Annotated in this window: 59 protein-coding genes (2 of these 59 only partly in view); 26 read left to right on the top strand and 33 right to left on the bottom strand. The window is 72.6% G+C overall.

Going from position 1 to position 54,559, the window contains the following annotated elements:
* A protein-coding gene (locus AB0878_RS30495; protein WP_360598572.1) for a hypothetical protein crosses the window boundary here: on the bottom strand, window positions 1-268 show its 5' portion. 104 nt of this gene lie to the left of the window's left edge; the window shows 268 of its 372 coding nt (coding positions 1-268); the start codon lies at window positions 266-268; the stop codon falls past the left edge of the window.
* 52 nt (window positions 269-320) lie between these two features.
* Window positions 321-689 carry a roadblock/LC7 domain-containing protein gene (locus AB0878_RS30490; RefSeq protein ID WP_220247833.1) on the bottom strand — a complete coding sequence of 123 codons (369 nt, stop codon included), beginning with the start codon at window positions 687-689 and terminating at the stop codon, window positions 321-323.
* Between the two features lie 728 nt (window positions 690-1,417).
* Here AB0878_RS30490 and AB0878_RS30485 point away from each other — a divergent pair.
* The 3 genes from AB0878_RS30485 (at window position 1,418) to AB0878_RS30475 (ending at window position 4,019) form a co-directional block, all read left to right on the top strand.
* The gene (locus AB0878_RS30485; RefSeq protein ID WP_366583663.1) at window positions 1,418-2,359 is read left to right on the top strand and encodes a glycoside hydrolase domain-containing protein; all 942 of its coding nucleotides are present in this window, start codon (window positions 1,418-1,420) and stop codon (window positions 2,357-2,359) included.
* Between the two features lie 113 nt (window positions 2,360-2,472).
* Window positions 2,473-3,030: a hypothetical protein gene (locus AB0878_RS30480; RefSeq protein ID WP_366583662.1), complete on the top strand. Its 558-nt coding sequence runs from the start codon at window positions 2,473-2,475 to the stop codon at window positions 3,028-3,030.
* A 152-nt stretch (window positions 3,031-3,182) separates the two neighbouring features.
* Window positions 3,183-4,019: an alpha/beta hydrolase gene (locus tag AB0878_RS30475; protein ID WP_366583661.1), complete on the top strand. Its 837-nt coding sequence runs from the start codon at window positions 3,183-3,185 to the stop codon at window positions 4,017-4,019.
* 47 nt (window positions 4,020-4,066) lie between these two features.
* Here the strand turns inward: AB0878_RS30475 and AB0878_RS30470 are convergent, their stop codons facing one another.
* A complete protein-coding gene (locus AB0878_RS30470; RefSeq protein WP_366583660.1) occupies window positions 4,067-5,020 on the bottom strand; it encodes an SDR family NAD(P)-dependent oxidoreductase in 954 nt (317 codons plus the stop codon).
* Window positions 5,021-5,115: 95 nt separating this feature from the next.
* On the opposite strand from AB0878_RS30470, the gene AB0878_RS30465 reads away from it, so the two are divergent.
* A complete protein-coding gene (locus tag AB0878_RS30465) occupies window positions 5,116-5,682 on the top strand; it encodes a helix-turn-helix domain-containing protein (RefSeq protein ID WP_366583659.1) in 567 nt (188 codons plus the stop codon).
* A gap of 3 nt (window positions 5,683-5,685) precedes the next feature.
* Here AB0878_RS30465 and AB0878_RS30460 read toward each other — a convergent pair whose 3' ends face one another.
* On the bottom strand, window positions 5,686-6,525 hold the full coding sequence (locus AB0878_RS30460) for an SDR family NAD(P)-dependent oxidoreductase (protein ID WP_366583658.1): 840 nt from the start codon (window positions 6,523-6,525) through the stop codon (window positions 5,686-5,688).
* A gap of 92 nt (window positions 6,526-6,617) precedes the next feature.
* On the opposite strand from AB0878_RS30460, the gene AB0878_RS30455 reads away from it, so the two are divergent.
* Both AB0878_RS30455 and AB0878_RS30450 read left to right on the top strand, forming a co-directional pair.
* A complete protein-coding gene (locus AB0878_RS30455) occupies window positions 6,618-7,235 on the top strand; it encodes a helix-turn-helix domain-containing protein (RefSeq protein ID WP_366583657.1) in 618 nt (205 codons plus the stop codon).
* A gap of 185 nt (window positions 7,236-7,420) precedes the next feature.
* Window positions 7,421-7,639, top strand: coding sequence for a hypothetical protein (locus tag AB0878_RS30450; protein WP_366583656.1), 219 nt, complete (start codon window positions 7,421-7,423; stop codon window positions 7,637-7,639).
* On the opposite strand, the gene AB0878_RS30445 is transcribed toward AB0878_RS30450, so the two are convergent.
* The 5 genes from AB0878_RS30445 to AB0878_RS30425 all read right to left on the bottom strand — a co-directional run bounded on the left by AB0878_RS30445 (window position 7,640) and on the right by AB0878_RS30425 (window position 12,857).
* A complete protein-coding gene (locus tag AB0878_RS30445) occupies window positions 7,640-8,329 on the bottom strand; it encodes a GAF and ANTAR domain-containing protein (protein ID WP_366583655.1) in 690 nt (229 codons plus the stop codon).
* A 213-nt stretch (window positions 8,330-8,542) separates the two neighbouring features.
* Window positions 8,543-8,827 carry a hypothetical protein gene (locus tag AB0878_RS30440; protein WP_366583654.1) on the bottom strand — a complete coding sequence of 95 codons (285 nt, stop codon included), beginning with the start codon at window positions 8,825-8,827 and terminating at the stop codon, window positions 8,543-8,545.
* 76 nt (window positions 8,828-8,903) lie between these two features.
* Entirely contained in the window at window positions 8,904-9,473 is a 570-nt protein-coding gene (locus AB0878_RS30435) for a hypothetical protein (protein ID WP_366583653.1), read from the bottom strand.
* A gap of 26 nt (window positions 9,474-9,499) precedes the next feature.
* Complete coding sequence (locus AB0878_RS30430; RefSeq protein WP_366583652.1) at window positions 9,500-11,026, bottom strand: DUF4389 domain-containing protein; 1,527 nt, start codon at window positions 11,024-11,026, stop codon at window positions 9,500-9,502.
* Window positions 11,027-11,291: 265 nt separating this feature from the next.
* Window positions 11,292-12,857, bottom strand: a complete 1,566-nt coding sequence (locus AB0878_RS30425; protein WP_366583651.1) for a GAF domain-containing sensor histidine kinase — start codon at window positions 12,855-12,857, stop codon at window positions 11,292-11,294.
* A gap of 137 nt (window positions 12,858-12,994) precedes the next feature.
* Here AB0878_RS30425 and AB0878_RS30420 point away from each other — a divergent pair, with 137 nt between their 5' ends.
* Window positions 12,995-13,840 (top strand): hypothetical protein, encoded by an 846-nt coding sequence (locus tag AB0878_RS30420; protein WP_366583650.1) that lies wholly within the window; start codon window positions 12,995-12,997, stop codon window positions 13,838-13,840.
* A 235-nt stretch (window positions 13,841-14,075) separates the two neighbouring features.
* Here AB0878_RS30420 and AB0878_RS30415 read toward each other — a convergent pair whose 3' ends face one another.
* Entirely contained in the window at window positions 14,076-14,726 is a 651-nt protein-coding gene (locus AB0878_RS30415) for a response regulator transcription factor (RefSeq protein ID WP_366583689.1), read from the bottom strand.
* A gap of 106 nt (window positions 14,727-14,832) precedes the next feature.
* Between AB0878_RS30415 and AB0878_RS30410 the strand changes: the two genes are divergently transcribed.
* A complete protein-coding gene (locus AB0878_RS30410) occupies window positions 14,833-15,225 on the top strand; it encodes a hypothetical protein (RefSeq protein ID WP_366583649.1) in 393 nt (130 codons plus the stop codon).
* Between the two features lie 6 nt (window positions 15,226-15,231).
* On the opposite strand, the gene AB0878_RS30405 is transcribed toward AB0878_RS30410, so the two are convergent.
* Complete coding sequence (locus AB0878_RS30405; protein WP_366583648.1) at window positions 15,232-15,537, bottom strand: hypothetical protein; 306 nt, start codon at window positions 15,535-15,537, stop codon at window positions 15,232-15,234.
* 125 nt (window positions 15,538-15,662) lie between these two features.
* Entirely contained in the window at window positions 15,663-15,896 is a 234-nt protein-coding gene (locus tag AB0878_RS30400; RefSeq protein WP_366583647.1) for a hypothetical protein, read from the bottom strand.
* Between the two features lie 566 nt (window positions 15,897-16,462).
* On the opposite strand from AB0878_RS30400, the gene AB0878_RS30395 reads away from it, so the two are divergent.
* Window positions 16,463-16,645 (top strand): hypothetical protein, encoded by a 183-nt coding sequence (locus AB0878_RS30395; protein WP_366583646.1) that lies wholly within the window; start codon window positions 16,463-16,465, stop codon window positions 16,643-16,645.
* Between the two features lie 10 nt (window positions 16,646-16,655).
* Here the strand turns inward: AB0878_RS30395 and AB0878_RS30390 are convergent, their stop codons facing one another.
* The 3 genes from AB0878_RS30390 to AB0878_RS30380 are packed head-to-tail and all read right to left on the bottom strand — an operon-like array spanning window position 16,656 to window position 18,243.
* Window positions 16,656-17,255, bottom strand: a complete 600-nt coding sequence (locus tag AB0878_RS30390; protein ID WP_366583645.1) for a methylated-DNA--[protein]-cysteine S-methyltransferase — start codon at window positions 17,253-17,255, stop codon at window positions 16,656-16,658.
* Window positions 17,252-17,746, bottom strand: coding sequence for a sigma-70 family RNA polymerase sigma factor (locus AB0878_RS30385; protein WP_366583688.1), 495 nt, complete (start codon window positions 17,744-17,746; stop codon window positions 17,252-17,254). The genes AB0878_RS30390 and AB0878_RS30385 overlap by 4 nt, the downstream gene beginning before the upstream one ends.
* A complete protein-coding gene (locus tag AB0878_RS30380) occupies window positions 17,743-18,243 on the bottom strand; it encodes a methylated-DNA--[protein]-cysteine S-methyltransferase (protein ID WP_366583644.1) in 501 nt (166 codons plus the stop codon). The genes AB0878_RS30385 and AB0878_RS30380 overlap by 4 nt, the downstream gene beginning before the upstream one ends.
* Window positions 18,244-18,458: 215 nt before the next feature.
* Between AB0878_RS30380 and AB0878_RS30375 the strand changes: the two genes are divergently transcribed.
* Entirely contained in the window at window positions 18,459-19,922 is a 1,464-nt protein-coding gene (locus AB0878_RS30375) for an amidase (RefSeq protein WP_366583643.1), read from the top strand.
* 3 nt (window positions 19,923-19,925) lie between these two features.
* Here AB0878_RS30375 and AB0878_RS30370 read toward each other — a convergent pair whose 3' ends face one another.
* The 3 genes from AB0878_RS30370 to AB0878_RS30360 form a co-directional block, all read right to left on the bottom strand.
* On the bottom strand, window positions 19,926-20,774 hold the full coding sequence (locus AB0878_RS30370; RefSeq protein WP_366583642.1) for a helix-turn-helix domain-containing protein: 849 nt from the start codon (window positions 20,772-20,774) through the stop codon (window positions 19,926-19,928).
* Window positions 20,775-20,916: 142 nt separating this feature from the next.
* Complete coding sequence (locus tag AB0878_RS30365) at window positions 20,917-22,095, bottom strand: LLM class flavin-dependent oxidoreductase (RefSeq protein ID WP_366583641.1); 1,179 nt, start codon at window positions 22,093-22,095, stop codon at window positions 20,917-20,919.
* Window positions 22,096-22,125: 30 nt separating this feature from the next.
* A complete protein-coding gene (locus AB0878_RS30360; protein WP_366583640.1) occupies window positions 22,126-23,616 on the bottom strand; it encodes an aldehyde dehydrogenase in 1,491 nt (496 codons plus the stop codon).
* A 313-nt stretch (window positions 23,617-23,929) separates the two neighbouring features.
* On the opposite strand from AB0878_RS30360, the gene AB0878_RS30355 reads away from it, so the two are divergent.
* On the top strand, window positions 23,930-24,937 hold the full coding sequence (locus AB0878_RS30355) for an AraC family transcriptional regulator (protein WP_366583639.1): 1,008 nt from the start codon (window positions 23,930-23,932) through the stop codon (window positions 24,935-24,937).
* A 3-nt stretch (window positions 24,938-24,940) separates the two neighbouring features.
* Here the strand turns inward: AB0878_RS30355 and AB0878_RS30350 are convergent, their stop codons facing one another.
* A complete protein-coding gene (locus tag AB0878_RS30350) occupies window positions 24,941-25,447 on the bottom strand; it encodes a flavin reductase family protein (RefSeq protein WP_366583638.1) in 507 nt (168 codons plus the stop codon).
* A gap of 161 nt (window positions 25,448-25,608) precedes the next feature.
* On the opposite strand from AB0878_RS30350, the gene AB0878_RS30345 reads away from it, so the two are divergent.
* From AB0878_RS30345 to AB0878_RS30330, 4 genes are all read left to right on the top strand, one after another.
* Entirely contained in the window at window positions 25,609-26,826 is a 1,218-nt protein-coding gene (locus AB0878_RS30345) for a CoA transferase (RefSeq protein ID WP_366583637.1), read from the top strand.
* Window positions 26,827-26,836: 10 nt separating this feature from the next.
* Window positions 26,837-27,742, top strand: a complete 906-nt coding sequence (locus AB0878_RS30340; RefSeq protein ID WP_366583636.1) for a hydroxymethylglutaryl-CoA lyase — start codon at window positions 26,837-26,839, stop codon at window positions 27,740-27,742.
* 103 nt (window positions 27,743-27,845) lie between these two features.
* Complete coding sequence (locus AB0878_RS30335) at window positions 27,846-29,102, top strand: bifunctional 3,4-dihydroxy-2-butanone-4-phosphate synthase/GTP cyclohydrolase II (protein WP_366583635.1); 1,257 nt, start codon at window positions 27,846-27,848, stop codon at window positions 29,100-29,102.
* A gap of 104 nt (window positions 29,103-29,206) precedes the next feature.
* Window positions 29,207-30,637 carry an alpha/beta hydrolase gene (locus AB0878_RS30330; RefSeq protein WP_366583634.1) on the top strand — a complete coding sequence of 477 codons (1,431 nt, stop codon included), beginning with the start codon at window positions 29,207-29,209 and terminating at the stop codon, window positions 30,635-30,637.
* 30 nt (window positions 30,638-30,667) lie between these two features.
* Here AB0878_RS30330 and AB0878_RS30325 read toward each other — a convergent pair whose 3' ends face one another.
* Entirely contained in the window at window positions 30,668-31,552 is an 885-nt protein-coding gene (locus AB0878_RS30325; RefSeq protein ID WP_366583633.1) for a LysR family transcriptional regulator, read from the bottom strand.
* 70 nt (window positions 31,553-31,622) lie between these two features.
* On the opposite strand from AB0878_RS30325, the gene AB0878_RS30320 reads away from it, so the two are divergent.
* Entirely contained in the window at window positions 31,623-32,504 is an 882-nt protein-coding gene (locus AB0878_RS30320; protein WP_366583632.1) for an EamA family transporter, read from the top strand.
* Between the two features lie 3 nt (window positions 32,505-32,507).
* On the opposite strand, the gene AB0878_RS30315 is transcribed toward AB0878_RS30320, so the two are convergent.
* From AB0878_RS30315 to AB0878_RS30305, 3 genes are read right to left on the bottom strand one after another with little or no spacing between them, the layout of a single operon-like run.
* Entirely contained in the window at window positions 32,508-32,888 is a 381-nt protein-coding gene (locus tag AB0878_RS30315) for a hypothetical protein (RefSeq protein WP_366583631.1), read from the bottom strand.
* A 48-nt stretch (window positions 32,889-32,936) separates the two neighbouring features.
* Window positions 32,937-33,560, bottom strand: a complete 624-nt coding sequence (locus AB0878_RS30310; protein ID WP_366583630.1) for a response regulator transcription factor — start codon at window positions 33,558-33,560, stop codon at window positions 32,937-32,939.
* Window positions 33,557-34,861, bottom strand: a complete 1,305-nt coding sequence (locus tag AB0878_RS30305; RefSeq protein ID WP_366583629.1) for a histidine kinase — start codon at window positions 34,859-34,861, stop codon at window positions 33,557-33,559. The genes AB0878_RS30310 and AB0878_RS30305 overlap by 4 nt, the downstream gene beginning before the upstream one ends.
* A gap of 406 nt (window positions 34,862-35,267) precedes the next feature.
* On the opposite strand from AB0878_RS30305, the gene AB0878_RS30300 reads away from it, so the two are divergent.
* Together AB0878_RS30300 and AB0878_RS30295 are read left to right on the top strand one after the other, a co-directional pair.
* The gene (locus AB0878_RS30300) at window positions 35,268-35,921 is read left to right on the top strand and encodes a GPR1/FUN34/YaaH family transporter (RefSeq protein ID WP_366583628.1); all 654 of its coding nucleotides are present in this window, start codon (window positions 35,268-35,270) and stop codon (window positions 35,919-35,921) included.
* 101 nt (window positions 35,922-36,022) lie between these two features.
* Window positions 36,023-36,640 carry an RraA family protein gene (locus tag AB0878_RS30295; RefSeq protein WP_366583627.1) on the top strand — a complete coding sequence of 206 codons (618 nt, stop codon included), beginning with the start codon at window positions 36,023-36,025 and terminating at the stop codon, window positions 36,638-36,640.
* A 51-nt stretch (window positions 36,641-36,691) separates the two neighbouring features.
* On the opposite strand, the gene AB0878_RS30290 is transcribed toward AB0878_RS30295, so the two are convergent.
* Window positions 36,692-38,515, bottom strand: coding sequence for a coagulation factor 5/8 type domain-containing protein (locus AB0878_RS30290; RefSeq protein ID WP_366583626.1), 1,824 nt, complete (start codon window positions 38,513-38,515; stop codon window positions 36,692-36,694).
* A gap of 229 nt (window positions 38,516-38,744) precedes the next feature.
* On the opposite strand from AB0878_RS30290, the gene AB0878_RS30285 reads away from it, so the two are divergent.
* Window positions 38,745-39,047 (top strand): hypothetical protein, encoded by a 303-nt coding sequence (locus tag AB0878_RS30285; protein WP_366583625.1) that lies wholly within the window; start codon window positions 38,745-38,747, stop codon window positions 39,045-39,047.
* Between the two features lie 16 nt (window positions 39,048-39,063).
* Here AB0878_RS30285 and AB0878_RS30280 read toward each other — a convergent pair whose 3' ends face one another.
* Window positions 39,064-39,948: a macrolide family glycosyltransferase gene (locus AB0878_RS30280; protein WP_366583624.1), complete on the bottom strand. Its 885-nt coding sequence runs from the start codon at window positions 39,946-39,948 to the stop codon at window positions 39,064-39,066.
* Window positions 39,949-40,553: 605 nt separating this feature from the next.
* Between AB0878_RS30280 and AB0878_RS30275 the strand changes: the two genes are divergently transcribed.
* The 3 genes from AB0878_RS30275 to AB0878_RS30265 all read left to right on the top strand — a co-directional run bounded on the left by AB0878_RS30275 (window position 40,554) and on the right by AB0878_RS30265 (window position 43,528).
* Window positions 40,554-41,789: an alpha/beta fold hydrolase gene (locus tag AB0878_RS30275; RefSeq protein ID WP_366583623.1), complete on the top strand. Its 1,236-nt coding sequence runs from the start codon at window positions 40,554-40,556 to the stop codon at window positions 41,787-41,789.
* Between the two features lie 256 nt (window positions 41,790-42,045).
* Window positions 42,046-42,927, top strand: a complete 882-nt coding sequence (locus AB0878_RS30270) for a hypothetical protein (RefSeq protein ID WP_366583622.1) — start codon at window positions 42,046-42,048, stop codon at window positions 42,925-42,927.
* A 4-nt stretch (window positions 42,928-42,931) separates the two neighbouring features.
* Window positions 42,932-43,528 carry a class F sortase gene (locus AB0878_RS30265; protein ID WP_366583621.1) on the top strand — a complete coding sequence of 199 codons (597 nt, stop codon included), beginning with the start codon at window positions 42,932-42,934 and terminating at the stop codon, window positions 43,526-43,528.
* Window position 43,529: 1 nt separating this feature from the next.
* Here the strand turns inward: AB0878_RS30265 and crcB (AB0878_RS30260) are convergent, their stop codons facing one another.
* The 7 genes from crcB (AB0878_RS30260) to AB0878_RS30230 form a co-directional block, all read right to left on the bottom strand.
* Complete coding sequence (gene crcB, locus AB0878_RS30260) at window positions 43,530-43,895, bottom strand: fluoride efflux transporter CrcB (protein ID WP_366583620.1); 366 nt, start codon at window positions 43,893-43,895, stop codon at window positions 43,530-43,532.
* Entirely contained in the window at window positions 43,892-44,353 is a 462-nt protein-coding gene (gene crcB, locus AB0878_RS30255) for a fluoride efflux transporter CrcB (RefSeq protein WP_366583619.1), read from the bottom strand. Before crcB (AB0878_RS30255) ends, crcB (AB0878_RS30260) begins: the two co-directional genes overlap by 4 nt.
* A gap of 132 nt (window positions 44,354-44,485) precedes the next feature.
* A complete protein-coding gene (locus tag AB0878_RS30250) occupies window positions 44,486-45,157 on the bottom strand; it encodes an enoyl-CoA hydratase/isomerase family protein (RefSeq protein WP_366583618.1) in 672 nt (223 codons plus the stop codon).
* A 14-nt stretch (window positions 45,158-45,171) separates the two neighbouring features.
* On the bottom strand, window positions 45,172-45,810 hold the full coding sequence (locus tag AB0878_RS30245; RefSeq protein WP_366583617.1) for a helix-turn-helix domain-containing protein: 639 nt from the start codon (window positions 45,808-45,810) through the stop codon (window positions 45,172-45,174).
* Window positions 45,811-45,870: 60 nt separating this feature from the next.
* Complete coding sequence (locus AB0878_RS30240) at window positions 45,871-46,152, bottom strand: isoamylase early set domain-containing protein (RefSeq protein ID WP_366583616.1); 282 nt, start codon at window positions 46,150-46,152, stop codon at window positions 45,871-45,873.
* A gap of 95 nt (window positions 46,153-46,247) precedes the next feature.
* Complete coding sequence (locus tag AB0878_RS30235) at window positions 46,248-47,273, bottom strand: 4Fe-4S binding protein (RefSeq protein ID WP_366583615.1); 1,026 nt, start codon at window positions 47,271-47,273, stop codon at window positions 46,248-46,250.
* A gap of 109 nt (window positions 47,274-47,382) precedes the next feature.
* Window positions 47,383-48,723 (bottom strand): alginate lyase family protein, encoded by a 1,341-nt coding sequence (locus AB0878_RS30230; RefSeq protein ID WP_366583614.1) that lies wholly within the window; start codon window positions 48,721-48,723, stop codon window positions 47,383-47,385.
* Between the two features lie 159 nt (window positions 48,724-48,882).
* On the opposite strand from AB0878_RS30230, the gene AB0878_RS30225 reads away from it, so the two are divergent.
* The 4 genes from AB0878_RS30225 (at window position 48,883) to sigJ (ending at window position 53,639) form a co-directional block, all read left to right on the top strand.
* Window positions 48,883-51,051, top strand: coding sequence for a LuxR C-terminal-related transcriptional regulator (locus AB0878_RS30225; RefSeq protein WP_366583613.1), 2,169 nt, complete (start codon window positions 48,883-48,885; stop codon window positions 51,049-51,051).
* Between the two features lie 143 nt (window positions 51,052-51,194).
* Window positions 51,195-52,112 carry an NADP-dependent oxidoreductase gene (locus AB0878_RS30220; RefSeq protein ID WP_366583612.1) on the top strand — a complete coding sequence of 306 codons (918 nt, stop codon included), beginning with the start codon at window positions 51,195-51,197 and terminating at the stop codon, window positions 52,110-52,112.
* A complete protein-coding gene (locus AB0878_RS30215; protein ID WP_366583611.1) occupies window positions 52,109-52,597 on the top strand; it encodes a cupin domain-containing protein in 489 nt (162 codons plus the stop codon). Before AB0878_RS30220 ends, AB0878_RS30215 begins: the two co-directional genes overlap by 4 nt.
* Window positions 52,598-52,748: 151 nt before the next feature.
* Window positions 52,749-53,639, top strand: coding sequence for an RNA polymerase sigma factor SigJ (sigJ, locus tag AB0878_RS30210; protein ID WP_366583610.1), 891 nt, complete (start codon window positions 52,749-52,751; stop codon window positions 53,637-53,639).
* 29 nt (window positions 53,640-53,668) lie between these two features.
* On the opposite strand, the gene AB0878_RS30205 is transcribed toward sigJ, so the two are convergent.
* Window positions 53,669-54,559, bottom strand: partial view of an IlvD/Edd family dehydratase gene (locus tag AB0878_RS30205; protein ID WP_366583609.1) — the 3' portion only. The gene runs 843 nt beyond the window's last position; 891 of the gene's 1,734 nt are visible here — the last part of the coding sequence; its start codon lies beyond the right edge, outside the window; it ends in the stop codon at window positions 53,669-53,671.

Below are 54,559 nucleotides of genomic sequence, written 5' to 3'. Positions count from 1 at the left end.
AACCGACCGAGTTCAGCAGGCGGATCAGGTGGTACTGGCGGTGCAGCGTGATCAGGATGTCCTCGATGCTGTCGTTGAGCGCGAGCGACGCCATCACCCGCAGCTTGGACCGCACCACCTCGGTGTTGCCGGCCGCGGCGACCTCGAGGTCCAGCCAGTCGCCGCCGCCGCTCGTGCCGAGCGACATCCCGCTGTCGTAGTCGACCAGCGCGACGCCGATGGCGCCGGCGATCGACATGGCTTCCTTCAACGCGGTGTCGATGTTCATCATCACTCGAACTCCTCCTGTGAACTGGTGGTGGACGGGGTGCCGGATTCGGCTAGGCGGCCAGGATCGCGCCGAGCCGCTCGATCACGGGGCGGGACTCGAACAGCAGGCGGCCGACATTGAGTCCCTTGTCCCCCATGACGACCAGCACCGCCACGCGGCCGATCGCGTAGACGGCCATGTAGCCGTCACTGCTGAAAACCACGGTCTGCTTCAACGTGCCTTGCCCGCACACCTCCGACGCCTGGCGCGCGATCCCGAGGTCGGCGGCCGCCAGCGCGGACAGCTTCGCGGGATCCAGGTGGTCGGCCGCGTCGGCCATGATCGGTATCCCGTCGACCGCCGCGAGCACCGTGTCGGTGACGCCGGCGACGTTTTCCCGGAGTTTTCTCAGCTCGGCGGCCAGCGCGTCGAAATCCACTATTCTTTCTTCCTGCATCGAAAAGGACGAACGGATCGGATGGAATTCCGAAGACCCGGTGTACCCCGGTGACCGGGTGGGCAAGATCCGCGCACAGCACATTCGGAGTCAGTCCGATGATCACGTTCCAGCAATGACTCCGAGTCAATTCGTGGTGCGAAACCCGGCCGGCCGACTCGATCATCGCCCATCGGGGTCACTCTTGCGAGCGCAGACACTACCCAAACCACCACTCTCGGCCAACCAGCGACACAAGATCACTTGCGGCGCCACACGATCAGCCCAACCGCATCCCGTCACCGCGCACCAGAACCGAGGAAATGGTCTGGTCGACGTCAAAAGATCACCGCATCACGGCCGGGGGCGTTTGCCGTCTTCGATCACCCGCGCGAACTGCTACGACGCGAGCGGGGAATCGCGGCCGCCGGCGCTGGATTTACCGTCCACTCACCTGGTCGCGCCTGCTCCGGTCGGCCGATAACGCAGGACTGGTACAACTGTGAAACACACCACGTCGCTCGCCGAATGCACCCATTCGGCCGCCACTAATACCGCAATTCGGCCTATTCATCTTCGCGGTTCGAGTGTGGTGCGCGGCACTCCGATGTGGACAGTGCCGGACCAGGAGGGCCCGGATTAGCCCGAATGGCCGCAACAGAAAGCCTTACCAAAACCGGACAATGCCTGCATTATGGGAGCCGGCCGGAGCCACTCGAGGGGACGGTGTCATGGCCACCTGGTGGATCGACTACAGCAGCAAGAAATTGTCCGCCGCCGAAATCCTGGCCACACCGGTCGGGCCGGACGGCGAGCATCCGACCGGGGTGATCCGGTACATCGACGCGCCGAACCTGCTGAGCACCAAGCACACGAACACCACCGAGTACAACGACCACCGCGCGGCCGGGCTCGGGATCGCCCTGTACTTCGAGGTGGGCAAGAACGATCCGATGGGCGGGTTCGCACAGGGGCAGGAATACGGCAGGCGCGCTCTCGCCGGGGCGAACCTCCTCGGATTCCCCGGCGTCGTGTTCTTCTGCGCGGACCGGTGGTTCACCTCAGCCGGGTTCCCGACCATCACCCCCGCCCTGTGGCGCGGCTACCTCGACGGCGCGGTCAGCATCCTCGGCCGCGGCCGCACCGGCGCATACGGGTTCGCCGACGCCATGGACGCCGCGGTCGGCCACGTCGACTACTTCGTCCAGTGCGGCCGCCAGTCCGAGGTCCGCGACTTCGTGCACGGCTGGCAGGACAACAACGTCCAGCCGCAGGTCGGCGGCATCCAGACCGACCGGGTCCTGATCCGGCACCCGATCCCGTTCACCCCCACCCGGCCGGGCGCGCCCGGTGTCCAGAACGACGAGGAGTGGAACATGCAGCTGGCGTCCGGAGACAACCGCAGCCTCTCCTTCGACATCCCCACCGGGGCCACCCAGCTCCGCGTCAACTGCCCGATCGACTTCCTCGTCGTGCACGGGATCTGGCAGGCCGGGGAGTCCCTTCCCACCGGGACCAACTTCGACTACAAGTGGAGCTACGAGGAGGACTTCCGGGTGGACCGCCTCCGCCCGTGGAAGATCCGCGTGGTCGCGGGCGCGACGCAGGGGTCGATCATCTACTCGTACTCCCCCGGCCACCCCGAGCGGATCGCGTCGCTGTCCTTCCGCTGACCTCCCGGCCGCCGGCGGGCACCGCCTCACCCGGACCGGGCGAGGCGGGCAAGCCGCCCGGGTCGCGACGATGGCGAGCAGACCACCGTCGGCGCGCACACGAGGAGGCGGACGTGGCCGAGGAAACCGGCGCCGGACGCCGTCCCACGGCGCGGCGGGCCGTCGCGGCCGCCGCGGCGCTGCTCGGCGCGCTCGCGGTCACCGCCGCGTGCTCGGGCGGCCAAAGCGGACCGACGCCGGCGCCGTCCAGCGCGCTGTCCGCACCGGCCTCTCCCGCGCCGACCTCGGGTGACTCGCGCGTCGAGTGCGCCGCCGTCGCCACGGCGGCCCAGAACCTCGCGACCAAGACGGCCTCGCTCGTCACCGGCCAGGCCAGCCGCGACGAGGTGGCCACCGCGGCGCGTGACCTGCGGTCGTCCCTCGACGCCGCCCGGGCCGTCGTCGGGCCGGAAGCGCGGTCCGACCTCGACGCCGCCGGCAGCGCGGTCCAGCAACTGCAGGACGTGCTGACGACCCAGCCGCTCGACGTCACCGCGCTGCGCACCGCCGCGACGCAGGTCGCCACGTCGGTCGGCGCCGCCCTCTCCGTGTGCGGCGGCACCTCGAGCACCTCGAGCACCCCGGGCGCCCCGAGCGCGCCGAGTACCCCGAGCACCGCGGCAACGACCTAGGTGTCGGGTACGACCGGGAAGTTCACCGGTCGCGGTACTGCCGCCACACCACCGCACCCGACTAGCGTTCACCTCGGCAGCACCGGTGCCGGCAACGACGCCACGACCCGAGGCTCCGCACCCACTCCGTTTCGCGCACGAGAGGACAGCTCATGCCCAAGGTGACAGTCGGGGAAGAAAACGGCGCGCCGATCGAGCTCTACTACGAAGACCACGGCGCGGGCCGCCCGGTCGTGCTGATCCACGGCTGGCCCCTGTCGAGCCGGTCGTGGGAGGGCCAGGTTCCGGCGCTCGTCGAAGACGGCTACCGTGTGATCACCTACGACCGCCGCGGGTTCGGGCAGTCGTCGCAGCCGTGGGACGGCTACGACTACGACACCTTCGCCGACGACCTCGACAAGCTCCTCGCGGCCCTCGACCTCACCGGCGTCACGCTCGTCGGCTTCTCGATGGGCGGCGGCGAGGTCGCGCGCTACGTCGGCCGCTACGGCACCAGCCGGGTCGCCAAGGCCGTGTTCGCCGCGGCCGTGCCGCCGTACCTGTACAAGGAGGACGGCAACCCCGAAGGCGGTCTCGACGAAGCCGCGCTCACGGGCTTCCACGACGGGATCCGCGCCGACCGCCCCGCGTTCGTCGAAGGGTTCGTCACGAACTTCTTCTCCGTCAAGGGCCGCACCGACCTGGTCAGCCCGTCGGTGCACGCCTACAACACGGTGATCGCCGCGTTCGCCTCCCCGAAGGGCACGCTGGACTGCACCACCGCGTTCACCAAGACCGACTTCCGCGACGACCTGAAGGCCTTCACCATCCCGACGCTGGTCATCCACGGCGACTCGGACGCGATCGTGCCCTTCGAGTTCAGCGGGAAGCGGACCGCCGACGCCATCCCCGGCAGCCGGCTCGTGCTCGTCGAGGACGCCCCGCACGGCCTCAACGTCACCCACGCCGCCACCTTCAACGCCGAGCTGCTCACCTTCCTGCGCGAGTGACGGCCCGCGCCGGTGTGGTGCGTTCCGGCACCACACCGGCGTGCCGGTCACACGACCGGATGCCCCGCCTCGGCGAGCAGTTCCTCCGAAAGCGCCCACAGCCGCCGCGCCTTCGCCGGGTCGAGCGCGAAGCCCGCGACGCCGCGTCGCACACCCTCGGTGAACGGTTCGGCCTCCTGGCAGTCTTCGAAGTACTTCCCGCTCACGCCCGCCACGAGCGGCGACGCGGCGAGCAGCACCGAAGTCGCGGCGCCCTGCGGGATGTCCTTCACCGAAACGCCGGTCGCGCCGGAGGGGTCGAAGGCCGACGGCGGGTTCTCCCTGTGCCGGCCGAGGTTCGTGGACCAGATGCGGCCCGGGTTGAGCGCGTTCACCGTGATCCCGTCGGCGGCCCACAACCGGGCCGCCTCGACGGCGAAGAGGATGTTGGCCGTCTTCGACTGGCTATAGGCCGCCCACGGGTCGTACGGCGTGCGGGTGAAGGAGACGTCGTCGAAGAGCACCTCGCCGTTGACGTGTCCCACCGAGCTGACCACGACCACGCGGGCGTCTCCCGCCGCGGCGAGCGCGCCGTGCAGGCCGGTCGCCAGCTGGAAGTGACCGAGGTGGTTGGTGGCGAACTGCAGCTCCCAGCCCTGCGCCGTCCGCCGCTCGGGCGTCGCCATCACGCCGGCGTTGGCCACCAGGGTGTGCAACGGCCCTGACCAGGCCGCCACGAACGCGCCGACCGAGGCCGGGTCGGCCAGGTCGAGCGTGGCCACGAGCACGGCGGAGTTGCCCGTGCTCGCCGCGATCTCCCGCGCCACCCGCTCCCCCGCCGCCGGATCGCGCACGGCCAGCGTCACCTCCGCACCGGCCGACGCGAGCGCGCGGGCCGTCTCCTCGCCGATCCCCGACGCCGCCCCCGTCACCACGGCGCGCCGGCCGCTCAGGTCGACCCCGGCGACCACCTCGGCCGCCGTGGACGTCGCACCGAAGGGCGTGGTCACTCGCTGGGTCATGGTGCTGTCCTCTCTGCTCCGCTAGTCTCGTATGTGGAGCCGGTTCCACTTACGACTATAAGCGGATGCGGGTCCACTTAGCAAAGAGGAGTGGCGTGACGAACACCGGACGGTCGCTGCGGGCCGACGCGCAGGAGAACCAGGACCGCATCCTCGATGCCGCGGCGCGCGCGTTCTCCCTCCAGGGGGCGGACACCTCGCTCAAGTCCATCGCGAAGGAGGCCGGCGTCGGCATCGCCACGCTGTACCGGCGGTTCCCGGCCCGGGAAGACCTGGTGGAGGCGACCTATCGCAGCGAGACCGAACGCCTGGCCGGATCCGCCGCGGACCTGCTCGCCGAGCTGCCGGCCGACGCCGCCCTGCGCGCGTGGGCGGAGCGGTTCGTGGACTACACGCTCACCAAGAACGGGATGGCCGAAGCCCTGCCCGGCATCCTGGCCGCACGCGAAGGCCTGCGCACGCACAGCCGCGACCTGCTGCGCGCGGCGATCGGCCGCATGCTGGCCGCCGCGGCCGAAGCCGGGACGCTGCGCGCCGACGTCCCGGCCGACGACGTGATGATGGCGATCGGCGGCGTCACCCTCATCGCGGGCCACGAGGACCAGCGCGAGCTGGCGTCACGGCTGCTGGACCTGGTCGTGGCCGGGCTCCGGCCCCATTGAGCCTCAGGCCGTCTTCACCCCGACCAGCTCGGCCGAGCGGTCCCACAGCCGGCGGGCGAGGTCGTCGTCGGTGGCCTGCGGGTTCACACGCCGCGCGACCTTGCCACGCTCGTAGTACGCGCCGGACTCCCATTCGGCACCGGGCTCGCCGGTCGCCAGCCAGACCAGCTGGCGCGCGCCCTTCTCCGGGCTGACCATGGCCATCCGGCCGAGCGGGTTGTTGTAGACCAGCCGGAAGAAACTGGAGCTCTCGGTCGCGAAGGCCGTGGCGACGGCGCCGGGGTGGAACGCGGCCGCGGACAGGCCCCGCGCGTGGAACCGGGTGTGGAGCTCGCGGGTGAACAGGATGTTCTCCAGCTTCGCGGTGCCGTAGGCCTTGTGCGGGGTGAACGCGGCGTCGTGGTCGAGGTCGTCGAGCCGCAGGTCGCCGAACAGCCGGGCGCCCGAGCTCGACGTCTGGATCACCGAGGCGCGCGACGCCAGCAGCTTGTCCATCAGCAGCGTCGTGAGCAGGAACGGCGACAGGTGGTTGACCTGCAGGGTCTTCTCGAAACCGTCCTCGGTCTTCGCCCGGTCGCCGAAGATGCCGCCGGCGTTGTTCACGAGGACGTCGATGCGCGGGTGGGCCGCGTCGAGCGCGGCGGCCAGGTCGCGCACCTCGGCGAAGCGCGCGAAGTCGGCGACGTGGTGCTCGACCCCGAGCTCCTTCGCAACAGCCTCGGTCTTGGCGGGCGAGCGCCCGGCGACCACGACCCGGTGGCCCTCGGCGTGCAGGCGGCGGGCCGCGGCCGCACCGATGCCGTCGCTGGCACCGGTGATCACGATCGTCTTCGGTTCGGACATGACGCTCCTCGCTCTCGGGCTTGCTTGATCGGCACTGTACGCCACTCTTGGCACTCAGTGCCAACTCCGCCCGGCGCTGCTAGGGTGGGCCGGTGACCGACCACCGCCCCGGCCTGCGCGAACGGACCCGCCGGGCCGTGCAGCAGGACATCACCGAGGCCGCGCAGCGGTTGTTCGTCGAGCACGGCTACGAGCGCACGACGATGGACGACGTCGCCGAGGCCGCGGGGCTGTCACGGCGCAGCCTGTTCCGCTACTTCCCCACCAAGGAAGACCTGATCGTCGGCAAGTTCGAGGTGCTGGCCGAGACGATGGTCGAACGGCTGCGCGAGCGCCCGCTCGACGAACCGGCGTGGACCTCGCTGCGCCGGGTGTTCGACTTGCTGGTGCCCTACGTCGACGCGCCCGGCAAGCACGAGGTCGCCGAACCCATGCAGCGCATCGTCTTCGCGACACCCGCACTGCTCGCGAGCTACCTCGAGAAGCTGCACCGCATGGCGGCCGCGGCCGAGACCGTGCTGCGCGAGCGCGCCGAAACCCGCGGCACGCGGTGCGACCCGGCCGACCCGGCGCTGCCCGCCGTCGCCGGCGCCGCGTTCTCGTGCCTGCTCGCCGCGCAGCACGCGTGGCTCGCCGGAGGCGCGATCGAGACATTCGCCGCGTGCCTCGACCGGGCGATGGCCGCCGTCGCCCCCGCCGGCAACGCTTGACCCGTACCGGTTCCGCCCACGTCGGCGCGGATTTTCCCGACAGCGCCGCCGTGCCGCGGGCGGAGACCGCTGAAATCGTTGCCACGGAAGGTGTGTCCGCGCCCCGCACAACGGCACAGAGAGCGCGTAGGGTGCGAAGTGCCGCCCCGGCCCCCGGCGGTGAGCCAGCGGAGTGAGGGGCCGCCGTGGATTCCGTGGACTTGACGGGCATCGCCGAACCGCACCTGAGCACCGTGGCCGCCATCGTCGGCTACGTGCGCCAGGGCCGGTTCACCGAAGCCGAGGCACAAAGGATGATCGACCGGGTCCGGGTGCGGAGCCCGGAGAGTCCACAAGGGACGGTCGGGTCCGGGCTGCCGCGACCCGCCGGAGAGAGCGCTTCCCCGGAGCTGGGGAACCCGTGATCAGTTCTTGCCGTACGCCCGTGTCAGCACCACGGCCGGGTCGAGTTCGCGTTCGGCCAGCGAGCGGGCGACTTCGCCGAGCCGCGCGTTGTGGCTGCGCGCATACCGGCGCAGCGCCGCGAACGCGTCCGCCATCGACAGGTGCCCGCTGACCGACAACACGCCCTTCGCCTGTTCGATGACCACCCGGCTGGTCAGCGCCGACTGCAGCTGGTCCGACCGCACTTCGCCGCGGCGGATGGCGCGCTCCTGCAGGATCCCGATCGTGGCGGTGTCCGCGAGGCCCTGCGCCAGCTCGAGGTCCTCGGGCGGCACGCTCGCGCGACCGAACAGGTTCAGCGCGCCGATCGTCAGCCCGCGCAGCCGCAGCGGCAGCGCGTGCACCGAGGCGAACCCCGCCCGCTGCGCCGCCGCGGCGAACCGCGGCCACCGCTGCGTGTACGCACCGATCGACGCCGCGTGCACTGCCGTGCCGGATCGGAAGCATTCCACGCCCGGTCCCTCGTCGACGCCGAGCTTGACCAGCTCCCGCAGCCCGTCCTGTTCCGAGGACGCCAGCGCGCGGAGGCTCCCCCGCTCGTCGGCGAGCGTCAGCCCTGCGGCCCCCACTTCGAACAGCTCAACACAGCGCTGCGCCAAGACGTGCAGCAAGTCTGCGACGTCGTAATCGTCGACCAATGTGTCGGCCATCGACACACACGCCCGGATGATCAGTAGCTCTCGATCGCCCACCACAGCAACCCTCCCCGTTTTCGCCCGTGGTGTTCATACTGGTCCTCCTTCCCACGCCACGTCCAACTCCGGCCCCCGCGCGTCGACGTTCCCCGCCTGTCCGTTACTTCGGCCGCAGAAAGGTTCAGCCGGGCGGCCGATGTGCCGATCCCCCATCCGGTCCCGCCGGTGTCACCCGCGGGCGTTGGCGATCAGGAACGTGTAGTGGCCCTCCAGGTCCTCGCGCGCGTCGAGGACCTTCTCCGCGAGTCCCACCCTGGCCTCGCGAGAGAGGAACAGCTGCGTGTCGTCGATCGCGACGACGTCGTCGCCCAATCCAGGGCAGGTCGCCACCTCCACCTCGACCGCCGCTCCCGCCCGGGGCGGCCCGTCGAGGACGAGGCGGCAGCCGCCGCGCCGTCCGACGTGGTGGGCCTCGGTGATCCGGTCGATCGCCGCGATCGCCGATCGGGTCATGGTGAGCATCCGTCATCCCGCCTTTCTCCGGTCGTTTCTCCAGTCGTTTTTCCTGTCCTGCCCCGGCTCCGGCCGGTCAGGACCTCGTCTTGCGGTCCAGCTCCACCGTCCACTCGTGCTGCCAGCGCCGGATCCGCATGCGGTCGAGCCCGAGGGCGAGCGCGCCGTAGAGCAGGCTCAGCAGCGCGCAGAACCCGGCCCACGTCCCGAACCCCGTCATCGCGCCCTCGACCGAGGCCGTGCGCGGGTCGAGGGGCGGCGGCACCGGGTCGCCGGCCCGGTCGAGCCACACCACGACCGTGTCGCCGGCCTTGGTCAACGGGTCCGCGTCGACCTGTGCGACGCGGAAACCCCCGTCCGGCAACCGCCACCGGGCGTCGCGCGGCTGCGGCCCACCCGGCACGCCGTCGGGGCCGACGGCCTGCTGCGGCGGCCCGTCGACGAGCAGCGTCGCGTCGACGCGGTGGCGGCTCGCCGCTTCCTCGGTGGCCTGGTTTCCGCGCTGCGCGGCGGTTTCCGACCCGACGACGCCGGCGAACGGCACCGCCAGCAACGCGAGCACCACGAAGACGGCCAGCACCACCGCCTGGAACCGGTCGGACGACCGGACCACCACGCCGCCGCGCGGGACCAGGGCGTGCCACATCCGCCTGCACCAGTCGGCCGAACCGGTCACGGTGCTCGCCTCCCGTCGTCGGGACCCCCTCCGCTCACCGGTACGGGCGTGCGCGCCCGGTGCGCCGAAGCGCCGCGGGCCGCGAGCCAGATGCACGCCACTCCCCCGGCCAGGAACACCACGCCGACCACGACCAGCAGCACCGACAGCCAGCCAATCGCCGGCACGGTCGCACCGGCCTCCGCGTCGACGGCGACGCCGCGGGACCCGTCGGAGTTCATCACCACGACGGTCCAGTCCCCGTCGCGCACGGGCCACGCCACGGACTGCGTGCCGGGCCCTGAGGCCTGGCCGGCCCAGATTCCCGCCTGCTCGGGCGGGATCGTGGCCGCGCCGCCCGGGGTGTCGACGCCGACCGAGCCGCGGTCGCCGAAGTCGGTCACCGTCGTGTGCTCGACGCCGGCGAGGTACCGCGCCGCGCTCGCGGCCGGCGCGATGCCGATGAAGACGCCCTGGGTGGTGTCGACGGCGGTGGCGCGGATCCGGGTGTCGCCGACGATCGCGGCGAGGTCCGGGCCACCGGTGCCCAGGCCGTGCAGCTGCACGGGGTTGCTCGCGAGCGCGTACCCCGAAGCGTTGAACGGGGCCGAGCCGGAGAAGTAGCCGTCGGCGTCCCGCTGGTTGCGGTCGGCCCACATCAGCGCGCTGCCGCCGGAAAGGAGGCCGGTGGAGAACAGCACGAGCACGGCGCCGCAGATCGCGGCGGCGATCCGGCCGCCCGTCCAGCCCGTGGCCGCCGGGCCGGGACCGCTCGCCGGTGGTGCCGGTGGCGGGGCGAACGGCGCTGCACCGGCCTCGGTCCCCGGCTCGGTCGCGGAACCGGGCGGCGGCTGGGTCAGCGGTTCCGGCGAAGGCGCCGGCCCGCCTGGTTCGCTGCCGCCCAGGTCGAGCCGGAACGGCGGGTACCGGTCGGTCAGCAGCGACACGTACGCGGCCACCCGCAGCACCCAGCGGTCGAGGCCGACGATGAAGTCGTACAGCGGGCGCGGGTACTTTCCGGTGAACAGCAGGATGACCGCCGCGATCAGCACCAGGATGCCGACGAGACCGCCCGCCGCCCAGGTGAAGTCGTACCGGCCCGACCGCGTGAACAGCCACGTGCCGCCGCCGACGAACAGTCCCACGATGACGAGCTGCGGCAGCGCCAGCAGCCACCACTTCACGAGCACGAGACCGCGCGAGAGCCGTTGCGGGTACTCGACCCGCAGCCGCGCCGGGTACTCGGGCACGTCGCCGAACGTGAACGGCGGGTACCGGTCGGTGCCGAGCGCGGCGTAGGCGTCGTACTGCACGCGGAAGCTCCACCGCAGCACGCCCACGGTGAACTCGAACAGCGAACGCGGGTAGCGGCCGGTCACGAGGATCGCGAAGAACGCCGCGATGCCCACGAACGGGTAGGCGATCCACAGGACCGTCAGGACGAGGTAGTGCGGGAGCGCCAGCAGCCACTTCACGAGCCAGAGCCAGCGGGACAACGGTTCGTCCAGCCGCGCCTCGACGTGGACCGGGTAGTCGGTGTTCACGTCTCGCACCTCCTTCACCTCGGCCACCGGCGAGGCCGCGGGTGTCCGCTTCGGTCCGAAGTGGACACCTGTTCGCGAAAACCGCCGGAGGCGGGCGGGTATCGCACCGCGGGCGCGACCCGTGGGGAACTTCCCGGGCGCTCGGTGGTGGAGTCCCACCGCACCGAGGTCCGGAGCCGGCGCCGGGCAGCGCCCGAAGGGAAGGACAGGGTTCGAGTGTTGCACGCCGTGACCGCACCCACCAGGGCCGCGGCCCGCGGCCGGTTCACCGTGACCCTCCGGAGACCTCCGCGCGAGCCGGGCTCACCGGGACCGTCCACACGAGACGGGTGCCGCCCGAGGGCGGGCTCTCCACGACAAACGTGCCACCGGAGTCGGTCGCGCGCTCCTCGAGGTTGCGCAAGCCGTTGTGCAGCCTCGAGGAGCGCGCCATCCCCGCCGGAAGACCCACTCCGGTGTCTGAGACCTCGATCACGAGGTGCTCGCCGAGCGTCACCGTGAGAGCCAGTTCGCCGGCGCGGGCGTGGCGCAGCACGTTGCTCACGGCTTCGCGAACCACGGCTTCGGCGTGTTCGGCGAGGATCGGCGGCACCCGGTCGAGCGGACCGGACAGCCGCACGGTGGTCCGGATCGCCGAGCCGCCCGTCGCTTCGGTGACGGCGTGCTGGAGGCTCGCGCGCAGGCCGCCGCGGCGTCCCGGGGCCGCGTGCAGCTCGAAGATCGCGCTGCGGATCTCCTCGATGACCTCCTGCAGCTGGTCGATGTGCCGCCCCAGCCGCGTCGCGACGGCCGGCGTTCCCGCGCGGCGCACCGTGTCCCGCATCTGGAGCCCGACCGCGAACAGCCGCTGCACCACGTGGTCGTGGAGGTCGCGCGCGATCCGGTCGCGGTCGACCACCACGTCGAGCTCGCGGCGGGCGGCCTGGTTCCCGGCGTCGCGCAGCGCGAGCGCGGCCTGGTCGGCGAACGCGGACACGATCTGCAGCTCCTGCTCGTCGAACCGGGCCGCGCCGGGAGCGCGCACGGCGAGCAGGACACCGGCGATCGACTCACCCGAGCGCAGCAGCACCACGAGCGCGGGACCGAGGTCGACGCGCGGGCCGTCGGCGAGGTCCACGGCGAGCCCGGACACGCTGCGCGGCACGTGGTCGCGCAGCACCGCCCCGGACGTCGACCCGGCGACGGGGATCCGGCGGCCGGTGAGGACGTCCGAGTCCGGGCCCGCGCAGACGGTGACGACGAGCGCGTCCTCGCTCGCGGGCACGGCGATCAGCGCGTCGACGGAACCGGTGAGACCGGCGGAGCGGCTCGCGATCAGGCGCAGGACCTCGCTGATCTCGGTGCCGCCGAGGAGGGCGGCGGAGATTTCGCCGGTGGCTTCGAGCCAACGCTGACGGCTGCGGGCTTGCTCATAGAGGAGCGCGTTGTCCACGGCGATACCCGCCGCGGCGGCGAGTGCGGCGAGGGCCTGCTCGTCGTCGTCGGTGAACCCGGTGCCGCTGCGTTTTCCGGTGAGGTAAAGGCGCCCCAGCAGCGCGCCGCGCGCTCGCAGGGCCACGCGAAGGGATCTGCGGCCGGTCGGCGGAGTCCGCGCGCGGTCGAGGTGGTCGAACTCGGTGACGACGAAGCCGGTGGTGGCGCCGTCGGCGTCGAGCACCGCGAGCGCGCCGTAACGGGCGTCGACGAGATCCGCGGCGGTGGCGACGATCCGGCGCAGCGTGCCGTCCAGCTCCAGTCCGGAGGACAGGCCGACGACGGCCGCGAGCAGCGCGTCCAGCCGGTCGCGTTCCCCGGCCGGAGCGGTCGCGGGAACCCGGTCGACGTCCGGCATCCCGTCACTGTGGCACAGCGGATCGGGCCCGGGGTCACCCGTGAACGGCGACCTTGGACCCGGCACGCGGGACGTTCGGCACTAGGCCCGGCCCGGCGCGCGGAGGCAGCGTGGGGGACCGGGGTGCGGAGGTGACCATGAAGGCCGGAGTCATACCCGTCGGGCGGCTGAGCGCGCGCCAGGTCCGGTCCGTACTGCTAGCCGCGACGACCCCGCCGCCCCTGCACGACACGCGCCCGTGGCGGTTCCTGTGCACACCGGCGTCCATCGAGCTCTACGCGGGCCCGGCCGCGGGCGGCCGCCGCGGGCAGCTGCTCGACTGCGGCGCGGCCCTGATGAACCTCCGGCTCGCGGTGAAGGCCCAGGGCTGTCACCCCGACGTGCGCCTGCTGCCCGCCGCCACGCGGCCCGACCTCCTCGCCGTCGTGCGCCCGCGCGGGCTCGAGCCGGTGACGCCGGTCGACCGCAGCCTCGTCCAGGCGATCCGGTTGCGGCGCGGCAACTGCAGCCCCTTCAGCGCGGCCCTGGTGCCGCCGGTGGTGCAGCGCGAGCTCCGCAAGGCGGCCGAGCTCGAACGCGCCTGGCTCGCCACGATCGGCGACGCGCAACTGCCGCGGCTGTGCGAAATCATGTTTCCCGACAGCACCGATGGCACAGACGGAACCGACTTCGCGGCGGCACCCGGACGGTTGCTGGTCGCCGTCGGCTCGCTGCACGACACCCCGCTCGCCCAGCTGCAGGCCGGCCAGGCGGTGCAACGCGTCCTGCTCACGGCGGCCGCGACCGGGTTGTCGGCCGCGCACTGGTCCGACACCCTCACGCCGGCCCGCCGCCGCGACCTGCGCCGCCTGCTCGGCGGCGGTATGTGGCCCCAGGCCCTGCTGCGCCTCGGCCACGGCGCGCCCGTCCCGTTGCGGCCCCACACCGACCTCGACGCCGTGGTCGCGAGCGACGAACGGCCGTTCTCCCGCGGCTGGCCGTGATCACCCCGGTCGAGCGCCGAACGTGCCGTCACCACAAGGAGAACGCTCGTTCTCTGACCGCCGGCCGTACCTGCCCGGCTGCACAACACTTTTAACCCAACCGGGTGACCGCGTGCGTGGCGGTGCGATTCAGCGCGGACGGACCGCGGCCCCGGTTTTCGCTGACACGCCAAGCCACCTCCGGTGTCATCGCGTCAGCCGATGGGGAACGCTCGTTCTCCCCGGCCGGCCGCGATCAACCGCCGGCGCGGCGTTCCTCGTCGTGGAGCGCGGTGACGAGAACAGCCGCCTGGGTGCGACGTTCCACGCCGAGTTTGGCGAGCAGGCGGGAAACGTAGTTCTTCACCGTTTTCTCCGCCAGGAACATCCGTTCGGCGATCTGCCGGTTGGTCAGCCCTTCGCCGATGAGGTCCAGCAGCACGCGTTCCTGGTCGGTCAGCGCGGCGAGCGGACCGGGGCCGCGGGTGCTTTCGCGCAGCTTCGCCATCAGGGCCGCGACCGCGCGCTCGTCGAGCAGGCTGTGGCCGGCCGCGACGCGCCGGATCGCGTCGACGAGCTGAAGTCCCTTGATGTCCTTGATGACGTAGCCGTCGGCGCCGGCCAGGACGGCGTCGACCATCGAGCGCTCGTCGGTGAAGGACGTGAGCATCAGGCAGCGCAGGCCGGGCAGCGAATCGCGCAGGTCTCGGCACAGCCGGACGCCGTCGCCGTCGGGGAGCCGGACGTCGAGCACCGCGACATCCGGGCGCACGGCGGGGATCCGGGCCAGCGCCTCGGCGACGGAGGCAGCCTGACCCGCCACCGTGAGGTCGTCCTCGTCCTCCACGAGCTCGGCTACGCCGCGACGCACCAGCTCGTGGTCGTCGACGAGGAAGACGGTGATCACCCGCGCTCCGGCCACGGACCGAGGTTACGCCGCCGGGCCGGTTAGACTGGCCGGACACGTGGACCCCAGCCCCCGGTCACCACGGGTTTCCGGAGAGGGGCGCGGGATGTCCGTGGAGAACCAGCCGAAGGTCGATGTACCGCAAGTCCTTGCGCTGCCCGGGGTTTCACGGGTGCGCACGCTGGTGAGCGCCGGGCTCGTGACCGTCGAGGTCTCCGGTGCGCTCAGCCCGGCGGGCGACGCGGTGCTCACCGCGCACCTCACCGAAGCCGTGACTCTGCGCGCCGCGGCCGTGGTGGTGGACCTGACGGCGTGCACCGCCCTCGGCCCGGAGTCCGTCGCCGCCCTCGCCGGCGACCGGTTCCGCGTGCGCGCCGGAAACCCCGGTGTGACAACCGTCCTCGACCGGGCGGGAATCGCCCACGAAACCCCCGACGACTCCGTGGAATCTTCCCCGCCCGGCCCGGCGACCGTCATCCGGTCCGGCGCCGCACGCTGAACCCGCTCAGGCGCGCCGATGGCGCCCGACGTGAAAAACCCGCCACGGCAACGAACGCGGCCGGTTCCCTGCCGAATGGCTGTTGCGACCCGGCGCCGCGTCGGTGACGTCCGTGACCGGAACCAGCTTGCTGGACCCCGGATCGGGGGTTTCGGCGTCCACGATCGGCACGTGCGAAACCGCCGCCGTGTCGACGCATTCGCCCGCGACCACTCCGGTCCGCACCGTCACCCCGTCGTCTTCCCGCGCCAGGTAGGCGAACTTGCGCCCCACCGCGAACGGCCCGGTTTCCGTCTCGATTCCGTTGGTCATCCGCCGCCTCCACCCTTCACCGGCCCAGGTCTGCGAAGCCGGGTCCGGGGCCTCGTCGGCGAATCTACCCCATGATGTGCGGTTTCCGGGTTTTTCACCCGAACAGTCGCACCGTCCTCAGTGGATCACCAGGGTGGCCAAGGCGTTTCGCCGGCCAGGTTCGCGCCCCCGGAAGGCGGACGGGCGTCGAGGATGTCCGTGGCCCGCACCAGGCTGACCGGGGTGTCGGCGGCGGTTCCGCGCGGCCGCACCGGGACCCAGGTGGTGCTGGTGTGCTCGTCGCGCAGGCCGCGGCCGACGATCGTGCCCGTCTTCTCCTGCCACGAAGGTTCCGCGGAATCCCTTGCGGCACGGCGCACCCGGCACCGATACCGCACTTGCCAGCCCGGTGGATACCCGCCGCCGTGGCGCAGCGGCCAGTCGTGAAAAGTGTTCCCGGTCTTCACATCGCCGCCCTCGATGGACGGATCGCGCGGACTGTCGTCCCCCAACACCGCCGGTCACCCCGCTCCCGCGTGCAAGCCATCGCCGGTCGCCGGGGTCCTGGGCAAGAAGCTCACAGAGTAGGCGCGTGCAGGCCGGTGGTCGTTCGGCCACCCGGGTGGTTCCGGCAAGCGGCCGAGCACAGTCCGTGTCCGAATCGAAGATCCACAGTGGACCGGAACCGCTTCGGAGCCCCCCGAGGAAGCGTTTTCCCGCTGCCCGTCACCCCACCGGGCAAGCCCGGAACGGGATATGCTGAAGGGTCCCCGCCCCGGCCCCCGGCGGCGGCCCGCGCGGCCGAAAGAACGGAGGGCCCGATGACCGCCTCTGCCCACGCGCCTCTGTTGTCACGCGCCCCTGCCCCACGCCCCTGTGCTCCATACCACTGTGCGCCATACCCCTGTGCCCCAGGCGCCGGCGCCGTCATCCCGGGCGGGCAGCCGTGAAGCGCACGACGGTGCCGTCCGTCGCCGACCTGCACAGCGCCCACGAGCTCCCCGACGACCAGCGCCGCCACGTGGTCCGCCTGGTCGCCTCGGCGGCCGAGGACGTCGACGACTGCGCGCTGCTGCTCGCGATCCTCGGCCTCGACGCCGCCGACGGCCTCGACGAGGACCACCACTGACGAATCCGTGTCAGGAAGCCGTTTCCAGGGCCAGCAACGCGAGTTTTGCTTCCTCGCCACCGCGGTACCGCCCGGAACTGCCGTCGGAACGCACCACCCGGTGGCACGGCACGACGAGCGGCACCGGATTGCGCGCGCATGCCGTCCCGACGGCGCGCACCGCCTTGGGACTGCCGGCCGCGGCCGCGACTTCGGCGTAGCTTCGCGTGCTGCCGTACGGGATCTCGCCGAGCCGCTGCAGCACCTCGCGGCGGAAACCCTTGGCCAGCCGCAGATCCACGGCGACGTCGAACGTCTCCCGCCGTCCGGTGAAGTACTCGTCGAGCTCACGCGACACTGTGTCCAGACGGGCCGGCGCGGCGAGCACCCGCGGGCTGATCGCCGCGGCCAGCTCGGCGAGCACGGAACCGTGGTCCTCCACGGAGAACGCGACCCGCACGAGCCCGGCACCGGTCGCGGCCAGCAGCAGCGGGCCGACCGGCGAGTCGACCGTGCGGTACGCGACGTCGAGCAGACCGTCGCGTTCGGCCGCGGCGAGCAGCCGGGCGCGCAGGCGGTCCTGCGCGGCTTCGTCGTCTGCCGGCAGCGCGGCGAACAGATCGGTGGTCATGGCGCTGCTCCTTCCAGCTCGCCTCGGCGCGACGCCGCCCGCAGGGCCTTCACCCCGTCGGCGGCCGCGCGGCGGGCGGCGGCCGCGGTGCCGCCCGTGATGGCGGCGACGTCCTCGTACGGGAACCCGCCGAGGTAGTGGTAGGCAACGGCCGCCCGCTGCTTGTCCGGCAACGCGGCCAGCGCGTCCCACAGATCACCGTCCCAGTCCTCCGGCCGGCCGGTGCGGCTCGGCTCGTCGGGGGTCCGCTCCACGGGCACGGCGTGCCGCGCGCGGGCGCGGGTGATGTCCACGGCCTTGCGATGCGCGATGGTGACCAGCCACGCCGCCACGTTCGCGTCGCCCGGCAGTTCGGGATAGGCCTTGAGCGCGGCCAGGAACGTCTCGGACCAGGCGTCCTCGGCGTCGTGCGGGCCCACCACCGCCCGGCAGACCCGCAGCACCATGGGCCCGTGGGCGGTGACGACCTCGTCGAACGGGCGCGCGCTCAGAACAGCCTGCCGTCGTCTTCGGCGGGCGGCTCCTCCAGGCTCAGCAGGAACCGCTTGCGGTCCATGCCACCCGCGTACCCCGTCAGGCCGCCGCTCGCGCCGACCACGCGGTGGCACGGCACGACGATGCTGATCGGGTTCCAGCCGTTCGCGTTGCCGACCGCCTGCGCGGCGCCGGGGTCGCCCAGCTCGGCGGCGAGCTCGCCGTACGTGCGCTTCTCGCCGTACGGGATCTTCGTGAGCAAGTCCCACACCTTGCGCTCGAAGCCGGACCCGCGTGGCGCCAGCTCGAGATCGAACTCCCGGCGTTCGCCCGCGAAGTACTCCCCCAGCTGCCGGATCGCCTCGCCGAAGCCCTCGTCCGAGCGCGGCCCCAGGCTCGCCAGCCGCGGTTCGCGCTTGTGGCCCTCGAAGTAGAGCCCGACGAGCGCCGTGCCGTCCGCGACCAGCGTGAGGTCGCCGACCGGCGACGCCGTGACCGTGTGCCGAACGCTCATGTCCCCGTTCCCTTCTTCTCGCCTCTCCCCGGGTAGACGCGCGGGCGCGCCGAAACGTGAGATCCGCGAGGCGAGCGGTTTCCCCGCCGCGCCACGATAGTCCGGCGAAGTCCGGGACGACCGGCCGGACGAGCCGCTAACGTCGCCGTCGGTACGCCGTCGCAAGCCGTCGGTACGCCGTCGTAAGCCGTGGAACGCTGTCGTGGGAGGAACGCATGGACCCGAACCTGCTGTCGGCCGGGCAGCTCGCCGCGGCTCTGCGGGCCGGCGAGGTGACGGCCGTCGAGCTGGCCGAGTCCGCGATCGAGCGCATCGGGAAGTACGACGGAGCCGTAAACGCGATCTGCGTGCCCGATTTCGACCGCGCACTCGACGCCGCCCGCGCGGCCGACGCGGCGCGCGCCCGCGGTGAGGACGGTCCGCTGCTCGGCGTGCCGATCACGGTCAAGGAGTCGTTCAACGTGGCCGGGCTGCCGACCACGTGGGGTCTCCCGCCGTTCGCGGGCTTCGTCCCGACTCAGGACGCGCTGCCCGTCGCCCGGCTCAAGGCGGCCGGCGCGGTGCTGCTGGGCAAGACCAACGTGCCGCTCGCCCTCGGCGATCTGCAGACCTACAACGACATCTACGGCACCACGGCGAACCCGTTCGACGTCGCCCGCACCCCCGGTGGTTCGTCCGGCGGCTCGGCGGCCGCGCTGGCCGCGGGGTTCGGCGCGCTGTCGATGGGTTCGGACATCGGCGGCTCGCTGCGCACGCCCGCGCACTTCTGCGGGGTCTACGCGCACAAACCGTCGTACCGGCTGCTGCCGTCGCGGGGTCACACACCGCCGCCGGCCCCCGCGCTGCCGACCGAGGTGGACCTGGCGGTGATCGGCCCGATGGCGCGCAGCGGGGCCGACCTGGGCGTGCTGCTCGACCTGCTCGCCGAGCCGGATCCGCTCACGCTCGGGGTCGCCTACGAGCTGCGCCTGCCGCCGGCCCGCCACGAGCGCCTGGCGGAGTTCCGCGTGCTCGTGCTCGAAGACCACCCGGACATGCCGACGTCGGCGAGCGTGCGTGCCGGCCTCGCCCGCGTGGCCGGCGCACTCACGGCGGCCGGCGCCCGCGTCGACCACGGCAGCGCGCTGCTGCCCGACCTGACCGAGTCGGCGCGGCTGTACCTGCGGCTGCTGTTCGCCACCTTCGGCACGAACTTCCCCGCCGAGGTCTACGAGCGGTTCGGCCGGCTGCTGGCGGACCTCGCGCCGGACGACGACAGCCTCCACGCCGCCCGCGTGCGCGGCACCCGGCTGAGCTACCGCGACTGGTTCGCGGCCGACCTGGCCCGCGAACGGCAGCGGCACTCCTGGCGCGCGGTCTTCGCCGAGTACGACGTGGTGCTCTGCCCCGTCTCGCCGACCCCCGCGTTCCCCCACGACCACTCACCGCACCAGGAGCTGCGGCACGTCCTCGTCGACGGCGCCGAGCACCCCTACGGCGACCAGCTGGTGTGGGCCGGCCTCGCCACCCTGCCGGGCCTGCCGGCCACGGTCGTCCCGACCGGCCTCGACGACGCGGGCCTGCCGGTCGGGGTCCAGCTCGTGGGGCCGATGTTCGAGGACCGCACGCCCCTGCGCCTGGCCGAGCTGCTGGAGCGCGAGATGGGCGGGTTCACCGCACCGGACCTCGAACGCGGGTAGCCGCTAACCCGGCGGGGCCATCGACTCGAACTCGAGCGCGCCGAGCAACGCCAGCCGCGCGGCGGACTCCGTGCCGGGACGCGCCGTGCAGACGACGATGCGCAGGTCGCCGTGGCGGCTGGCGAGCACGTCGCGGTCGAGGTCGAGGCGCCCGACGTCGGGGTGGACCACGGTCAGGCACGTCGGCTGGCGGGCGAGGCCGTCGACGCCCGGGGCGTCCCACCGGGTGCGGAACCCCTCGCTCGCGGAGCCGACCCGGCCGACCAGGGCCGCCAGGTCGGGGTCACGTGGGTAGCGCGACTGCGCCAGGCGCAGGTCGGCGACCAGCGCGGTCTCGTAGTCCTCGCGTTCGGCCGCGGTCAGCACCGTGCGCGTGGGGCAGCCGGTGAAGTGGCGCCACACGGCGTTGCGCTCGTCGTCGCGCGCGGCGGGCTCGCCCAGCAGCGCGACCCAGGGCCGGTTCCACGCGATGAGCGTCCACATCGCGTCGTGCACGGCGATCGGGTGGTCGTCGAGGCGTTCCAGCAGCCGCCGCGTGCTTTCGGGGACCAGCCGTCCCACGCGGCCGCCGCCCAGCTCGTGGCCGGCGAGCCGGAACAGCCGTTCCTGCTCGGCGTCGGACAGGTGCAACGCCCGCGCGAGCGCGACGCACACCTGCACCCCGGGAGCCGGCGCGCGGCCCTGTTCCAGGCGAACGACGTGGTCGACCGAGAGCCCGGCCAGCACGGCCAGCTCCTCGCGCCGCAGCCCGCGCGCCCGTCTCGGCCCGTGCACCGGCAGGCCGGCCCGGCCGGGTACCAGCCGTTCCCGCCAGCCCCGCAGCGTCGACGCCAGCTCGTCCGGGCTGTTCACACCACCCATCCTCGCAAATCGCGGCCGGTGATCCTACCGCCGCTTTTCGCAAGCACAGGAAGGCGTTCGGCTCCGGACGGGTCCGCCACCCGCCCGGAGCCGCACGTCCGGCCGCAGGACACCCGCCCTGCGACCCCGGACTTCAGTGACGCAGGCCGGCCTGCTTCAGCAGCGGCATCACGTTGTCGCCGAAGTACTTCAGCTCCTCGTTGTAGTCGATGAGGCCGAAGATCATGCCTTCCATCCCGGCCTCGTTGAGCGCGCCGAGCTCCTCGGTGACCTGCTCCGGGGTTCCCACGATCGGGTAGCCGCCCCAGCCGGCGATGAAGCGCTCCTGCATCTCCTTCACCGCGTGGTCGAACGACTGGCTCGCGCCCGACCCGGCGATCTTGATGACGTTGCCCGCGGCACCCCAGTCGCCCTCGTCGACGACCTGCTGGAAGGCCCGCTTGGCCTCCTCCTCGGTGTCGCGGCAGACGACGAGCCCGTAGGTCATCACCTTGATGTCGCGCTGGTAGTCGTCGCGGGCCTTGGCCTTGACCTTCGCGGTGTAGGCCTTGATGTTCTCCAGCGTGTCGAGCGAGGCGAAGTTGATGTCGACGTTGCGCGCGGAGAACTCGATGCCCGCGGGCGAGTTGCCCGCGTTGAGCAGCGCCGGGCGCGGGGCCTGGTGCGGCTTCGGGTAGGCCTCGACGTCGTTGCCCTGGAAGTACTTCGAGGCGACGTCGAACGAGCCGGGCTCCGTCCACAGCCGGACGGCGTAGTCGATCCACTCCTGGCCGAACGCGTAGCGCTCGTCGTGCTGGCGCTGCTCGCCGCCGAACATCTCCATCTCCGGCGGCACCCAGCCCATCACCAGGTTGAGCGCGAACCGCCCGCCCGAGATGTGGTCGATCGTGGTGGCGGCCTTCGCCGCGACGATCGGGTGCACGGTCGGCAGGTGCGAGGTCGACGCGATGGCGATCCGCTCCGTCGCCTCGGCCAGGCCGGCGGCCCAGGCGTAGGTCTCGAAGCAGTTGCCGTTGAAGTTCGTCGAGCCGCCGAAGCCCTTCCAGCGCGCGACGGGCACCAGCACGTCGAAGCCGAGGCCGTCGGCGCGCTGGGCGATCTCGCGCGTGTGCTCCCAGGTGATCTTGTAGGTGCTCGGGGCGTGGCTCATGATCAGCCCGTAGGAGCAGTTGGTGCCGAACAGGCCCAGCTTCATCTTCTGGTCGCCGAACAGCGGGTTCGTCTCGGCCCGGTCCACCAGCGGCCGGGTCTCGTCGGCCGGGCGCGGGTCCGTCGGGGCGAGGCCGAGCCGTTCGTTGGCGGTCATCGTCATGGGGGGTCTCCTTCGCGGAATGGGGGTGGCTCAGCCGAGCTGGAACGGGTCGCGGGTGCCGCCGGTGAGCTCGACGAACACGGACTTGTTCTCCGTGTACTCGTTGATCGCGTCGACGCCGTTCTCCCGGCCGATGCCGCTGGCGCCGAAGCCGCCGAAGGGCATGTTCGGGGCGATCACGCGGTAGGCGTTGATCCACACGGTGCCGGCGCGCAGCTTCGCGGCGACGCGGTGGGCGCGGTGCACGTCCTTCGTCCAGACCGCACCGGCCAGGCCGTAGGGGGTGTCGTTGGCGAGCTTGAGCGCCTCGTCCTCGTCGTGGAACGGGTAGACGGCCAGCACCGGGCCGAACACCTCCTCGCGGACGATGGTGTTCTCCGGCGTGACGCCCGTGACGACGGTCGGCTTCACGAACAGGCCGCCGCGAGCGGCGTCGGGCTCACCACCGCAGGCGAACGTGGCGCCCTCGGCGGCCGCGCCCTGCAGGTAGCCGAGCACCTTCTCGTACTGCGGCCGGTTGGCGACCGGGCCCATCTCGGTGGCGGCGTCGGTCGGGTCGCCGAGCTTGATGGCGCTGGCCCGCGCGACGACCTTCTCGACCAGCGCGTCGTGGACGTCGGCGTGCACGATCAGGCGCGAGCCGGCCATGCAGGTCTGCCCGGTGGCCGCGAACACGCCCGCGACCAGGCCGTTGGCGGCCGCGTCGAGGTCGGCGTCGGGGAACACGACCTGCGGCGACTTCCCGCCGAGCTCCAGCGTCACTCGGTTGAAGTTCGCGACGGCGGCCTGCGCGACCTTGGCACCGGTCGCCGACGAGCCCGTGAACGCGACCTTGTCGATGCCCGGGTGCTTGGCCAGGGCCTCACCGGTGGCGCGGTCCCAGCCGGTGACCACGTTGAGCACGCCCGCGGGCAGCCCGGCCTCGTGCAGCACCTCGGCGAACGCGACGGTCGAGGCCGGCGCGTGCTCCGACGGCTTGACCACCATCGTGCAGCCCGCCGCGAGCGCGGGGGCGAGCTTGAACGTGAGCAGCAGCAGCGGCGAGTTCCACGGCGTGATGGCGCCGACGACACCGACCGGTTCGCGCCGGGTGTAGCCGAAGTAGTTCGGGTTCACCGGCGGGACCGTGCGGCCCTCGATCTTGTCGGCCAGGCCGGAGAAGTAGTAGTACCACTGCGGCAGGCTGTTGAGCTGGCCGAGCATCTCGCGCAGCAGCTTGCCCGAGTCGTTGACCTCCAGCCGGGCGAGACGCTCGGCGTTGGCGGCGATCGCGTCGCCGCAGCGGCGGATGATCGCGGCGCGCTGGAAGCCGGTCATCGCGCCCCACTCGCCTTCGAACGCCGCCCGGGCCGATGCGACGGCCTCGTCGACGTCCTCGGGACCGCCGTCCGCGAGCCGGGCCCACGGCCGGCCGGCGTAGGGGTCCTGCGACTCGAAGGTCCGGCCCGAGCGGGCGTCGACGGACTTGCCGTGGATGAAGAGCTTGAGTTCCTCCAGCGATGGCGCTGAGGTGGTCGTCATCGACCTCTCCTTCGTTGCAGGGGGCTGGCGCCTGGGGACGCCGGGAAACGCTAGGGATCGGCGGCGGCCCGCCGATATCCCCGGACGGCAGCCGCGGATCCCCTCAGCGCGAAGGAGCCCGTCCCACCCGGCGAGACGAGAAGCACACCCGGCCGGGCAGTGCTGCACTCAGCGGATAGCGCCACGCGCTTTCGGGCTAGTAGGGGGCCGCGGCGACCACCTAGTGTCGAGCTGGCCCGGAGCACCGGCCTCGCCGTTCGAGGCCGCCGGAGAAGAACCGACACTGAGCAGAGACGACACAAGGAGGTGTCGGATGGCTGCCCGTCCTGAGGCCGTCCCGGCCGAGGCGCCGCTGTCGCGCTACCGGGTGCTCGGCACCCGCTCGCTGGAGGAGGCCCGCGACGCGGTCACCAGGATCTACCTGGACCACGACCTGACCGTGCCCGGCAACGAGCTCGACATGACGCTGAACTCGACCGCCGACCGCATGTTCACCGTCGGCTACCTCAGCTACCAGTCGTGCGCGAAGCTCGTGATGCCGCCGACCGAGGACTGCTACCACGTCAACCTCACCATCGCCGGCCGCACGGACGCCGACCGCACCGACGGGCGCCGCGCCACCACGCGGGCGCGCACCAGCGGCGTCGTGCTGCTGCCCGACCAGGTCAACACCGTGCGCTGGTCGCCGGACGCGGCGCAGCTCATCCTCAAGATCGGCCGCCGGACGCTGGAGGCCCACCTCGGCGAGCACCTCAACCGCCCCGTCGACGAGGTGCTCGACTTCGACTTCGGCATCGACTTCACCACGCCCGCGGGCAGCACCCTGCTCTCGTCGGTGGAGTTCCTCGCCCGCGAGCTCGACCGCCCCGGCGGCCTCGCCGACATGCCGATCGCGCGGGAGCAGCTCGAAGCGTTCGTGATGACGCAGCTGCTGCACGCCGGGCGCCACCAGTTCGCCGACGACCTCGCCGCGCCCGACGATCCCGTGCGCCAGAGCCGGCTCGGCCCGGTGATCGAGTACATGGAGGCCCACGCCGACGAGCCGCTCACCCCGCAGGAGCTGGCGAAGGTCGGCTGCATGAGCGTGCGCACGCTGCACGCCACGTTCCAGCAGGTGCTGGGCGAGTCGCCGATGAACCACCTGCGCCGCATCCGGCTCGACCACGTGCGGGCCGAGCTGCTGCGCAGCGACCCGGCCCTCACGCGCGTCACGGACATCGCGCTGCGCTGGGGTTTCTTCCACCAGAGCCGCTTCGCGCAGCAGTACCGGGAACGCTTCGGTGAGCTGCCGCGCGAAACGCTGCGGGCGGTCTCGGCGTGAGCCTCAGTCCCGCACGCTGATCCCGTACGCGCCGCGGTGGAACAGCAGCGGCGCCCGCGAAGGATCCGCACCCAGCGCTTGCACGCGGGCGGCGACGATCGTGTGGTCCCCGCCCGCGTACTCGTGTTCCAGCGTGCAGTCGATCCACGCGGCCACCCCGTCGAGGATCGGCGCGCCGGACGGGGCCGGGCGCCAGGCGACGCCCGCGTACTTGTCGGTGCCCGAGCGGGCGAAGGCGGTGCTCAGCTCGGCGTGGTCCTCGGCGAGGACGTTGACGCAGAAGCGCCCGGCGGCCCGGATCTTCGGCCAGCTCGTGGACGAGCGGGCGGGCGCGAACGACACCAGCGGCGGGTCGAGGGAGAGCGAGCTGAACGACTGGCAGGTGAACCCGGCGGGGCCGCCCGGCGCCGGCGCCGTGACGATCACGACGCCGGAGGCGAAGTGCCCGAGGACCTCGCGCATGTGCGTGGGCTCGACCTGCGGCGGCTCGCTGCTTGTCCGGTTGTCCATGCGCCGCAACGGTAAGAGCAGTTCCGGCCCGGCACCATCCGCCAACCGCGGGCGAATAGCCGCGGCGCGCGGACCGGCTTCGCGCGGCGGCGCACAGGACGGATAGTCCGCCACCGCGATCGGATATCTCGCCGCGCACCCGCGTTCCTACGGTGTGCGTCGTGTCTGCCACCGACCTCCCCGCCGGCGCCCTCGCCGGGATCCGCGTCCTCGAGCTCGGCACGCTCATCGCCGGCCCGTTCTGCGGCCGGCTGCTCGCCGACCACGGCGCGGACGTGATCAAGCTCGAAGCCCCCGACCGGCCCGACCCGCTGCGCGTGTGGGGCCAGGCCGAGCTCGACGGGCACCACTTCTTCTGGACCGTCCACGCCCGCAACAAGCGCTGCGTCACGCTCGACCTGCGCCGTCCGCAAGGCCGAGAGCTGTTCCTGCGCCTCGCCGACACTGCCGACGTCGTGGTCGAGAGCTTCCGCCCCGGCACGCTCGAACGCTGGGGCCTCGGCTTCGACGTGCTCGTCGAGCGCAACCCCGGCCTGATCCTCGCCCGGGTCTCCGGCTACGGGCAGACCGGCCCGCACGCCGAGCGGCCCGGCTACGCGTCGGTGGCCGAGGCGGTCGGCGGAATGCGCTACCTCAACGGGTTCCCGGGCGGCCCGCCGCCGCGCGCGGCGCTGTCGCTGGGCGACTCGCTCGGCGGGATGTTCGCCGCGCAGGGCGTGCTCGCGGCGCTGCACGCGCGCAGCACCAGCGGACGCGGCCAGGTCGTGGACGTCGCGCTGGCCGAGGCGTGCCTGGCGATGCTCGAGTCCGTGATCCCCGACTACGACGCCACGGGCCTGGTGCGCGAACCGTCGGGCACCCGCCTCGACGGGCTCGCGCCGTCCAACCTCTACCGCTGCGCCGACGAACGCTGGATCGTCATCGCCGCCAACCAGGACACGGTGTTCGCGCGGCTGTGCACGGCGATGGGCCGCGAGGACCTCGTGACCGACCAGCGGTTCGCCACCCACGTGGCGCGCGGGCGCAACCAGGACCAGATCGACGCGCTCGTCGGCGAATGGGCCGCCCGCCACGATTCCGCCACGCTCACGTCGATCCTCGAAGCCGCCGGCGTGGTCGTCGGGCCGGTCGCCACCGTCGCCGACGTGGTGGCCAACCCGCAGTTCCGGGCGCGCGACATGCTGCTGCCGCATTTCGACGACGCGATCGGCAAGGAAGTGCTGGGCCCCGGGGTGATGCCGGTGCTGAGCGGCACGCCGGGCGCGGTGCGCTGGGCCGGTCCCGCGCACCCGGGCACGCACAACGCGGAGGTCTACACCGGACTGCTCGGCCTCACCGGCGCCGAGCTGGCCGAGCTCACCGAAGCCGGAATCGTCTGAGAGGCAAGCAATGAGTCCCGTGAACCTGCGCGAAGTCGGGCTGCGCGACGGCCTTCAGCTCGAAGCGCCGATCCCGCTCGCCGCCAAGCTGGACATCCTCGAGGCAGTGGCCGCCACGGGCGTGCGGCGCGTCGAGGTGACGTCGTTCGTCTCCCCTGCCGCCGTGCCCGCGCTCGCCGACGCCGAGCAGCTCGCGGCCGAGCTCGGCCGCTGGCCCGAACTCGCGTTCTCCGCGCTGGTGGCCGGCCGCGGCGGCGCGCGCCGGGCCGTGGCCGCCGGGATGGCCGACCTCGAGTACGTGATCTCCGCGTCCGACGGGCACAGCCTCGCCAACGCGCGCCGGACGACCGACGAGGCCGTCGCCGCGGTGCCGGAGGTCGCGAAGCTCGCGCACGACGCGGGCGGGCGGCTGGAGGCCATCCTCGCCGTGGCGTGGGACTGTCCTTTCGACGGGCGCACGCCGGTGAGCCGCACCGTGGACCTCGCGCGCCGGGCCGTCGACCTCGGCGCGGACGAGCTGTGCTTCGGCGACACCATCGGCACCACCGTGCCCGGGCGGGTCACCGAGCTGCTGGGCCGCGTGCGCGAGGCGTGCCCGGACGTCGAGCTCGGCGTGCACTTCCACAACACCCGCGGCTCCGGGCTCGCGTGCGTGCTCGCCGCGCTGCAGGCCGGGGTCACGAAGATCGACGCGTCGGTCGGCGGGCTCGGCGGCTGCCCGTTCGCGCCCGGCGCGAGCGGGAACATCGCCACCGAGGAGGTCGTGTACCTGCTCGAAGAGTCCGGTGTGGACACCGGACTCGACCTCGGCAAGGTGCTCGAAGCCGCCGCGGTGGTGGAACGCGCCGTGGGACACGGGCTGCCGAGCAACCTCTACCGCGCCGGCGGCCCGAACCGGCCGCGCGGGCGCGGCTGACCGATACGCACAACGGCCATTCCGCTGCGGGTTACGGCTATCCCGGCCGTCGCGGTGCTCGTAACCTCACGCCGGAGCGACCCCGACCTCCCAGGAGCCGACGATGACCCAGCCACCCACCCCGGCCGGCCTGCCCTCGACGCTGGCGGTGCAGCGCGCGGTCGCGGCGCTCGCGGCGGGCCGGATGATCGTGGTGACGGACGCGGCCGACCGGGAGAACGAGGGCGATCTGGTGTTGCCCGCCGCCGTCGCCGACGCGGAGCAGCTCGCGTTCATCGTGCGCCACACCACCGGCATCGTGTGCGCGCCGATGACCGCCGAGCGCGCCGACGCGCTGCGCCTGCCGCCGATGGTCGAGGACAACACCGACGCCCACGGCACCGCGTTCACCGTCACCGTCGACCACGTCGGCAGCGGCACGGGAGTGTCGGCGGCGGACCGGGCCAAGACGTTGCGCGCGCTCGCCGCACCGGGCACCCGCGCCGGCGAGCTGCGGCGGCCCGGGCACGTGTTCCCGTTGCGCGCCAGGGAAGGCGGGGTGCTCGTGCGCGCCGGGCACACCGAGGCCGCCGTCGACCTGCTGCGCCTGGCCGGGCAGGAACCGGTGGGCGTGATCGGCGAGATCGTCGCCGAGGACGGCTCGATGTGCCGCGGCGAGCGGCTCACGCGGTTCGCGGCCGAGCACGACCTGCCGGTGCTCGCGATCGCCGACCTCGTGCGCTACCGGCGGGCCACGGAACGGTTCGTGGAGCACGTCGCCACCTCCGCCATGCCCACCGTCTTCGGTGACTTCCGGGCCGTCGCCTACCGGTCCACCACGGACGGCACCGAGCACCTCGCCCTCGTCCACGGCGACGTGGCCGCCGCGAGCCGCGGCCCGCGCGGCGCCCTCGTGCGCGTGCACAGCGAATGCCTCACGGGCGACATCGTCGGCTCCCTGCGCTGCGACTGCGGAGCGCAGCTCGAACAAGCCCTGCGCACCATCGCCGCCGAGGGCGCGGGCGCCGTGGTCTACCTCCGCGGCCACGAGGGCCGCGGCATCGGGCTGGCGCACAAGATCCGCGCCTACGCGCTGCAGGAGACCGGCCTGGACACCGTCGACGCCAACACCGCCCAGGGCCTGCCCGTCGACTCCCGCTCCTACGGCGTCGGCGCCCAGATCCTCGCCGACCTCGGCATCACGCGCCTGCGCCTGATCACCAACAACCCCGCCAAATACGGCGGTCTCGACGGCTACGGCCTCGAGATCGTCGACCGCGTCGGCCTGCCCGCCGCCGCGACGGCGCACAACCTGCGTTACCTGCGGACCAAGCAGCAGCGCCTCGGCCACACCCTCGACGTCGACGAGAGCACCGGCTGAGCCGTTACCGAACCAGTACGCGCCGCGGACAATCCGCGCACACCCGCCCGGCACCGTCGGTCCCGACGAAGATCGACGGTGCAGTCCACGGAAAGGCGGACGACGTGGCCAAGGGTGCGGCTGTGGTACTGGCGGTTCTGGCGGTGCCGTTCACGACGGCGGTGGCCCCGCCACCGGCGCAAGGCCTGCAGTGGCAGCAATGCGCGAAGATCGCCGAAGGCTGGGCGAACGGCGAAGCGAGCGAGTGCGCGACGGTCCGCGTACCGCTGGACTACCGCCGGCCCGGCGGCCGGCAGCTCACCATCGCCGTCAGCCGGGTCCGCGCGACCGATCCGGCACACCGGCAAGGCGTGGTGCTCGTCAACCCGGGCGGACCCGGCGAGCAGGGCACGACCTTCCCGGACGAGCTCACGCGGACCGAGCTGGCCGGGATCGGCCGCACGCACGACCTGATCGGGTTCGACATCCGCGGTTCGGACTACAGCGACAAGATCGGCTGCCCCGAACTGGATCCGGCGAACGTGCCGCGGCCGCCCGCCACCGACACCGCCGAGCAGCGCTTCAAGGACCAGGCGAAGGCCGTCGCGGACCGGGTGCGCACCTGCGCCGGGAAGGACCCCGAGCTGGCCCGGTCGATGACCACGGCCAACATCGCCCGCGACATGGACGTGATCCGCCGGGCGCTGGGCGAGGAGAAGATCGGCTACTTCGGCAACTCGTGGGGCACGGCACTCGGCACCGCCTACCGCAGCCTGTTCGGCGGCCACGTCGACCGGATGCTCCTGGACTCGGTGCTCGCGCCGGGCGAGGCCGTCAGGCGGTCCGACGACCAGGCCGCCGCGGCCGAAGCACACTTCGACGACTTCACCCGCTGGCTCGCCGATCGCGACGCGACGTACGGGTTCGGCGGCACCGCCGCGGCCGTCTCGCAGGCCCTGCTCGCGTTGCGGGGCCGGCTCGCGGCCCAGCCCCTGGCCGACCGCGACGACCACTGGGCCAACCGGCAACTGCTCGCCTCCCGCACCGACTGGGCCGCAGCCGCGCAAGCACTCGCCGACGCCCGCGACGGAACGCCGCCGGCGGCCACGGCACCGCCCGCGGCCGCACCGGCCGGCAACGGGTTCGACGTCGGCTACCGAGACGGGGAGATCGGGTTCGTCCTGGCCGCCGTGAACTGCAACGACTCCCCCGGCGCCCGCGACGTCGACCAGGCGTGGGCGCACGGGCTCGAGCTCGCCGCCCGGTACCCGGTGGCCGCCTACGAACCCGGTGGCGACGCGCGGTGCGCCGGCTGGCCGTTCGCGCCGCAGCCCACCGCGCTCGTACGCGGCTCCAGCCCGCTGCAGCTCGTCGGGCACGAGTTCGAGACCAACACCCCGTTCCCGTGGGCCCGCGAGATGCAGGCGAAGGTCGGTGGCGCGCTCCTGACCGTGACCGACGACGTGCACTCGTCGTTCGCCCACCTCCCGTGCGCGGCCGACGGCGTCGAGTTCTTCACCACCGGGGCGACGTCGAACGGCACGTGTTCCGGGTAGTCCTTTGTGGACCCCTGCGCACCCCTGCCGTCACGCGCCGAGGCCGGTGAGCACGGCCCCCACGTCCGGCCGCCGTCCCGTGCCCAGCCGCGTGACCGCGTACACCTTGCGCGACACCGGGTTCGCCAGCGGGTGCAGGCTCACCGGCGCGTGCGAGTCCGGCAAGGCCATGCGCGGGATCAACGCGACGCCCGCACCGGCCGCCACCAGCGCCGTCAGCACGGCGAAGTCGGTGGCCTCGGCGACCACGTCGGGCACGAACCCGGCCGCGCCGCACGCGCGCTGGATCATCTCGTGGCACGAGTACTCCTTCGACGGCACCAGCCAGGGCACCGCCGAGAACCGCGCCAGGCGCACCTTCTGGCCGTCCGCGAGCGCGCGCGCCTCGGCCAGCGCCGGCGGCACGGCGAGCAGCACCGGGTCGTCGGCGAGGTGGTGTTCTTCGCACCGGGCCGGGGTTTCGCGCGGCAGCAGGCTGTAGCTGTGCACCACGGCGACGTCGGCTTCCTGGTGCAGCAGCGTGCCGATCGCCGACTCCGGCTCCTGCTCGACCAGCCGCAGCGACACCCCGGGCAGATTCGTCCACAGTGGAGCGACGAGGGTCCTGGCCGCGGACGGGAACGCGACCACCCGCACGGTGCCCGCGCCGTCGGACCGCACGGCGGCCAGCGCGGACTCGGCCGCCGCGAGATCACTGAGGATCACGTCGGCGTGGGACACCAGCAGCTCACCGGCGGCGGTGAACGCGAGCGTGCGCCCGCGCCGTTCCAGCAACGGCGTGCCCGCCTCGCGTTCCAGGGCCGCGAGCTGCTGCGACACGGCGGGACCGGTCAGGTTGAGCGCCTCGGCCGTCGCGGCGACGGTGCCGTGGTGCGCGAGCTCGTGCAGCAGCCTCAGGCGGCGGACTTCCAACATAAGCCGAACTTCCCGATCTCGAAGCAAAGACTAACTGGATCTACCGCATCATAACGTCCACACTGGCCCGGTGAGCACCTCGAAACCCGTTCTGGCCATCGGCGGCACCGTCGTCCTGTGGGCCTCCGCCTTCCCCGCGATCCGTGTGGGGCTCGACGGCTACGGCCCGCTCGGGCTGTCGCTGGCGCGGCTCGTCGTGGCCTCGGTCGCGCTGGCCGTCGCGGCGCCGTTCCTGGGCGTGCGGCTGCCGCGGCGCAAGGACCTGCCGCTCATCGCGTTGTGCGGCCTCACGGGAATGGCGGCCTACCAGGTGCTGCTCAACTGGGGCGAGGTGCACGTGCCCGCCGGCACGGCGAGCCTGCTGGTGGCCACGGCGCCGGTGTTCAGCGCAGTGCTCGCCGCGGCGTTCCTCGGTGAACGGCTCGGCGCCCGCGGCCTCCTCGGCAGCGCCGTCGCGCTCGGCGGTTCGGCGCTCATCGCACTGTCCGGCGGGGACGTGCGGTACTCGACCGCCGCGTGGGTGGTCCTCGCCGCGGCGCTCGTGCAGGGCGCGTACCACTTCTGCAGCAAACCGTTGCTGCGCCGCTACTCCGGGCTCGAAGTCGCGTGTTACGCGATGTGGACCGGCACGGTTTTCTCGCTGCCGCTGGCCCCCGCGGCCTGGCACGGCCTGGAAACCGCGCCCGCGTCGGCGCACGCGGCCGTGCTGTACCTGGGGTTGCTGCCCTCGGCGCTCGGGTTCGTGTTGTGGGGCTACGGCGTCGCGCGCAACACGGTCACCGCGGCGACGTCGGCGCTCTACCTCGTGCCCGTGGTGGCGCTGGCCGTGGCCTACGTCTGGCTCGGCGAGGTCCCCGCGCCCATCGAGCTGGTGGGCGGCGCGATCGCCGTGGGCGGGGTCGTGCTCATCACCGCGCGGCGCAAGGCGCGTGTGCGCGAACCGGTCGGGTGAGCGTCAGCGGCCCCCGCCGCGGCCGCGGCCACCGCCGTTGTCGTCGGAACCCCGGCCACCGCGATCACCGCCGTGGTCGTCGCCGGGTTCCGGAGCCCGGGAGCCGGAGGTGTGCGGGTTGTCGTCCGACGGCGGGGCCGACACCGCCGTGACGAGCGGCGGCGGCGGGATCCACAACGGGGCCGGCGCGTCGGCCGTCCGGCCCGGGTCCACGAGGGACCACACGGCCGTGCCACCCCACACGATCCCCGCCGCGGCACCGGCCGCCACCACGGCGCCGGCGAGAGCACCGAGCACCTGGCGGCCCCGCCGGGGCGCGCGAGGACCGGCGCCGGCACGGGTCTCGAACACCACGGGCCGGGGGTCGGCGGCGGGATCGGTCACGGGTCCATCCTCGCGATCGCCGCGCGGGAGCGCCATTGTCCGGTGGTCCTAGTACCGGTCGGCGTGCCGCTGCGCCCACAGCGCCGCCTGCGTCCGGTCGGTGACGCCGAGCCGCTGGTAGACGTTGGTCAGGTGCGCCTTCACGGTCCGTTCGGTGATCCCGAGGCGCCGGGCGATGGACTTGTTCGGCAGGCCGTCGCCGACCATGCGCAGCACCTCGCGCTCGCGGTCGGTCAGCTTCGCGGCGGGCTGCGCGGCCCGCCGATCGCTCAGCAGCACGCGCGCCGCCTTCGGGTCCAGCGGCGAGCCGCCCGCGACGATCTCGCGGATGCCCGCGAGGATCACCTCCGGCTCGCTGTGCTTGAGCAGGTAACCCTCGGCCCCGGCGCGCAGCGCGTCGAGGATCCGCGCCTGGTCGGAGAACGACGTGAGCACCAGGACGTGGGTGTCGGGGTTCGCCTCGACGATCCGCGCGGTGGCCGCGACGCCGTCGGTGCCGGGCATCGACAGGTCCATCAGCACCACGTCCGGGCCCAGCTCCGCCGCGAGCGCCACGGCCTCCTCGCCGTCGCCCGCGGCGCCGACGAGCTGCAGGTCGCCGGCGGTGCTCAGCAGCTGGGTGAGACCGGTCCGCACGATGGCGTGGTCGTCGGCGATCAGCACTCGGATCATGACAACGGCACCTCCGCCTCCACCCGCGTGCCCCGGCCGGGCGCGGCGCGCACCGACAGCCTGCCACCGGCCTCGGCCAGCAGGTCGCCGACGGCCCGCAGCCCGAAGTGCCCGTCGCGCGCCTGCTCGGTGAGCCGGTCTCCGTCGAAGCCGCGGCCGTCGTCGTCGATCACCAGGATGGCCCCCGAGCCGGCCCGCGTCACGCGCACCAGCACCGCCCGGGCCGCGCTGTGGGCGACGACGTTGCGCAGCACCTCCTGCGCGGTGCGGAACAGCAGCGCCGACGCGGCCGGGGGCAGGCCGTCGGCGTCGTCCGCGTCGAGGTCCACGGCCACGCCCGTGCGCTCCAGGCCGCCGGCCAGCTCGGCCAGCGCCGGCCCGAGACCCTCCTCCGCGAGGTTCGGCGGGTAGATGTCCACGAGCAGGGAGCGCAGCGCGCCGACGCTCGTGCGCAGCCTCCCCGCGGCGTCGGCGATGACTTCGGCGCGGCGGGCCTCGTCCGGATCGCCGAGCCTCGCGGCGTCGAGGCCGAACGTGAGCCCGGACAGGTCCTGCACGATCCCGTCGTGCAGGTCGCGGGCGATCCGCCGGCGCTCGGCGTCGGAGGCGTCCACGGCGTGCTGCAACAGGCGTTCCCGCTCCCGCTGCGAGCGCCGCACGCGCCGCGCCAGCGACCACGCGAACGGCACCTGCACGACCTCCAGCACCACCAGCGCGCCCAGCGACGGCGGCGCGAACCGCGCCCACGCGGCCTGCCCGGCCTGCGTCACGGCGTCGTAGCGGTAGTAGGCCTCCAGCAGCAGCGGGCGCCCGTCGGCCGCGCGGATCCCGACGTAGACCTCCAGCAGCTTCCCGAACGACGTCTCGAGCCGGTTCTCCGGCCGTGTCAGGTCGCTGACCTCCGACACACTCCCCTGCACCCGCAGCGCCTCGGCCTCCTCGGCGCTGAGCGGGTAGCGCTCGCCGATCAGCGCGGACGCGTCGGAGTAGAGGATCGTGCCGTCGGCGGACCAGACCTTCACGCGCACCAGCGAACCCTGCAGCACGTAGCGCCGGATGGCCGCGTCGAACGCGGTCAGCGCGGCCGGGTCGCGGTTCACCACGGCCGCGTCGAGGCGCGGTTCGACCACGCCGCGGGCCGTGACGGACGTGGTCTGCACCGCCGACTGGGTGGCCTGCGCCGTGCCCGCTTCGCGCGCGAGGTAGGCGATGAGGCCGGCCAGCGCCGCGAGCACGACCACCCCGGCGATCGTGAACCGGGCGAGCAGCCCGGCCGTGGACGGGCTCCGCTCCGGTGACATGCGAGCACGGTATCGGCCCGGGTGCCCGGTCCGGACCTGTCCGGCAGGACTACGACCTCCCGATCGGGCGAGGCGGGAACCGGCTCCCCGGGCGGAGCACTCCGGCGATCACCCTGCGTGACATTTCGGCGGATCCACTCGGCGTAGCCGGAGCTAGGCCGTTTCGTGGCCCAGTCGTTGCTCCGCGTGAAGCGCCGCGGGGTGCGGTTCGCCGGGGCCCTGTGAGGGCGATCACTGCAGCGTACGGGCCGGATGTGGGCGGTGTGCCCCGGTTTCCACCTGGTCGGCGGCGTCTCTAAATGAGACTCCCGCCCGCTGGGGACAGGCGTATACCGAGCGATGTGCCACCGCGACGACCAGGCACACGACCAGGCACATTCCGGATGCCCGACCAGGGAGCCCGCTCATGACCACCCTCGATACCAGTGCCGAAAGCGTCCCCCGAGTACCTGCCCAGCACACTGCGGAGGCCGCTCCCGAAGCGCCCCCGGCCGCCGACCCGATGATGGTCGGTCTGCCCAGTTTCGTCGTCGGATCCGTCGCGCTGGGGCTCGTCCTCATCGGCTACGTGCCCGCGACGGCCGTCGGCGCGTCACTCGCCGTCATCATCGCCGCGACCGGCCTCGGCCTGCTCATCGCAGCCGTCTGGGCCGCCGCCGTGGGCCAGAGCGCGGTGGCGGGTGTGTTCGCCATCTTCTCCGGGTTCTGGCTGAGCTACGCGCTGCTCGTGCTCGGCCTGACCCACAACTGGTTCGGGATCGACGCGGCAGCAGCCGTCGCCACCCAGGGGTTGTTCCTCATCTCCTGGCTCGTCATCGTCGGCATGCTGACGCTCGCGACCCTGCGGTTGCCGGTGGCCTACACGCTGCTGTTCCTCCTCATCGAGGTCGCGCTCGTGCTCGTGCTGGTCGGCACGCTGCAGGGCTCGGCCGGCATTCTCCAGGTCGGCGGGTACGTCGTGCTGGTGTTCGCCGCCGTCGGTGTGTACCTGTTCTTCAGCTCGGCCTCGACGGCGACGGGCGGGTCCGCACTCCCGCTCGGCCCGCCGATCGTGCACTGAGCGAACTGCATCACACGTGCCCCGGAGTCCGCGACTCCGGGGCACTTTCCTGCGACGATCGCGGTCTCGTCCACGGGACACGACGACGTGGCAGGAGGACCATGCCCGACGGATTCCGCGACATCCCGACCACGACCCTCGCCGACCTGCTGAGCCGCGACCAGGTGATGGACATCGGCGTGCGCCCGCTGTGGGGCCCCGTGCCGCGCGTCGCGGGCCCGGCCTACACCGTCCAGTGCCCGGCGGGCGACAACCTGATGCTGCACGCGGCCATCCACCGCGCTCCGGCGGGCTCGATCGTCGTGGTGGAGTCCGGCGACCTGGACTACGCGCTGGCGGGCGGCAACGTCTGCGCCGTGGCCCAGCGCAACGGGATCGCGGCGTTCGTGCTCGACGGCGTGATCCGCGACCTCGCCGAGGTGCGCGAGCTCGGGTTCCCCGTGTTCGCCCGCGGCCTGATCCCGATCCCCGGCAGGAAGGCGGCCGTCGCGCCGCTGGGTGAGCCGGTGAGCTGCGGCGGGGTCACCGTGCACGCAGGTGACATCGTGACCGCCGACGAGGAGGGCGTCGTGGTCACGCCCGCCGCCGACGCGGAGCGGATCCTCCTGGCCGCGCAGGCGCGCCTGGCCGAGGAAGAGGCGCAGACGCTCGACGAGTGGGACGCCGACCACCAGATCCGGATCGACGCCATCCTGGAAGAACGCGGGTTCGCAGGCTGACGGCCCGCGCCGCAACCGTCGTGAGTGGACGGTCGCGGCGCGGGTTTCTCGTTATGGGTAGGACTTCAGCATCGCCAGCCCGGTGACGGCGTCCGACGGGCCGCCCGTGTCGTTGACGACGTGGGCGATCGTGCCCTGACCGCCGCCGAGCGAGAACGTGATCATGCTGTGGAACTTCACCCCCGGCCGCTTCGGGGCGGCGATGGCGCGGTCGGACACGATCGTGCGGTCCTCGGCGAAGATGCAGTAGCTGCCCAGGCCCCACGCTTCGTGCGTGCGGACGTGGTCGCCCACCGCGTAGGCGGGGAAACCGCGGTGGGTCCCGTCCATCCACGCGGCCTGGTTCGGCGGGTCGTACGGCATCTCGTTCTGGAAGAAGTAGGTGCGGCCGCCCTCACCGTTCCACTCGACCTGGGCCTTCTGGTGGTGCTCGACGAACAGCCCGTAGGCGATCACGCCCGAGCCGTTCACGACCAGGCCGACGTCGGAGGTGTTGGCGTCCCAGCCGACGCCCGCGCCGTGGTCGGCCCGCCACAGCCACATGTTGTCGATGAGCACGTCTGCGCTGTTGACGACCACGCACCGCTTGGCCTTGCCCACGCCGGCACCCCCGACGCGCACGAACACGTCGTGCATCGAGCTCGGGTTGCGCGCGTGGCCGCGGCGTGACCCGTCGGGCCCGAAGCGGAAAAGCGGATCGGAGGCGACCGGTCCCGCGTCCACGAGCAGGCTGGCGACGCGCACGCCGTCCACGTCGGCGACGTCGAGCGCGGTGACGCCGTTGTCCGGGATCAGGGTGGCGTAGCCGAGGCCGAGCACGACGGTGTCGGCGCGTGTGACCGTGAGCGGCTGGTCGACGTGGTAGATCCCCGGGGTGAGCAGCAGGTGCTTGCCCTGCGCGAGGGCGGCGTTGAGGTCGGCGGCGGACTCCGCGGGCTTGGCGATGTGGAAGGCGTCGAGGGGCAGCGAGGTGCCCTCGGGCTTGCGCGCCTCCCAGCTGGTGGCCTCGGCGTTCGTGCGGACGGCGGGCACGAACACCTGGTAGGCGCCGGCGCCGTCCACGTACAGGAACGGCTTCTCGCAGATCACCGGCGTGCGCTCGACGGAGGTGTACGGCGGGGTGGGGAACGAGGTCGCGGGCGAGCCGGGCGAGCCGACGAACACGAAGTTCCAGTTCGAGCCCACCCACGACCCGACCACCGAGTTGCGCGTGAGCCACTGTTGCTGCGTGCCGGAGTTGACCTGGCCGGTGAGCTGGCAGTCGGCGATGAACCCGCCGCTGGAGTAGCCGCCGTCGGACAGCTTGAGGTCGCCGAGCAGGTAGATGCGGCGGTAGTAGGTGGCCTGCGAGACGGCCCAGGTGTCGACGCCGCTCTTCGGGACGGCGTTGAGGTTCTCGGCGCCGCGCCAGAAGTTCACGAGCGTGCCGTTGCCGTGCGCATCGCCCTCCACGCCGAGCGAGCCGGTGATGCTGGCGCCGCTGGGCTGCAGGCCGAGGCCGGCGACCTGGGTGTAGTAGCCGAGCTTGACGTCGACGGAGTAGGCGCCGGGTTTGAACAGCAGCGCGTAGCGGCCCTCGCCGAACTGGCTGCCGCGCTGCTGGGCGTAGATCGCGTCGAGGGTGGCCTGGATGTTCGGGGTGCTCGAGTCGAAGACGTGGACGTTGGGGCCGAAGTCGGGCTGCCCGGCGGCGTGGGTGGCCGGCGGTGGGGCTTGCGGGGTTTTCCTTGCCGGGGCGGCCACGGCGGGGCTCGCGAGGGTGAGCCCGGACGTCGCCGCGAGGGCGGCGCCGGAGCCCAGCGCCAGGAAGCTTCTTCTCGCGAGGGTCTGGTCGGGGTTGTCGGGCTGTGCTGACTGTGCTGACTGTGCTGGCAACGGGGGGACCGTCCTTTCGACACGACACGACACGTGGCGGCGTGTGCGGGCCGAGGAATCCGTGCGGCACCGACATTTCCGAGCCGGGCTCACCGGTGTCAAGGCGCCTGTCGGTGACCGGGACAGCCGAAAGTCCTGAACGCCGCGACCGTGGCGGTACCGGGCAAAGGCGGCAGGTTGCGGAGACGGCTAGGGTCGGGGGTGGGGACCGCGACGACAGGAGTGCCACATGACCACGAACCAGCCGGGCGACCAGGAACCGTTGGACGCCGAGATCGTCGAAGCCCCGGCGAGCGCTGGCGCGCCGGCGGCGGACCTGCCCGAGCCCGACTACAGCGAGGGCGGCGTGCCGTCGTTCGACTTCGTCCGCGACCGCATCGAGAACCGCTACAACACGTCGGTGGGGGCTCAGGAGCTCGCGGGAATCGGCGGGCCGGAGACGATCGAGTCGCTCGACAAGAAGATCGCCGACCGGGACAAGGCGGCGAAGGACAAGCTCGCCGAGATCCGCCGGTCGATGGGCAAGCAGTAACGTCCCTTGTGGATGGTCAGCCCAGCAGGTCCAGCACGGCGTCGGCCGCCGCTTTCGCGCCGCCGGCGGCGGTGATCTCCTTGGCCAGCCAGGCCAGCCGGTCGTGCACCCGCGCGTCGCCGGCGACGCGCAGCACCGTCTCGCGCACGAGCTCCGGGGTGAGGGCCTCGGAGTCGAGCACCTCGCCAAGGCCGAGTTCGCGGACGCGGCGGGCGTTGAGGGCCTGTTCGGGTACCTGGGGCAGCGTCACCAGCGGCACGGCGTGCGAGAGCGCCTCCATGATCGAGTTCATGCCGGCGTGGGAGACGAACGCGGTCGCGTGGCCCAGTACCGCCTGCTGCGGCACCGACGGCAGCGCCTCGACGTTCGGCGGCAGCTCGCCCAGCAGCTCGGGATCCGTGCGGCCGAGCGACATCACGACGTGCCACTCCGTGCCCGCGAACGCCTGGGCGCACGCGCGGAACACGTCCGGCCGGTCGGTGAACGCCGTCCCCAGCGACACCAGCAGCACCGGCTTCCCGCCCGGCGGCGCCCACTCCCCCGCCCGCACCGTCGGGCCGACGAACCGGTAGGTCTCGTCGAAGGTCTCCGCCGCGATCTGGAACGCGGCCGGCACGAACACCAGCGTCAACGGCACCGGCGGGGCCGCCATCGGCACCAGTGGCGCGGGCAGGCCCTGCTGCTGCGAGAACTCGTGCAGCCGTGTCGCGAACCGCACCAGCGCCTCGTTGTCCGGCCGGAAGTCGGGCGGCAGCAGCTCCGCCAGCGGCAGGTGCTCGTTCACGGCCATGCTCGCCACCAGCGCCACCGCCGGCACCCCCAGCCGCTGCGAAACGGCCGCGGCGACGGGCGCCACGGTCGCGTCGAAGCACACCACGTCGGCATCCCGGACTTTCTCCACGAGAGCGTCGATCCCGGGCCCGCCGCCTCCAGCAACCCGTCCAGCAGGCCCACGAAGCTCGTGGTGCTGAACGCCTCCCGCGACAAAGCGGTCGGATCGAGCGTCCACGGCAACCGCACCGCCTCCGCCCCGGCCCCCTTGATGGCCCCCACGTACGCCGGACCACTCGCGAACGTCACCCGATGCCCACGCCCCACCAGCTCCGACACCAGCGGCAACACCGGGTTGACATGCCCCGCCGCAGGCGCGGCGACGAAGAACAGGTGCTTGCCCACAGGTGGTTTCCCCTCGCAGTCCGGAGAAGATCACCGTAACGGCGGCCGCGGCCGTTTCGGCTGGAGTGTGTCCGTTCGACCACCGCGCAGCACCCGGATCGACGCCCCTTCCGGCAGGTGGGCCGAACGGACCGCTCGCGCATCGCCGGCGCCACGACCGGACCGTTCGTGCGACCACAGCCGCGAGCGGACCGATCGCGCCGCCAAGGCCGAGCGACCGGTCCGATCGCACCACCCGTGCCCGACGAGGCGGGGCGCGACGGGCCGGCCGGCAGGAGCCCGCCGCAAAACCACCCCACCCCGCCGGCGCCGGCGTGATTTGATCGCCCCATGCCTACCTCCGTGCGCGTTCCCGGTCTGGTGCTCACCGAGCACGAGTTCGACGTCCCGTTGGATCACAGCAAACCCGAGGGCGAACGGATCACCGTGTTCGCGCGGGAGGTCGCGGAGCCGGACGGCGGGGAGGAGCGGCCGTTCCTCGTGTTCCTGCAGGGTGGGCCCGGGCACGAAGCGCCGCGGCCGGCGGGGCGCCCCTCGGGGTGGCTGGGGCGGGCGGTGCGGGACTACCGGGTGCTGTTGCTGGACCAGCGGGGCACCGGCAACTCGACTCCCGTCGGCACATTGCCGGGGCGCACGCCCGCCGAGCAGGCCGGCTACCTGGCGCACTTCCGGGCCGACTCGATCGTGCGGGATGCGGAGCTGATCCGGCGGCAGCTGGGCGTGCAGCGGTGGAGCGTGCTGGGCCAGTCGTTCGGCGGGTTCACCTCGCTCGCCTACCTCTCGCAAGCGCCGGAAGGCCTGCGGGAGGCGTTCTTCACCGGCGGCCTGCCACCCGTCGGCCGCCACCCCGACGAGGTGTACCAGGCGACGTACGCGACGCTGCTGGAGCGCAACCGCCGCTACTACCGGCGCTACCCGGGCGACCGCGAGCGGGTCCGCAAGCTGCACGCGCGCCTCGACGCCGGGGAGATCACCCTGCCCGACGGCACGCCGCTCACGTCCCGGCTGTTCCGCCAGCTCGGCCACGTCCTCGGCGCGAGCGAGGGCGCCGAGACGCTGCACTACCTGCTGGAGCGCGACCCCGACTCGCCGGCCTTCGCCCACGACGTCGCTGCGACGCTGCCGTTCTCGGCGCGCAACCCGCTCTACGCGGTGATCCACGAAGCCTGCTACGCCGACGGCCACGCCACCCGCTGGTCGGCCGAGCGCACCCGCCCGGCCGAGTACGACGACGACGTCACGCTCTTCACCGGCGAGCACGTCTTCCCGTCGGTGTTCACCGACCTGCCCGGCCTCGCCCCGTTGCGCGAAGCCGCCGAGCTGCTCGCCGAGCGCGAGTGGCCGCGCCTCTACGACGCCGACGTGCTGCGAAGCTGCGAAGTGCCGTGCGCCGCCGCGATCTACGCCGAGGACGCGTACGTGGACCGCCGGTTCTCAGAAGAGACCGCCGGGCTGATCCCGACGATGCGCCCGTGGGTCACGAACGAGTACGAGCACAACGGCCTGCGCGCGGCGGGCGAGCACGTGCTCGCCCGGCTCATCGACCTCGTCCGCGGCCGGGCCTGAAGATCGAAAAGAAGTGCCGGATAGCCCACGGGAATGGTGGGCGTGTTACGATCGATTCCGTTATCACGCCCACCGGTTTCGTTATCAGGTCGTTTCCTGAAGCCACACCAGAGCAATTCCATCGGCCCGGAAACGCGGAACGTTACAGAATTTGAGCGTGGTTTTTACCACTCGGGAATCATTTTCCTCCGTCGCTTTTCTGCGGCAGAATCCCGCCATTGCCCAACGTCGGGCACAGTCGCAGCAGGGAGTCGCCGTGAAGAAACCGCTGGGCCGTCTCGCAGGTGCCGTGCTCGCCGGCGCCGCCCTCACGCTCGCGTCCGCGCCGGCCGCCTTCGCGCAGGACGACCCCACCGCGCCGGTCGAGACCTCGGCGACGTCCGAGCCGACGGACTCGACGGCACCGACCACATCGGACTCCAGCACCTCCGAGACCCCGACGAGCGACTCGAGCACCCCGACGTCCGCCACGCCGCCGAGCACCACCGGCGACACCCCGGCGCCGGCGGACCCCGAGGTGCAGACCACCGAAGGCCACCGCGCCCCGGCCGCCGCGAAGCCCCGCGCAGCCGAGGACGCCAAGGACTCCGAAGACGGGCAAGACGGGCGGAACGCCGACGAGACCACCGAAAGCAGCGCCCCCACCGACCCGTACACCGACAACGCCGGCCACGGCTTCGTCGGCCTCGGCGGTGAGGGCGTGCTGGTCATCGCCTGCGCGTCCGGCGCGCCCGGGAACGTCGCCACTGTCGGCCTGACCGTGACCGCCGGCCCGGACCAGGACGGTGCCGACGGCCGCTACTGGAACTACGACGTGCGCGTGGTCGACGGGTACACCGCCACCACCGCGCCGTTCAGCTGGACCTGCGACGGGCAGGAGGGCCACGGCGACGTGACCTTCGAACAGGTCACCCCACCCACTTCGGACACCAGCGAACCGCCGGCCGGCAGTGAAACCCCCAGCAGCGGTGAGACCCCCAGCAGCACCGCCGGCAGCCCGGCCACCTCGGTGTCCACTTCGGACACCACGAAGGCCGCACCCGGTCCCGCCGTCACCCGCCCGACGGTCCAGGTCCGCTACGCACCCCAGGGTGGCGTCGAGACCGGTTTCGGCGGCACCGCGCGGTTCTGGTTCTGAGCCGATGAACCGATCCAAGCTCATCGCGACGGCGGCCGCCGCACTGGCCGTCACCGCCGTGCTGGCCGGCTGCAGTTCCGCGCCGGCCGCCGCACCGGCCGCCGCGGCCAAACCGGTCCCGAGCAGCGTGCCGGTCACGAAACCGTTCAAGGGCCTGCGCCCGACGTCGGTCAGCATCCCGAAGATCGGCGCGCAGTCCAGCCTGGTCTCCGTCGCGGTCAACCTCGAAGGCAAGATCTCCGTGCCCTCGGTGAAAACTCCGATGCAGGCGGCGTGGTACCGCCTCTCCCCCGTGCCCGGTGAGGTCGGCCCGGCCATCGTCCTCGGCCACGTGGACGGCGACAAGAAGCCGGGCATCTTCTACAAGCTCAAGGATCTCGTCCCGGGCGACGAGGTGGACATCGACCGCAGCGACGGCAAGAAGCTGAAGTTCACCGTCGACCACCTCACGCAGGTCCCCAAGGACCAGTTCCCCCAGGACGCCGTCTACGGCAACAGCACCAAACCCGAACTCCGGCTGATCACCTGCGGCGGCGTGTTCGACCACGCCGAGCACAGCTACGAGGACAACATTGTCGTCTACGCGAACCTCGCCTCGTAGTTCAGACGAGCGAGCCGACCACCGCGTACCCGAGCGTGGCCGCGCCCAGCCCCGCGGCCACGCTCAGCACCACGTTGGCCACCGCGAGACCGTACGCCCGCCGCTCCAGCAGGCGTACGGTCTCGTAGCCGAATGTGCTGTACGTGGTCAGCGCTCCGCAAAAGCCTGTGCCGACCAGGATCGACACGGCGGCGGGCAACGCCGACCCGGCACCGGCCAGCGAGCCCAGCACCAAGGACCCCACCAGGTTGACCGCGAACGTGCCCCACGGAAACCCGCTCTGGTGGCGCGCCTGCACGAAGCGATCGGTGAGGTACCTCAGCGGCGCCCCGACCACCGCGCCGACGAACACGAGCAGCACCGTCACGACTCGACCGTCCTTTCCGGACGGACGAACATCCTTCGCGCGAGCGCCATCCCGCCCACCACCGCGAGCAGCGCCGCCACGAGCGTGCCCGCGAGGTAGCCGAACGCGAGCCCGACCGTGCCCGGCCGCAGCAGCCCGTGGATCTCGACGACGTAGGTCGAGAACGTGGTGTAGCCGCCCAGGATCCCGATCCCGAGGAACGGGCGCACCAGCCGGTTCGCGGTCCACGCCTCGGTGATCGCGACCATGAGCACACCGATGAGGAAGCAGCCGGTGATGTTGATCAGGAACGTCGCCAGCGGGAAGTGCCCGGGCGCGGTGGGGAGCAGCTCAGCGACGCCGTAGCGCGCGAGCGCGCCCAGGCCGCCGCCGAGGGCGATCACGACGAGGACCGGCGCGTGCTCCCGCACGGCCGTGCGGCGCCACAGCGGCATCCGCCGCGAAGACGATTCGGGCACAGATGTCTCCTACTCCACGCGGGCATGCTAGCGCCCTCGGTTCGAGTAGGGACTGTTGGCAGCGAATGCTGCGGTTGTCCGGGTTACCTCGGGGAGTCCCGGAGCGGCGAGCCCCACCGCCGCGCGAGTAGCTTACCGGACCAGATCCGCCGGTGTGCGCAGGGCCGTCAACGCGGTCGCGAACATCGTGGACTTGATCGCCCCGAGCGTGCCGCGGTCCTTGCCCGCCAGCGGCGCGACGACCTCGGTCGCCGTGCTGACCAGCGCGGCCTCGTCGGCCGTCGCGTCGACCAGGCCCAGCTCCCGGGCCTGCGGGCCGCCGAAGCGGCGCCCGGTGGTCATCGACGCGACCGCCGTGGCCGGGGTCAGCTTGGCCTGGATCAGGGCGGCCATGCCAAGCGTGAACGGGATGTTGATGTCGGCCTCGGGGAAGCAGAAGAACCCGCGGTCGGCGCGCATCACGCGGAAGTCGTGGGCCATCGCCAGCATCGCGCCGGCCCCGAACGCGTGCCCGTTCACCGCCGCGACGGTCGGCACCGGCAGCGCGAGCACACGGGCGAGCAGCTCGTGGACGTCGGTGACGTACTTGCCGGCCTCGTCGCCGTGGGTGGTCAGCCACTCGAGGTCGAGGCCGTTGGAGTAGAACTTGCCGCTGCCCGTGGTCACGAGCGCGGCGGGCGCCGAACCGGCCGTGACGGTGTCGAGATGGGTGTTCACCTCTTCCAGCCACGCCGGTGAGAACCGGTTCTCGTCGGCACCGAAGTCGAGGACGGAGACGGCTTCGTGCTGGGTCAGTGCGGGCATCGCGAGAATCCTTTTCAGACGGTGGTTGCGGTCCGGGACGAACGCCGCTTCGGCGGCGGCAGAGCGAGCACCGCGCGCACGGCGGCGGCGAGCCGGCGGCGGCTGTCCTCACCGACGCGGCCTTCGGCCAGCTCACGGCGGTAGATCGCGCTCGGCAGGTCGACGACACACGTGGTGATCACCTCGACGGCCAGGCCGTCGCCGCGCTGCCACAGCTCGCGCGCCAGGCGCACGAGCAGGCGCACCAGGCGTTTGTCCAGCGCGTGCAGCGCCTCGGCGATCTCGTCGGGCAGCTGCGGGCCCAGCACGCGGTCGGGTGAGACGGTGATCATCAGCCGCGCGGCATCCGGGCGCCGCGCCGCCACGACGGCGGGCGCGTCGGCCGCGGCGACCACCGCAGCGACCGGGCCGGCCTCGGCCAGCGCGGCGTCGACCAGGCCTTCCTGTACGTCGACGAAGTGGGTCGCGGCCCGCAGCCAGGCGCGCCCGACGAGCGCGGGCAGCGAGCCGAAGCTGTGGTAGATCGCGCTGTTCGGCACGCCCGCGGCGAGCGCGAGCCCGCGCGCGGTGACCTCCTCGGGGCCGCGGTCGGCCACGAGGCGCTCGGCGACGTCGAGCAGCCGTTCGGGGTCGTGGATCCGCGGCCTGGGCACGAAGCCGAGCGTAAAGGAACACGCGCTCCACAACAACGGTGTTGTGGAGCACACGTTCCTTTACTCGGCGACGAACACGCAGTCGTGTCCGTCGCGGGTCGCCACGTCGGGGTCGTCGAGCCACTGCCCGCCCGTGGCGAGGTAGCGGAAACGCAGCTTCACGCCGCGCCGCACCTCGACGGCGGCCGAGCGCGTGCCGTTGGACCGCTTACGCAGCTCGTGGCGCCCGGGCTGCCAGTCGTTGAAGTCGCCGACCACGCTGACCGGCCCCGGCGGGGTGTCGAGCGGGAGGACGAACGTCACCTTCCTCGCCCCGCGGCCGGCTCGGCTGGTCTTGATCACGAGTGCTCCCCTTCACTTTCCGGCTGGTTCCGCCGAAAAGCGTTCCACGCGTTCCCGCTCGCAGGCGTGAGAACCGCCTGCCCGTCCGGGTGAACTCACGGCGTGCGGCCGGGGACCACCTTCACGGTCTTGTTCGGGAACCGGCGTTCCACATGGGACTTCGCGGCCGAGCCCGGGGTCACGTAGATCGTTTCTTCCTTGTCCTGCAACGGTCGCAGCACCGTGCGCATGAACTCGCGGCGGTCCTCCAGGTACGGCCCGAGCACGTCCTCACCCGCCGGGCACACGGCCATGCAGTAGGCCGCCTTGTAGTTCGCTTTGAAGGAAAGGCTTTGCCACATCGACGCGTTCTCGGAATCGGTGACGCGCTCGCGGAACTCCGCGCCGTCGGCGCTGTCGGCGACGGTCTCCACCCAGTCGGTGAACCCGCCCATGAACTCGCGGTAGTTGTGCGTGGAGCAGGCCGCCCAGTCGAACTCGCCCGTCTTGGCGATGGCCCCGACGGGGCACGCGGCCACGCAGAGCTTGCACTCCACGCAGGGGTTGTAGTCCAGCGCCTCGCCGTAGCCGGTCACGTCGGCATCGACGAGAAGTGTGGCCAGCAGGACGAAGTTGCCGAACTTCGGGTGGATCACGTTGCGGTGCAGGCCCATCACGCCGAGGCCGGCCGCGACCGCGACCGTCTTGTGCGCCACCACCCAGATCCGGCCTGGAAAACGGTCCATCTCCATCGGGAAGGTCGCCGACGGGTTGAGCGCGCGGTAGCCGGCGTCCTGCAGCTCGCGGGTGATCGTGCGGGCCGCCTCGTTGATGATCTCGCCGCTGCGGTGGAACTCCTGGTTCGCGACGCTGCGCGCGGGCGTGCGCACGTTGTCGCGGTTCATTCGCACGACCAGGGAGATCAGGCTGCGCGTGCCGGGCAGCGCGGCGAGCGCGTGGGGCCGCTCCCCCGCCAGGTCGGCGTGCTCCAGCGACACGGCCGCGACGTCGTCGGCTCCCGCGGCCAGCGCCAGCTCCCGCAGCCACGCGGCGTCGATCGGCCCCGGCTTCGGCGGGGTGCCGCGCTCCAGCACGGCGCGCACCGACGGGTGGGCGGCAAGTTTGCGCGGCAGCTCGGGCACGAGGAGTCCTCCATCGGTAGGAATTTCCAACCAACGTTCCCACGTGCTGAGTCCGATAACAAGACCGATCCTGCCGCGGCGGGGACGCGCCCCCGCCGCGGCGCCGGGCTCAGCCGGTGACCGAGATGTCGTCGAGCTGCTCGGCGGCCGGGCGGACCGGGTCGAGGTCCCCTCCCGGCGGGGCGGGGATGTGCGGGAGCGCGGCCTTCGCCTGGGCGTCACCCGCGTCGGCGGCGGCGTGGACGCTGTCGAGCGCCGCGTACTGCAGGAAGTTCAGGTCGGGCAGCGGCCACTGCGACGCCCCGCCGGTCGCGGCGGGCAGCAGGTGGTCGACGGCCTTGAACAGGCTGCCGCCCTCCGGCGTCCGGTAGCTCCACAGGTCCACGCCGACGTGGCGGCCGATCTGCGCGAGGCGAGTCAGTGCCACGAGGTTGAACGTGTGGTAGTGGAAGCTGCGCGTGCGCGTCGACTCCTCGGGCTGGCTGCCGTCGGCCGCGATCTGGTGGTCGAGGCGGGTCTTCTCGGCGCCTGTGACGATCTGCTTCGTGAGTGCTTTGTCGCCGGTGTAGAGCGCGATGCCGGCGGACAGCATGTCGTAGAACGAGCCGTGGTTGTTGGTCTCGGCGGCTTCGTCCGTGCCGTTCTTGCTCGTGCGCAGCCAGGTCAGGAAGTCGGCCGACCAGCCCTTCATCGCCGTGGCGTCGGTCTTCGACCAGCCGGGCGCGCCCGCGTCGAGGATCCGGGCGGCGTCGAGGACCTGGGTGAAGGTGTAGGCGAACTCGATGATGCCGATGCCGCGGCCGTCGTTCTTGCACGGGATGCCCTGCGCGAAGTCGAGGTTCGGGTTCATCTTCGTGGCCGCGTCGAGGAACCAGGTGCGCAGGTCGAGGGCCGCGCGTTGCGCGTACTCGGGCTTGCGCGTGTAGAACCAGGCCAGCGAGAGCTGGTAGATGGAGCTGAACGCGGTGAGCCGCTCGGCCTTGTCCGGGACGGCGGTGGTCTCGGGGTTGAGCACGCCGTCGCGCTGGACGTACGGGCAGCCCTGCGGGTTGTCGGCCGTCGCGGGCCGGCTGGGCCACCAGTAGGGCGCGAGGCTCAGGTAGTCGTGCTTGTCACCGCTCGGCGGCACGCGCTCCTTGTCGACGACCGTCCACGGGCCCTTGGTGAGCGCCGCGTCGGCCTGCTTGAGGAGGTCGGCCAGCGACGTGCGCAGGGTTCTGTCGCCGAGCAGCAGCCCGACGCGGTTCTTCGTCAGCCGCGCCCCGTCGAGCACGACGGTGTCGGGCTGACAAGCGAGCGAGACGATCGGCAGGTCGCACACCGACTTCGGTGACTGCTGCACCGGGACGGCTCCGGCCGCGCCCGCGGTGGTGGCAAGCAGGCCGGCGACGGTGGCGAAGACGAGGGAGATCCGGCCCAGCCGGAAACGGGACCGTGAAGGAGGCAGCACTGCAACTCCGTTCAAGTATGTGAATCTCAAGCAGATATGTGAATTCAACTTAGGGAGTCGAACACGCGGAGCCCAGTCGGCAGCACCGCCTGGCGTTACGAAACCACAGCATCAGGCTCATCAATTGGCCACTGGGTGCGTTACATCTAAGCTTCCGCCATGCCGATGCTCTGCCTCGCCTGCGGTGCACCGTTGCCGGCGGCGGCCGGGCGCCAGGGCGGACGACGGCCGCGGTTCTGCTCCGGCGCTTGCCGCCAGCGCGCGTACCGGCGGCGGGTGCGGGCGCGGCGGCCGGGGGCGGGGTGCACCGGACGGCGCGCTGAGACGGCGACGCCGCGGCGGCTGCTCGCGAACCACCGGCTCGTGACGATCACCGGCCCGGCCGGCGTCGGCAAGACGCGGCTCGCGGCGGAGCTGACGGGCGCGGTGCGCGCCGATCCGTCCGCTGTGGAGCTTCCGGCCGAGCTCGGGAACCTGCTCGTGCTGGACGGCTGCGAGGACGCCCTCGACGCCTGCGCGGCACTGGTCACGCGGCTGCTGCGGGAGCGCCCGGGCCTGCGGGTGGTGGCCACGAGCCGCGTCGCGCTCGGGATCGAAGGTGAGCAGGTGCTGCCGCTGCGCGGCCTCTCCCCCGCCGACGCGGCCCAGCTGCTCGCGGAGCGGATCCACCTGCTGGACCCGTTCCTCACCGTTGCGCCGGCCGACGTCACAGAGCTGTGCCGCGTGCTCGAAGGGGTACCGGCGGCGCTGGAGCTGGCCGCGCCGCGCGTTCGGCTGCTGGGCGTGGCCGGGGCAGCCGAAGGGCTGGCGACCGCCCTCGACCTGGCCCCCGGCAAGGTGCGCGCGGAGCTCGAGAGCGACCGCCGGCGGCTTTCGCCCGCCGAACGCGAGGCGTGGCACCGGCTTTCGGTGCTGCCCGGTCCGTTCGACCCGGAGCTGGCGTCGGTTCTGGGCGCCGGGCCCGAGGTGCTGCAGCGGCTGGTCGCGGTGTCGCTGCTGGTGCCCGAACCCGCCGCCGACGGCACGACCGGGCTGCGGCTGTGGGCGGCCGCGCGCGCGTTCGGCCGCGAGGCACTCGACGCCGAGGGCGGCACCGACGCCGCGTTCGAACTGCTGACGGCCCACCTCGTGGCTCAGGTCGAGCCGCACCTGCCGGCGTTCCTCCTGCCCGACGGTCTCTGCCGGCGGCTCGTCGCGCGCGCCGAGCCCGTGCTCGCGGTGATCCGGCGGCTCACCAGCCGCGGCGACGCCCGGCTCGCGGTGCTGGCATGCGGGCTCGCGCGGTCGTGGCTCGCGCTGGGCCGCAACCTCGCCGAGAGCGAACGGTTGCTGCGCGAAGCTCTGCCGCACGTCGCCGATCGGCCGGACCTCACCGCGTCGCTGCTGGCCGCGCTGTGCAAGGCCGCGCACCGCGCCGGCCGCTACGCCGAGCAGCTGCGCCTCGGCGAAGCGGCATTGGCGCTGGAGTCCACACTGGACCGCCCTGCTCGGGTCGCCTCGGTCCTCGACCTGCTCGCCGCCGGGCTGCGCGCGTCGGGAGCGGACGCCGCCGCGCGCTGCCACGAGGCCTTGGTGATCGCGCGTGGCCTCGCCGATCCGGCCGTGATTTCGTTGCTGCTCAACGACCTCGCGTGGGGCGCGCTGGGATCGGGCGACCTCGACGAGGCCCGCGAAGTGCTGGCCGAAGCCCTGCCCCTCGCCCGCACCCACGCGACACCCGGCCGCCTCGCGAGCGTGCTGCACACCGCCGGCGCCGTCGCGCTCGCCGCTGGCGACCACCCCGCGGCCGAGGCGTGGTTCGTGGAGGCCCTGCTCGTCACGAACCCCGCAGACGGCCTCAAAGTGCCCTACTTCACCGAAGGCGTCGCGGTCGTCCTGACCGCCCGCGGCGAACACGAGCGCGCCTTGAGCCTCTTCGCGTGCGCCGACGCCGCCCGCCGGGGCCTGGGCGCCGTGGCGGAACCCGCGTGGCGCCGGCGGGTCCGCGACGCCCTGGACACCGCGACCGCCGGCCTGGACCCGCGCCGGGCCCGGGCGGCCACCCGCGCGGGTGCCCGCGTCTCCCTCGCCGCCGCCGTCGCCCACGCCCTCGACGCGAGCGCGCACTTCCACGCCACGGGCCACCGCGGGCTGACCCCGCAGGAGCACACCGTCGCCGCCCTGGTGACCGACGGCCTGACCAACCAGCAGATCGCGCGCCGCCTCGGCATCGCGCCCCGCACGGTCGCCACCCACCTGGAACGCATCCGCGCCAAACTGGGCGTGCGCCCCCGCTCGGCGCTGGCCGCGTGGTTCACCCGCACGACAGCCGAAACCGACTGGAGCTGACGACGCCGGTCCGCTGTGCGCGTCGCGTGTCGGGTGGACGCGTGCCCACTATCGGGTGATCAACTCGGACCGCTCGGGCTGTCACACGCGCCGGGTCCGCCTCGTCTCCCTGACGACAACCGGGCTACCAGATGAGGACCTCCATGCAAGCCATCACCGTCCGCGAACGGGACGCCGGTCTCGCCGGACTGTCCGTTGAGGACATACCGCGTCCACGCACAGCGGAGAACGACGTTCTCGTACGGGTGCACGCGGCCGGCTTCACCACCGGCGAGCTGGATTGGCCGGGCACGTGGCACGACCGGTCCGGCCGGGATCGGACGCCGAGCGTGCCGGGGCACGACGTGTCGGGTGTCGTCGCCGAGCTGGGCTACGGCACCACCGGTTTGAGCGTGGGCCAGCGGGTGTTCGGGTTCGCCGACGGCACTCGCGACGGCGCGCTCGCCGAGTACATCGCAGTCGAAGCCCGCAACCTCGCACCGCTGCCGGCGGACCTCGACCACACCGTGGCCGCCGCGTTGCCGATCTCCGGGCTGACCGCGTGGCAGGGCCTGTTCGACCACGCGCGGCTCGCCGCCGGGCAGACCATTCTGATCCACGGGTGCGCCGGAGCGGTCGGCTCCCTCGCCGTTCAGCTGGCCCGTGAGGCGGGTGCCCGGGTCATCGGCACCGGCCGGGCCCGCGACCGCGAACGCGCGCTCGGCTTCGGCGTGGACACGTTCCTCGAGACCGACCGGCTGGAGGACGCGGGCGAGGTCGACGTGGTGTTCGACGTGTTCGGCGGGCAGATCCTCCACCGCTCCACCGCTGTGGTGCGCGCCGGCGGCACGCTCGTCTCCATCGCCACACCACCCGAGATCCAGCCCGCGGACGGCCGGGCCCTGTTCTTCATCGTCGAGGCCGACCGAGCACGGCTCACCGACCTCGCTCAGCGGGTCCGGGACGGCCGGCTCGAGGTGGCGGTCGGCGAAGTGCGCCCGCTGGCCGAGGCGCCCGAGGCGTTCCGCTCGAAGCGTTCGCCCGGCAAAACGATCATCCGCGTCACCGAGGAGCAATCATGAAGCGCGCCACGGTCGCCGGTGTTGTGCTGGCCGTCGTCACGCTGGCCGGGGCCACCGCCTGCGGCAGCTCGGACCGGCCCGCCGCCGGCGGCACGTCGACGGCGCCGACGGCCGGTTCCGCGGCGGCCGGTTCCGTCGCGGCGACGCGTCCCACCGACAAGTTCACGCCGCTGCTCCAGCAGGCCCTCCCGGACGTGCCGGGCAAGACGTTCACCTCGGCCGTCGTCGACTTCCCGCCCGACGGGAAGGGCGTGCCGCACCGGCACGGTGCGGCGTTCATCTACGCCTACGTCCTCGAGGGCGTCATCCGCAGTCAGCTCGAAGGCCAGCCCATGCAGACCTACCACCAGGGTCAGGGCTGGGTCGAGCCGCCCGGCTCCCACCACGTCCTCGCCGAGAACACCAGCGCGACGCAACCCGCCAAGCTCCTCACGGTCTCCGTCTCCGACACCGGAGACCCGCTGAAGACCGACGACCCGCACTGACGAGTTTCCCAGGCGCAGCCCGAGGTTCGCGGGCCTCGGAGCGGCGGGACATCGCCGGGTCGTCCACGATCGCGGGACGTGCGCCACGCACGGATGCCGGCGACGCTCTGCGGCCCTACGCTGGACCCGCACGGAGGAGGATGCGATCTGCATGGGTGACGGGCACGCGTCCCGAAGGTCTGGACACCAGGACACACTCGCTGCCGAGTGGGAGACGCACCGGCCCGCGGTGTTCGGCGTGGCCTACCGGCTGCTGGGGAGTGTGGCCGATGCCGAGGACGTGGCCCAGGACGTGTGGCTGCGGGCGGCCGGGGCGGATCTGCACGAGGTCGCGGACCTGCGGGCCTGGCTGGTCACGGTGGCCGCGCGACGGTCGTACGACATCCTCAAGAGCGCGCGCTCGCGCCGGGAATCCTATGTCGGGCCATGGTTACCGGAACCGCTGGTGACCGGGCCGGACGCCTCGGAGCCGGTGCTCGTCGACGAGTCCGTGAGCACGGCGATGCTGCTGATCATGGAGGAATTGAGCCCACCGGAGCGGGTCGCCCTTGTCCTGCACGACGTCTTCGGGTTCGAGTTCGGCCGGATCGCGGAAGTGCTCGACGTCTCCGTACCCGGCTCCCGCCAGCTCGCCTCCCGGGCGCGACGGCGAGTGGCCCAGGCGAAGCAGTCCGCTCCGGGCGCGCCGAAAGAGGAACGCGAACGGCTGCTGGCGACCTTTCGCGCCGCCTACGAATCCGGGGACCTGACCGGCCTGGTCCGGCTCCTGCACCCGGACGCCGTCTACATCACCGACGGCGGCGGCAAGGTCACGGCGGCCCGCAAGGTCATCCGGGGTGCGGAGCGCATGGCCGACGTGATGGTGCGAGTGGGCCGGATGTGGCGACCCGACCACATCGGGTTCATCGAGGTGGGCGGCGAGCTCGCCCTCGTGTGCCATTGGCAGGGCCGCGTCTACTCCGTCGACACCGTGCAGATCACCGACGGGCTGATCACCGCGTACCGCAGGGTGATCAACCCGGACAAGCTTTCTCACGTCTGAGCCCGGCGTCGTACCCGCGGGAGCGGATCTCAGTGCGAATCACGCGGCACGCCCGGGCCGCGGGAACCGTGCAGGAAATCGAAGTCCGCGCCCTGGTGCGCCTGCGTCACGTGGTGCGTGTAGAGCCACGTGTACCCGCTGGCGTACGGCGATTCCGGCGCCGACCACTGCGCGCGCCGGGCCGCCAGCTCCTCGTCGGACACGTGCAGGGTCAGCGAACGCGCCGGGGTGTCCAGCGTGATCCGGTCGCCCGTGCGCACGAGGGCGAGCGGGCCACCCGCGGCGGACTCCGGGCTGACGTGCAGCACGACCGTGCCGTAGCCGGTGCCGGACATGCGGCCGTCGCAGATGCGCACGAGGTCGGTGACGCCGTCCTTGAGCAGCTTCGCCGGCAGCGGCACGTTGGCGACCTCCGGCATGCCCGGGTAGCCCTTCGGGCCGGCGCCGCGGATCACCAGGACGGTGTCGGCGGTGACGTCCAGATCCGGGTCGTCGGCGACGCGGTGGTAGTCCTCGGCGGTGTCGAACACCAGCGCCGGACCGGTGTGCGTGAGCAGGTCCGGCGAGGCGGCCGACTGCTTGATCACCGCACCGTCCGGAGCGAGGTTCCCGGTCAGCACGGCCGTGCCCGAACCCGTCGGCTGGAACGGCTCGGTCACCGGGGTGATCACCTCGTCGTTCCAGCACTCGGCGCCGGACACGTTGTCCGCCAAGGACTTCCCGGTCACGGTGACCGTGCCGGGGTGCAGCAGGCCGGCTTCGGCCAGGCGCCGCACGACGACGGGCAGGCCGCCGGCGTAGCAGAAGTCCTCCATCAGGAACTTGCCCGACGGCATGAGGTTCACCAGCGTCGGCACGTCGCGGCCCAGCGCGTCGAAGTCCGCCATCTCCAGCGGCACGCCGACGCGGCCCGCGAGCGC

Origin of the sequence: Amycolatopsis sp. NPDC047767 (assembly GCF_040704195.1) — a bacterium.
In the GTDB taxonomy this organism is placed as follows: Bacteria; Actinomycetota; Actinomycetes; order Mycobacteriales; family Pseudonocardiaceae; genus Amycolatopsis.
This window is presented reverse-complemented; position numbering and strand designations above follow the sequence as displayed.

Coding starts and splice junctions, on each gene's coding strand:
- AB0878_RS30485 (WP_366583663.1), top strand. CDS start 1,418: ATGGCCACCTGGTGGATCGACTACAGCAGCAAGAAATTGTCCGCCGCC.
- AB0878_RS30475 (WP_366583661.1), top strand. CDS start 3,183: ATGCCCAAGGTGACAGTCGGGGAAGAAAACGGCGCGCCGATCGAGCTC.
- AB0878_RS30470 (WP_366583660.1), bottom strand. CDS start 5,020: ATGACCCAGCGAGTGACCACGCCCTTCGGTGCGACGTCCACGGCGGCC.
- AB0878_RS30460 (WP_366583658.1), bottom strand. CDS start 6,525: ATGTCCGAACCGAAGACGATCGTGATCACCGGTGCCAGCGACGGCATC.
- AB0878_RS30445 (WP_366583655.1), bottom strand. CDS start 8,329: ATGGCCGACACATTGGTCGACGATTACGACGTCGCAGACTTGCTGCAC.
- AB0878_RS30440 (WP_366583654.1), bottom strand. CDS start 8,827: ATGACCCGATCGGCGATCGCGGCGATCGACCGGATCACCGAGGCCCAC.
- AB0878_RS30435 (WP_366583653.1), bottom strand. CDS start 9,473: ATGTGGCACGCCCTGGTCCCGCGCGGCGGCGTGGTGGTCCGGTCGTCC.
- AB0878_RS30425 (WP_366583651.1), bottom strand. CDS start 12,857: ATGCCGGACGTCGACCGGGTTCCCGCGACCGCTCCGGCCGGGGAACGC.
- AB0878_RS30420 (WP_366583650.1), top strand. CDS start 12,995: ATGAAGGCCGGAGTCATACCCGTCGGGCGGCTGAGCGCGCGCCAGGTC.
- AB0878_RS30410 (WP_366583649.1), top strand. CDS start 14,833: ATGTCCGTGGAGAACCAGCCGAAGGTCGATGTACCGCAAGTCCTTGCG.
- AB0878_RS30405 (WP_366583648.1), bottom strand. CDS start 15,537: ATGACCAACGGAATCGAGACGGAAACCGGGCCGTTCGCGGTGGGGCGC.
- AB0878_RS30390 (WP_366583645.1), bottom strand. CDS start 17,255: ATGACCACCGATCTGTTCGCCGCGCTGCCGGCAGACGACGAAGCCGCG.
- AB0878_RS30380 (WP_366583644.1), bottom strand. CDS start 18,243: ATGAGCGTTCGGCACACGGTCACGGCGTCGCCGGTCGGCGACCTCACG.
- AB0878_RS30375 (WP_366583643.1), top strand. CDS start 18,459: ATGGACCCGAACCTGCTGTCGGCCGGGCAGCTCGCCGCGGCTCTGCGG.
- AB0878_RS30365 (WP_366583641.1), bottom strand. CDS start 22,095: ATGACGATGACCGCCAACGAACGGCTCGGCCTCGCCCCGACGGACCCG.
- AB0878_RS30360 (WP_366583640.1), bottom strand. CDS start 23,616: ATGACGACCACCTCAGCGCCATCGCTGGAGGAACTCAAGCTCTTCATC.
- AB0878_RS30355 (WP_366583639.1), top strand. CDS start 23,930: ATGGCTGCCCGTCCTGAGGCCGTCCCGGCCGAGGCGCCGCTGTCGCGC.
- AB0878_RS30350 (WP_366583638.1), bottom strand. CDS start 25,447: ATGGACAACCGGACAAGCAGCGAGCCGCCGCAGGTCGAGCCCACGCAC.
- AB0878_RS30340 (WP_366583636.1), top strand. CDS start 26,837: ATGAGTCCCGTGAACCTGCGCGAAGTCGGGCTGCGCGACGGCCTTCAG.
- AB0878_RS30335 (WP_366583635.1), top strand. CDS start 27,846: ATGACCCAGCCACCCACCCCGGCCGGCCTGCCCTCGACGCTGGCGGTG.
- AB0878_RS30325 (WP_366583633.1), bottom strand. CDS start 31,552: ATGTTGGAAGTCCGCCGCCTGAGGCTGCTGCACGAGCTCGCGCACCAC.
- AB0878_RS30310 (WP_366583630.1), bottom strand. CDS start 33,560: ATGATCCGAGTGCTGATCGCCGACGACCACGCCATCGTGCGGACCGGT.
- AB0878_RS30305 (WP_366583629.1), bottom strand. CDS start 34,861: ATGTCACCGGAGCGGAGCCCGTCCACGGCCGGGCTGCTCGCCCGGTTC.
- AB0878_RS30300 (WP_366583628.1), top strand. CDS start 35,268: ATGACCACCCTCGATACCAGTGCCGAAAGCGTCCCCCGAGTACCTGCC.
- AB0878_RS30295 (WP_366583627.1), top strand. CDS start 36,023: ATGCCCGACGGATTCCGCGACATCCCGACCACGACCCTCGCCGACCTG.
- AB0878_RS30285 (WP_366583625.1), top strand. CDS start 38,745: ATGACCACGAACCAGCCGGGCGACCAGGAACCGTTGGACGCCGAGATC.
- AB0878_RS30275 (WP_366583623.1), top strand. CDS start 40,554: ATGCCTACCTCCGTGCGCGTTCCCGGTCTGGTGCTCACCGAGCACGAG.
- AB0878_RS30265 (WP_366583621.1), top strand. CDS start 42,932: ATGAACCGATCCAAGCTCATCGCGACGGCGGCCGCCGCACTGGCCGTC.
- AB0878_RS30250 (WP_366583618.1), bottom strand. CDS start 45,157: ATGCCCGCACTGACCCAGCACGAAGCCGTCTCCGTCCTCGACTTCGGT.
- AB0878_RS30225 (WP_366583613.1), top strand. CDS start 48,883: ATGCCGATGCTCTGCCTCGCCTGCGGTGCACCGTTGCCGGCGGCGGCC.
- AB0878_RS30220 (WP_366583612.1), top strand. CDS start 51,195: ATGCAAGCCATCACCGTCCGCGAACGGGACGCCGGTCTCGCCGGACTG.
- AB0878_RS30215 (WP_366583611.1), top strand. CDS start 52,109: ATGAAGCGCGCCACGGTCGCCGGTGTTGTGCTGGCCGTCGTCACGCTG.
- sigJ (WP_366583610.1), top strand. CDS start 52,749: ATGGGTGACGGGCACGCGTCCCGAAGGTCTGGACACCAGGACACACTC.